The following is a 57,671-nucleotide window of genomic DNA, read 5'->3' as shown; positions in this document are numbered from 1 at the left end:
GGCGCCACCATGCTGCCCGCCGTTACCGTCGTGGCCGACTCGGAAGAAAGCCCCACCGCCCCGCTGCGCGGTTATGTGGCCTATACCAACCTGACCGGCAGCAAGACCGACACTCCCACTCGCGAGATCCCGCAAGCAGTCTCGGTCATCACCAGAGATCAGATCGACGACCAAGGCGCAGCGCCGGCCTTGCAGGACGCGCTGCGCTACACCCCGGGCCTGATCGGCACGCGCGGCGTGAACTTGACGGACGACTCGTTCAATATGCGCGGTTTCGCCGCCGGACTGGCGACCACATCCAATACGCCGGTGTTCCGCGACGGCCTGCGCCAGTCCCCCGCCATGTACGCCTCGACCGTGGAACCCTACGGTGCCGAGCGCATCGAGGTGCTGCGCGGCCCAGCCTCGGTGCTGTTCGGGCAGGTCGCGCCTGGCGGGCTGATAAACGTGACGTCCAAACGCCCCACCCCGGAACCGCTGCGCGAAGTCGACCTGCAATGGGGCACGCGCGACCACAAGCAACTGGGGCTGGACCTGGGCGGCCCCATCGATGAAGAGGGAGTGTGGAGCTACCGGCTCACCGCGATGGCACGCGATGCCGACACCCAGACCGACTACATTCCCAATGATCGGCAGTACCTGGCCGCTGCCCTGAAATGGCAGCCAGCCGCCCATACGTCGCTGACCTTGCTGGCCAGCTACCAGCGTACAAGCACGATGTACAACTGGGGATTGCCGGTATCGGGTTCCCTGCTGGACAACCCCAACGGCCGGCTGCCCCGTAATCGATTCACCGGCGAACCCGGCTTCGACGACTATGTCACCAAAACCCGGACGCTGGGTTACCAGTTCGAGCATCACTTCAACCACACCTGGACTTTCCGCCAGAATGCGCGCTACTACAAGTCCGATATGAAGTGGGACTCGGCCTACGGGGCTGGCATGCTGGCCGACCGGCGCACCCTGAGCCGCTTCGGTTTCATTCGTGCCGACGAATATGAGTCCTATGCCGTCGACACCCAGCTGCAGGCGAACTGGCAGCACGGCATCTTCGAGCACACCACGCTGGCAGGCATTGACTACAGCTATACCCCCTGGGTGCGCAATGAAAAACGCGGCACCGTCGCGCCGCTGGATCTCTACAACCCGGTCTATGGTTCGCCGGTGATACCGAACGCACGGTCCAGCCGAATCCTGGACACCCGCGCCCACCAGCTCGGGTTCTATCTTCAGGAACAGGTAAAGATAGACAAGCGCTGGGTCCTGATGGCCGGCTTGCGCCATGACCGGTCCCGCAGCGACATCGGCGGCGTGCTGACCAATGGCTCGGCCAATAGTCCCGAATCGCCGGTGAGCATCAAGAGCGATAGAAATGCCACGACCGGGCGTGCCGGGCTGGTCTATCTGTTCGACAACGGCTGGTCGCCCTACACCAGCGTGGCGACGTCTTTCGAGCCCGAATCCGGTGCGCTCGACTACAACAACAACCCCTTCAAACCGACCAAGGGCGTGCAGTTCGAAGCTGGCGCCAAATACGAGCCACGCAACCGGGCATTTTCCTTCAACGCCGCCGTCTACGACCTGCGGCGCGACAATGTGTTGACGACCGATCCCGAGCATCCCGGCTATTCAGTCCAGACGGGGCGCATCCGCTCACGCGGCCTGGAGCTGGAAGCGCGGGGCGACATTACCCGACGACTGCAGATCATCGGCGCCTATACCTATACCCATGCAAAGATTGAACGCAGCAACAACGGCGACGAAGGCACGTCGCCACCGGGCGTGCCGCGCCATGCGTTGGCCTTGTGGGGTGTCTATCGATTCGGTGAAGACGTGTTGCCCGGCGTCAAAGTTGGCGTGGGCGCCCGCTACATAGCCGGGACCAGCGGCTACGTGCAAGGAAACACGCCAACGCCTGCGCGCCTGCCATCGTACGTGGTAGCCGACGCCATGGCCAGCTATACGCGCGGCCCCTGGACCATGTCCTTGCACGTCAACAATTTCTTCGACCGCGACTACATCCAGTCGTGCTACTACGCCACGACCACTTGCTTCTATGGCGAAGGGCGTAGCGCCATCGCGCGGGCCACTTACCGTTGGTAATGGCCATGCCCGGTTTCGGAAGGTCCACTATCGTCCTTTGGCATCGCTATGTCGGTTTGGCGATGGCGGGTTTTCTTCTGATTGCCAGTCTTACAGGCAGCTTGCTGGCATTCCGGGAGGCCATCGACGAATGGCTGGCGCCCCGTTTCTTCGTTGCCGACTCGCCTGCCGATGCGCCTCTGCTTGATCCTTATGTGCTGCGTGAACGCGTTGCGGCGCAGGTAGGTTCGCAGGGGCGGATAGACGCGGTCGTGCTGCATCTGCAGCCAGGCCGCACCGCGCGCTTTCCCGTTGCGCCAAACCCGGCACCGGGCGGCGGGATGCATGTCCTCGACTACGACGAGGTCCATGCCGACCCGCATTCCGGACAGGTTCAGGGCCGACGCAAGCGGGAAGGCCTGGGGCTGCGTCCGGAACAGATAGTGCCATCGCTCTTTGTGATCCACCACTCTCTGGCATTGCCCGGCAAATGGGGCACACTGCTGCTTGGCCTCATCTCATTGCTCTGGACCGTAGACTGCTTCGCCGGCGCATTTCTCACTTTTCCTCGCGGCCGCCCCTTCCTGTCCAAATGGAAGACGGCCTGGGCCATCAAATGGCGGGCCGGCTTCTACCGCGCCACGCTGGATGTGCATCGCGCCGGCGGCCTATGGCTGTGGGCAGTGCTGCTGCTGTTCGCCTGGTCCAGTGTCATGTTCAATCTTCGAGACACTGTATATCGGCCGGCCATGGGATTGTTCCTCTCCTTTGACGACTCCTGGCGGTCGGTCCCTCTACGCCTGCAGCTCGATCGCCGCCGAGGCGTTTATGCGTACCTCGTCCATTCCACCGCCGACATCCGTCCCGACGTCGGCAATACCGCGGTGCTGATCGACGCGGACAGCGGCGCCTACCGAGGCCGCTGGCTGCCTGGCGCCGGCCCCGCGGGCAATGTCGTCAGCAACTGGATGGGAGCCTTGCACATGGCCCACCCCTTTGGCTTGCCGTACCGCGTGTTCGTATGCATAGTGGGTTTGGCGGCCGCGACGTTGAGCGTGACTGGCGTTGCGATCTGGGCGAAAAAATGGCGTGCACGCAGCAGCGCCAAGAGCAAGCGGCAGATCGCGCCAACCAACGATACGTCCAGCCGGCCCAGGCGACCGGGCCCGCTTCCCCCGCAAGCGCATTGACGAGCCGAATATCGCTGCCCCCCGGGGGGCATTTTTGCCTGGGGGCGGCCCGGCGGAAAAAAATGCCCCCACGCTAGGCCCTTCGGGCCGTCGCTGCCCCCCGAGGGGGCATTTTTGCCTTGGGGCGGCCCGGCGGCAAAAAATGCCCCCACGCTAGGCCCTTCGGGCCGTCGCTGCCCCCCGAGGGGGCATTTTTGCCTTGGGGCGGCCCGGCGGCAAAAAAAACGGCGCCCCAACAGAACGCCGCTCTCCACCAGCCCGGTTTTACCCCAGGATGCGGTGGATCCGGCTTTGCCGGTCCACCCGCATCGCCCCTGGGGGGCGCGCGTCAGCGCGTAGGGGGGATCTCTATCACTCAGCCAGTTTCTTCCAGGTGTCGACCACCGTGTCCGGATTCAGCGAGATCGACTTGATGCCCTGGTCCTTCAGCCAGACTGCGAAGTCCGGATGATCCGAAGGACCCTGGCCGCAGATGCCGACGTACTTGCCCGCCTTCAGGCAAGCCTCGATGGCACGCTGCAGCAGCGCCTGGACGGCCGGATCGCGCTCGTCGAAGTCGGCGGCCAGGAGTTCCAGGCCGGAGTCGCGGTCCAGGCCCAGGGTGAGCTGGGTCAGGTCGTTCGAGCCGATCGAGAAGCCGTCGAAGTATTCGAGGAACTGCTCGGCCAGCACGGCGTTGGACGGGACTTCGCACATCATGATCAGGCGCAGGCCGTTTTCGCCGCGCTTGAGCTTGTTGTCGGCCAGGAGGCCGACCACGCGCTCGGCCTGCTTGAGCGTGCGCACGAAGGGAACCATGATCTCGACGTTGGTCAGGCCCATTTCCTCGCGCACGCGGCGCAGGGCTTCGCATTCCATGCGGAAGCACTCGGCGAACTCGTCGGCGATGTAACGCGAGGCGCCGCGGAAGCCCAGCATGGGGTTCTCTTCCTCGGGCTCGTAGCGCGAGCCGCCGATCAGCTTGCGGTATTCGTTCGACTTGAAGTCGGACATGCGCACGATGACGGGCTTGGGATAGAAGGCCGCCGCGATCGTGGCGATGCCCTCGGCCAGCTTATCGACGAAGAACGCGCGCGGGCTGGCGTAGCCGCGGGCCACCGATTCCACCGCCTTCTTCAGGTCGCCGTCGACATTCGGATAGTCGAGGATGGCCTTGGGATGGATGCCGATGTTGTTGTTGATGATGAATTCCAGGCGGGCCAGCCCCACGCCGCCGTTCGGGATCTGCGCGAAGTCGTAGGCGAGCTGCGGGTTGCCCACGTTCATCATGATCTTGACGTCGATGGCGGGCATTTCGCCGCGGCGCACTTCCTCGACCTCGGTTTCCAGCAGGCCGTCGTAGATCCGACCCTCGTCGCCTTCGGCGCAGGAGACGGTGACCATGGCGCCGTCCTTCAGGACGTCGGTGGCGTCGCCGCTGCCCACGACCGCCGGGATGCCCAGCTCTCGAGCGATGATGGCCGCGTGGCAGGTACGGCCGCCGCGGTTGGTGACGATGGCCGAGGCGCGCTTCATGACCGGTTCCCAGTTGGGATCGGTCATGTCGGTGACGAGCACGTCGCCAGGCTGGACCTTGTCCATGTCGGCGATGTCGCCGACCAGGCGCACGGGGCCCGAGCCGATTTTCTGGCCGATGGCGCGACCGGTGACGAGCACGTTGCCGGTGGCCTTCAGGCGATAGCGCTGCTGCACGTCGTTGCCGGACTGCTGCGACTTCACGGTTTCCGGACGGGCCTGCAGGATGTAGATCTTGCCGTCGTTGCCGTCGCGGCCCCATTCGATGTCCATGGGACGGCCGTAGTGCTTCTCGATGATGACGGCGTAGCGGGCCAGTTCGATGACATCGTCATCGGACAGCGAGAAACGGTTGCGCTGCTCGGGCGCGACGTCGACGGTGCGCACGGCGCGGCCTTCGGTGCGGGCCGGGTCGAATTCCATCTTGATCAACTTGGAGCCGATGCGGCGGCTGACGATGGGGTACTTGCCGGCTTCCAGCGTGGGCTTGAAGACGTAGAACTCGTCGGGATTGACCGCGCCCTGCACCACGGTTTCGCCCAGGCCGTAGGACGAGGTGATGAAGACCACGTCGGGGAAGCCCGATTCGGTGTCGATGGTGAACATGACGCCGGCAGCGCCGGTGTCGGAGCGGACCATGCGCTGGACGCCGGCCGACAGCGCCACGTCGGCATGGGCGAAGCCCTTGTGCACGCGGTACGAGATGGCGCGGTCGTTGTAGAGCGACGCGAACACGTGGCGGATCTTGTCCAGCACATCGTCGATGCCGACCACGTTCAGGAAGGTTTCCTGCTGGCCGGCGAACGAGGCGTCGGGCAGGTCTTCGGCGGTGGCGGACGAACGGACGGCGAACGAGCCCTTGCCGTCGGCGTCGAGCTTGGCGAACGCTTCACGGATTTCCTTCTCGAACCGGGCCGAGAACGGCGCATCGATGATCCACTGGCGGATTTCCGCACCCGTTTCGGCGAGCGCGCGCACGTCTTCCGGATTCAAAGAAGACAGGCGCTCGTTGATGCGGGTGTCGAGCCCCGCATCCTTGAGGAAATCGCGGAATGCCTCTGCCGTGGTGGCAAAGCCCCCCGGCACGCGGACCCCGGCGCCGGTGAGCTGGCTGATCATCTCTCCAAGTGAAGCGTTCTTTCCTCCTACCGAGTCAACGTCCGTCATCCGGAGTTGCTCGAACGGTACGACATAAGACATGGAAGTCCCCTATTACAATGGCAAGAAAGCTTGTTTGGCGAGCACACGCGAAAAGCGCTTCCGCTTCGCAATGCCCATGCGCAAAGCGGCGTTGCGCCGCATTCGTGGTGCGCTGGCCAAACCCGCCTTCGCCGCGGCCCGGGGCTTGCTGCCCAGGGCGATGCCATGCGTAACCGGGGGTAATCCCAGATTGTACGCTGGCCGGCCCCGTTTCTGCACAACCGGTCTTTGTTACCTTTTCCCGCCCCAGGTCATTCCTGCTTTTGCGAGAACTCCATGCCCCAACCCGACGCCACGCCGAATTCGTACCTGCGCACCGTATTCGTGGTCTCCGACGGCACCGGCATTACCGCCGAGACGTTCGCCCATTCGGTCCTGGCGCAATTCGAAAGCGCGCGCTTCCGCCATGTAAGGCTGCCTTTCATTGATTCGGTGGACAAGGCGGCGGCGGTGGCGGCCCGCATCGACGCAGCCTTCGCGGCCGACGGCCAGCGCCCCATCGTTTTCAGCACCCTGGTCAATTCCGAGATCAACACCCGCGTGCGGCAGGCCAATGGCCTGTTCCTGGACCTTTTCTCCACCTTCGTGGAGCCCATCGAGCAGGAGCTGAACATCAAGTCCAGCCACTCGATCGGCCGGTCGCACAACGTGGCGAATACCAAGCAGTACCAGAACCGCATCGAGGCCATCAACTTCAGCCTGGCCCACGACGACGGCCAGTACATCAAGGGCCTGGAACAGGCCGACGTGATCCTGATCGGCGTCTCCCGCTGCGGCAAGACCCCGACCAGCCTCTACCTGGCCATGCAATACGGCGTCAAGGCCGCCAACGTGCCGCTGATTCCCGACGATTTCGAGCGCAACGCCCTGCCATCGGCGATCCTGCCGTACCGGAACAAGCTGTTCGGCCTGACCATCCAGCCCGAACGCCTGGCCGAGGTGCGCCACGAACGGCGGCCCGACAGCCGCTACGCGTCGCTGGAGCAGTGCCGCTATGAAGTGGCCGAGGCCGAGAAGCTGATGCGGCGGGAGAGCATCCGGTGGTTGTCGACTACGACCAAGTCGATAGAGGAGATTTCGACCACGGTACTGCAGAAGATCGGGCTGGAGGGCCGGTTCTACTAATACCGCCTCAGGGAAAACCGCCCTTTTTCGCTCATTTCTCCTTTTTCACACGGCATTTCATACTCAATATCGGCGATATTGCAAATATCAAGGAGATCCGCCCATGAACCCCCGCATCTCGGTACTGACGCTGGGCGTTTCCGATCTCGAGCGGTCCGTCGCCTTCTATCGCGACGGACTCGGGCTGCCGACGGCCGGCATCATCGGGACGGAATTCGAACACGGGGCGGTGGCGTTCTTCGATCTGCAGGGCGGCCTCAAGCTCGCGCTCTGGGCGCAGGGCGACATCGCGCACGACACCGGCCTGGCGCCGGGCGCGCCCTGCCCGACCGCCTTCACGCTCGGCCATAACGTCTCCAGCCAGCAGGAGGTGGACGAAGTCATGGAGCAGGCGAGCCGGGCGGGCGCGCGTATCGTCAAGCCGGCTCAATCGACCTTCTGGGGCGGTTATGCCGGCTATTTCCAGGATCCCGACGGCCACGTCTGGGAAGTGGTGTGGAACCCCGCGCTGCTGCCTTCGGACTGACGGCTGGCCGCGCGCCGCTACGCCGGCATGAACCTGCGCCGGTGCTCGAACAGGCACACCGCCACGGCCGCGCCGACATTCAGCGACTCGGCCGCCGGCTCCTGGGGGATGCGGACCCGCAACGCCGCGGCGGCCTGCAGCCCGGCGCCCACGCCCTGCCCCTCGTTGCCGAACACCCAGGCGCAATGCCGCGGCAGCGAAGCGCGGTAGAGATCTTCCGCATGGTCGAGCGTCGTCGCCACCAGCGGCACGTCCAGCCGCGCTAGCAGCGCCTGGAGATCGACCCGTTCGTAGATGGCGAGGGAGAAATGCGCCCCCTGCCCCGACCGCAGCACCTTGGGCGACCAGGCGAAGGCGGTTTCGTCGGACAGGAAGACGTGGCGTACGCCGGCCGCGGCGCAGGTCCGCAGGATGGAGCCGACGTTGCCCGGGTCCTGGATCCGGTCGAGCAGCACGCAACTGTCGGCCACTCGTCCGGGCAGCGAAGGCGCCGGGGTCTCGATCACGAAGACCACGCCTTGCCCCGCCTGCACGTGCTCGAGGTCGCCGATGAGATTGCCGTCGAGCCAGACCTGGCGATCGGCGGGAATCCCCTCGCATAGCGCCCGCACCTCGGCGCTGGTACGCTCGCCTTCCAGCCGCCGGACGTCGAAGACGGCATGGCGGGGCACGCCTTGCCATTGCAGGTAGGCCTGGCACAGGTGTACCCCTTCCAGCACGGACAGGCCTGCCTCCCGGCGGGCCTGCGAGGTCTGCGCCAGCTTGCGCAGCGACTTGTAAAGCGGGTTGTCGCGCGAGGCAATGCGTTTCATGGCCGTTTCCCCATGCTGCGGTCCGGGGCGCTAGCCGCCCGGCCTGGCCCGGCGCCGGCGTGGCGCCGGCACGGGTGGCTCGTCCAGGTCGCTCCACGGAAGCAAGGCGTCCATCGCATAAGACGCGGCAGCCGCCTTTGCCTGGGCTCCCGGCATGCCCGCGCTCGCCCGGGCCGGGCCGCCCATGGCCTGGCGTACGGGCTCGAAGCTGCGGCGGTGCTCGGGGCAAGGACCATGTTCGAGCAGGCAGCGCAGGTGATCGGGCGTGCCATAGCCCTTGTGCCGGTCGAAGCCGTACATGGGATAGATGTCGTGCAGCCGGACCAGTTCGGCATCGCGCGCGGTCTTGGCCAGGATGGACGCGGCCGAGATGGCCTGCACCTGGGCATCCCCGCCGATCACCGTCTGCACCCGGCACGCCAGCGCCGGCGCCCGGTTGCCGTCGACCTGCACCAGGTCGGGCAGGAGGCCCAGCCCGTCCACCGCGCGGCGCATGGCGAGCATGGTGGCGTTGAGAATGTTCAGCGTGTCGATTTCGGCCACGCTCACGCTGGCGACGCACCAGGCCAGCGCACGTTCGCGTATCAGCGGTGCGAGTTCGTCGCGCGCCCGCTCGGAGAGCATCTTGGAATCGTTCAGGCCCTCGATGGGCCGACCGGGATCGAGGACGACCGCGGCCGCATAGACCGGGCCGGCCAGGGGACCGCGGCCGGCCTCGTCCACTCCCGCCACCCGCATCGTGAGCAAGGTCTCGGCGTCGAACACCTGGAGCAGGTCGGCGCCCGCGGAGTCGACCGCCGTCCAGCCGAAATCGGTCTGCACCCAGCCTTTCTCACCCATGGCCCGCCACCTCCAGGATGGCCTGGCTCGCCAGGGCCGGCGTATCGCGCACCAGCTCGTCGTGCAGGGCGGTGAAACGCGCCTCCAGCCGCTGGATAGCGGCCTCGTCGGTCAGGGCCTTCCAGGCCGCGTCGGCCAGCGCGCGCGGCGTGGCTTCGTCCTGGAGCAACTCCGGGACGACGGTGTCGCGGCACAGGATGTTAGGCAGTCCGACCCAGGGCAGGTAGGCCTGGCGCCGCATGATCCACCATGACAGCCGCGGCAGCACGTAGGAGATCACCATGGGGCGCTTGAACAGCGCGGCCTCCAGCGTGGCGGTGCCGCTGGCCACGAGCACCGCGTTGCAGGCGGCCAGGACGTCGTGCGAACCGCCCACGGCGGTATGCAGGTTCTGCAGCCCGCCCACGGCCGACGCGTGGGCCAGGAATTCTCGCTGGCGTTCGGGGTTGGCCATGGGCGCCCAGAGCTGCAAGGCGGGATCGCGCATCTGCAGCAGCTTGGCGGCCGCCAGGAAACGGGGCGCGAGATGGCGCACCTCGCCCGCGCGGCTGCCGGGCATCAGGGCCAGCACCCGGGCCTCCTGCGCAATGCCCAGCCGGGTACGGGCGGCGGCGCGATCCGGGTTCCGGTCGATGACGCGCGCGAGCGGATGGCCGACGTAGGTGACCGGCACGCCCGCATCGCGATAGATCTGCTCCTCGAACGGGAATACCACCAGCATGCGGGACACGGCTTCGCGGATCTTGTTGATGCGCTCGCCGCGCCAGGCCCAGAGCGAGGGGCCGATGAAATGGACCGTGGGAATGCCGCCGGCGCGCAAGGCCTGCTCCAGCCCGAAGTTGAAATCGGGTGCGTCGACGCCGACGAAGGCGGCCGGCCGCTCGGCCAGCCAGCGCTCGCGAACGGCACGGCGGATGTTGAGCAGTTCCGGCAAGTGCATGAGGACGTCGGCATAGCCGTTCACGGCGAGCTTCTGCATGGGATACCAGGCATCGAAACCGTGCGCCTGCATCCTGGGGCCGCCTATGCCCGCCAGCGCGAACTGCGGCGCCCGCTCGTGCAAGGCTTGCACCACGGTGGCCGCCAGCAGGTCGCCCGATGGCTCTCCCGCCACCATGCCGATGGACGCTTGGCCCGCAACCGGCACGCCGGCCTCCGTCAGCGCACGATACCGCGGGTGGCGGTATCGAGGAAGTTCAGCAAGATCGACAGCGAGGCATCGAGCTCGGGCGCCTCGGCCCGCTTCGCCTGCAGCGCGGCGCGAGCCTCGTCCAGCGTCAGCCCCTGGCGATACAAGGTCTTGTAGGCGGCCCGCAGGCCGGAGATCTGGGCGGGCGAGAAGCCGCGGCGCTTGAGCCCTTCGACATTGATGCCAACCGGCCGCGCGGGGCTGCCGGCGCAGGTGACGAAAGGAGGCAGGTCCTGCAGCAGCGTCGCGTGGACGCCGGTCATGGCGTGCGCGCCGATCTTGACGAACTGGTGCACGCCCGTCATGCCGCCGAGGATGACGTGGTCGCCGATGTGCACGTGCCCGGCGAGCTGCGTGCCGTTGGCCAGGATGATGTGGCTGCCGAGCTGGCAGTCGTGGGCCACGTGCACGTAGGCCATGATCCAGTTGTCATTGCCCAGCCGCGTCGCGCCGGCATCCTGCACCGTGCCGGTATTGATAGTGCAGCATTCGCGTATCGTATTGCCGTCGCCGATTTCCAGGCGGGTCGGCTCGCCAGCGTATTTCTTGTCCTGCGGCGCCGCGCCGATGGAGCAAGACGGAAAGAAGCGGTTGCCGCGCCCGATGGTGGTATGGCCGTCGATGACGCAGTGCGCGCCGACCTCGGTGTCGGCGCCGATGCGGACGTTCGGCCCGATGATGCTGAAAGGGCCGATGCTCACGCTGTCGTCCAGCTGTGCGGCCGGGTCGACGAGAGCGGTGGGATGTATCCTCGCCACGGGACGCTTCCGTCAGGGCTCGAGGATGCGCATGGTGCACATCAGGCTGGCTTCGGCCGCGATCTGCCCTTCGACCAGCGCCTTGCCGTTGTACTTCCAGATGCCGCGCGCCGAGCGCTCGACGTTGACTTCGATGTTGAGCTGGTCGCCCGGGACCACGGGCCGCTTGAAACGGGCGCCGTCGATGCCGACGAAGTAGTACACCGTGTTCTCGTCGGGCTTCTTGCCCGCGGCCGTGAACGAGGTGATGGCGGCCGCCTGGGCCATGGCTTCGAGGATCAGCACGCCCGGCATGACCGGATGGTGCGGGAAATGGCCGGTAAAGAACGGTTCATTGATCGAGACGTTCTTGATCGCGCGGATCGATTCCCCGGGTTTGACGTCGATGACCCGATCGATGAGCAGCATCGGATAGCGATGCGGCAAATGGTCGAGTATCCCCTTGATGTCCATTTCCATACAGATTTCCAGTATTTGACGGGCGGCGGGCCGCTCTGGCGCCCGCTCGCCTTTACTTCTTTTCCAGCGCCTTGATCCGCTTGGCCATCGTCGCCAGGTGCCTGACCGCGACCGCGTTGCGCTCCCACTGGGCGTGCTCGGTCATCGGGAAAAAGCCGGTGTACTGTCCCGGCTTGTCGATGTTGCTGTGCACCGGTGTGGCGGCCGAGATGAAGACGTCGTCGCCGATCTTCAAATGCCCCCCTATCATGGCCGCCCCGCCTATGGAGCAGCGTTCGCCTATGGTGGTCGAACCCGCGATGCCGACGCAGGCCGCCATTGCCGTGTGGTCGCCGATGCGGCAGTTGTGGCCGATCATGATCTGGTTGTCGATCTTGACGCCGTTGCCGATCACCGTATCGTCGAGCGCACCGCGGTCTACCGTGGTGTTGGCGCCGATCTCGACGTCGTCGCCGATGCGCACGCCACCGAATTGCGGGATCTTGGTCCAGGCGCCCTTCGCGCGCGACGGGTCCGGCGCGAAGCCGAAGCCGTCGTCGCCGATGACCGCGCCCGACAGGATGACGCAGCGCGCGCCCATGCTGACCCCCCGGTACAGCGTGACGCGCGGATGCAGGACGGAATCGGCGCCGACGCGGCACCCTTCTCCCACGAAACAGCCGGCTCCGATGCGGGCCCGCGGGCCGATCTGGGCGCCGTCTTCGATGACCGCCAGCGGCCCGACGTGGGCGCTGGGGTCGACGCTGGCGCCGGGCGCGACCACCGCCGACGGATGGATGCCGCCGGCCGGCTGGGGATGGACCTGCCTGTCGAACCACTGCCCTACCCGTGCGAACAGCAGATAGGGCGAGTTGCAGACCACCAGGGTCACGGCGTGGTCGAGGCGGCCGGCCTCGCGCAGTGCCTCGCGGTAGGCCTGGGCGACTTCCGGCGTGACCAGCACGGCCGCCGCCTGTGCGTCCACCAGTTGCGACTGGTAGCGCGGATTGGAGACGAAACTGAGTTCCTGCGGCCCGGCGCGCTCGAGGTTGGCGATGCCCGCGACCAGGATTTGCGCCGGCGGGCGGGTTTGCGCCCCTCCCGGCTCGATCGTCCACGTCAACCCGCTGGTATCGGTTTCGTCGAGCAGCCTTTGCAGTACCGGGGCCTTGGTCGTGTCAAGCAGGATGGGCATGCGAAGCTCGCGCGGACGACAGGAACGGGAAACAGCGGCGCAATTACTTGGCGCCGTTGTTCAACGCCTTGAGGACCTTGTCGGTGATGTCCACGCGCGGGCTGACCACGACGGCTTCCTGGAAGATCAGGTCGTAGTTTTCCTGTTCGGCGATCTGCTTGATCACGCGGTTGGCGCGCTCGAGGATTTGCGACAGTTCTTCGTTGCGGCGCTGGTTCAGGTCTTCCTGGAATTCGCGGCGCTTGCGCTGGAAATCCTTGTCGAGGTCGCTCAGTTCACGCTGGCGGCGGGTGCGGTCGGACTCGGACAGCACCGCGCTGTCCTTGTCGAGCTGCTCGGACAGCGTGCGCAGGCGGTTGGCCATGTCCTGCAGCTCGGCGTCGCGCTTCTTGAAGTCGGCTTCGATCTTCGCCTGGGCGGCCTTGGCGGGCGCGGCGTCGCGGAAAATGCGCTCGGTATTGACGAAACCGATCTTGACCGGCGCCTGGGATGCTTGGGCATGAGCCGCGCCGACAGCGGCACTTGAGAGCACCAAAGCCGCCAGCACCCGGCCGGCACCCTTGACTGCAGAGGAGGCGGTCAGACTGGCAGCAGATGTCGAAAACATGCGGATCATTTATTTCTCGCTAGGAAGGTAGTCGTGTATTTTGCCACTAATGGCGCGGCCCCGCGCAAGCGACGGTGCCCCTGGGCTGGTAATTGGTTGTAGCAGAAAAAGTCCCGGGCGGGCATATGGCCTGCGGCTGCCCTCCCTGCGCCATCAGAATCCCGTACCGATCTGGAACTGGAAGCTCTGCGTCCGATCCTGCGGCTTGGCGTTCAAGGCCCTGCCGAACGAGATCTTCAGCGGACCGATGGGCGACTGCCAGCTCAGGCCGATACCGGCCGAGTAGCGCAGTTGCCCCAGGCTGATGTTCTGGTCGTCCGCATAGACGTTACCCGCGTCGGCGAACAGGAACCAGCGCAGCGTACGGTCTTGCTGGGTGCCGGGGAACGGCAGCAGCAGCTCGGCGTTGGCGATGACGCGCTTGGCGCCGCCCAGGCTGTCGCCGTTCTTGCTGTCGCGCGGACCGAGCGAACCGCCGTCGAAGCCGCGCACCGATCCGATACCGCCCGCGTAGACGTTCTTGAGCAGCGGATACGGCCGGCCGCCGAAGCCCTTGCCGTAGTCCACCTGGCCGTTCAGCGCCAGGGTCATGCTGCGCGTGATGGGCCAGTAATACTGGTGCTGGTAGCTCGCCTTGTAGTAGCGCAGGTCGCCGAACAGCGAGGTTTCGCCGGCGGCGCGCTGGTAGGTGCCGCGCGTCGGGGCCAGCGCGCTGTCGCGCCGGTCGTTGCTCCAGCCCACCGAGAAGATGACCGCATTGCTGCGCGGACCGAACGTGTTGACGTAGTCGATATAGCGCTGGGGGCTGCTCTCGTAGGTGTCGATGTCGTTGGCTTCCAGCGCGGCGCCGAAGAATACCCGCTGGGTTTCCGTGAACGGCACGCCGAAGGTCAGGCTCGCGCCCATGGTCTTGATGCGGTAGTCGCCCGTGTTGATCGACAGCGGCCGCAGCGTGCGGTAGTAGACGCTGGTCGAGCGGCTGATGCCGTCCTGGGTGAAGTACGGGTTGGTCTGGCTGACCGCGATCGTGCGATAGGTCTTGCCGGTGTTGAGCTCCAGGCCCGCCGTGGTGCCGCTGCCGAAGATGTTGTCCTGGCTGATGCCGGCCGACAGCACCACCTTGTCGGTACTGCTGAAGCCGGCGCCAAGGTTGATCATGCCGGTGGGTTTTTCCTGCACCGTCACGTTCACGTCGACCTGGTCGGGGGTTCCGGGCACGGGCGGCGTCTCGATCGTGATGTTCTGGAAGTAGCCCAGGCGGTCGATGCGGTCGCGCGAAAGCTGGATCTTGCCGGCGTCGTACCACGCGCTTTCGAGCTGGCGCATTTCGCGCCGGATGACGACGTCGCGCGTGCGGGTGTTGCCGCCGATGTTGACGCGCCGCACGTAGACGCGGCGGTTGGGATCGACGAAGAACGTGATCGCGGCGGTCTTCTTTTCGCGATCGACCTGCGGGGTGGCGTTGACGTTGCTGAAGGCGTAGCCGAGCTTGCCGAGGTAATCGGTAATGGCCTTGCTGGAGGCATTGACTTTTTCGGCCGAGAAGGTCTCGCCCGGCTTGACCGTGATCAGCTTGTTGAGGTCTTCATCCAGCCCGAGCAGGTCGCCCGCCAGCTTGACGTCGCTGACCGAATACTTGTCGCCCTCGGTAATCGACAGCGTGATGAAGATGTCCTTGCGGTCGGGCGAGATGGTGACCTGCGGCGAATCGACGTTGAACTCGAGGTAGCCGCGGTTCATGTAGTAGGAGCGCAGGGTCTCGATGTCGCCCTGCAGCTTCTGCCGCGAATACTGGTCGGCCTTGGTGTACCACGTGAGCCAGCCCGGGGTGGAGAGCTGCAGCAGGTCCAGCAGTTCGCTTTCGCGAATGGCCTTGGCGCCGATGATCTTGATGCCCGCGATGCGGGCCACGTCGCCCTCGAAGACGTCGAAGGTGATGCCGACGCGGTTGCGTTCGAGCGGCGTGACCGTCGGCACGATCTCGACCGAGTACTTGCCGCGCGCCAGGTACTGGCGCTTGAGTTCCTGCTCGGCGCGATCGAGCAAGGCGCGGTCGAAGATGCGGGCCTCGGCGAAGCCCACTTCGGCCAGCGACTTGAGCACGTTGGCGGACTCGAATTCGCGCATGCCGTTGAACGAGATGGAGGCGATGGCCGGGCGCTCGTCGACGATGACCACCACCACGTCGTTCTCGACCTCGATCCGCACATCGCGGAAGAAACCGGTGCCGTACAGGGCCCGCACCGCCTGCGTGGCCTGTTCTTCGGTGAAGCGCTCGCCCACCTTGACCGGCAGGTATCCGAACACCGTTCCGGCTTCGGTGCGCTGGATGCCTTCCACGCGGATGTCCCGGACGATGAAGGGATCGAAGGCGTAGGCCAGGGGGGTGACTGCCATGGCCAGCAAAATGGACAGCAGACGCGGCATGCGCCGGGTGCGATTGGTCATGCGTAATCCCGGAGTTTTCTAATTGAGTGAAATGCGGAAGAGCGGTTCGCGGCGCGACGCGGCCCCGGCGGCAGGGGCTCGGTCCGCAAAAGCGGCGGAAAAGACGGCGCTCATGGATCCTAGGTCAGCAGTCGCGTAAAGTCGTTGAACAAGGCAACGGCCATCAGCACCATCAGGATGCCGAATCCGGCGCGCTGCCCCACTTCCATCCAGCGTTCCGGCGGCGGACTGCCCCGGATGATCTCGACGAGATAATACAGCAGGTGCCCGCCGTCCAGCATGGGGATGGGCAGGAGATTCAGCACGCCCAGGCTGACGCTGACCAGCGCCAGGAACGCGATGTAGGCCTCCAGCCCCATCCTGGCGGTCTGGCCGGCATAGTCGGCGATGGTGACCGGGCCGCTCAGGTTGCTGAGGGAAACGTCCCCAACGACCATCTTGCCCAGCATGCGCAGCGAGAACCACGAGACCTCGGCGGTGCGCTGCACGCCCATGCCCAGGCTTTCGAGCGGCCCGTGGCGCACGGTGATGAGCTGGATGTCGCCGCCGATCTGGGCGCCGATGCGACCGATCGCCTTGCCGTCCGCCTGGCGCTCCTCGCGCGGCAGGACGTCGATGGACAGGCTGGCGCCGTCCCGTATCACCGATAGCCGCAGCGGGCGCCCGGCGTGCCCCTGGATCAGGGCGATGAGTTCGGTGGCCGAGGGATCGGCCTTGTCGCCGGCCGCGACGATGCGGTCGCCGGCCAAAAGGCCGGCCTGGGCGGCGGCGCTCTCGGGGACCACGCCACGGATGACGGGCCGGGGGCTCGCGAGCCCGAATCCTTCCCGCCCCAGGACGTCGCCCTCCATCTGCCCCAGCACCGCGCCCGAGAAATCCACCGTGCGCACGCGCCGTTCGCCTGCGGCGGTCTCTACCTCGATGGCCGGCCGCGCCCTGTCGGTCAGGCTTTTGAGCAGCATCCAGCGCGCGTCGCCCCAGGTCGCGACCTCGGCGCCGTCGATGGCGAGAATCTTGTCGCCGGCCGCCACGCCCGCCGCGGCGGCCGGCGTACCGGCCGGCGGCGCGGCCAGCACGGCCGCCGGTTCCTTGACGCCGACCATGTTCAGCGCGGCGTACAGCAGCGCCGCCAGCGCGAGGTTGAACACCGGACCCGCGGCCACGATGGCGATGCGCTTGCCCACGGGCTGGGTGTTGAACGCCCTGCTGCGCTGCTCGGGCGGAACGTCGCCCTCGCGCTCGTCCAGCATTTTCACGTAGCCGCCCAGCGGAATGGCGGACAGGGCCCATTCCGTCCCGTGCCGATCGGTCCGCTTGCACAGCACCTTGCCGAAGCCGACGGAGAACCGCAGGATGCGCACCCCGCAGGCGCGCGCCACCAGGTAGTGGCCCAATTCGTGGATCACCACCAGCACGCCCAGCGCGACGGCGAAGGCCGCCAAGGTCAACAACATGGAAATCTCCTTGCTCCGGCGCTCCGCCCGGAGCGCCGAACCGACGATTTAACACGGAACCGCGCGCGAGCGCCCGGGAGGGGCCGGGGATTCCGGTAAGCGAACATGACAGGATTATGGGCCAAATGGCAGGCGACGGGCTGACGCGGGCGGCGCTGCAAGACGGCTCCTAATGGGCCGCCCGGCCAGCGGGCCGCTGCAGCGCTTCGCGGGCCCGGGCGCGCGCCTCGCGGTCCAGGTCGAGCAGGCCCTCCAGGCTGTCCAGCCGGCTGCCGGCCTGCGTCTGGCCTTGCAGCACAGTGTCGATGATAGCCGCGATCGCCGTGTAAGGGGCGGCCCCCTGCAGGAATGCCTCGACCGCCACTTCATTGGCGGCGTTCAGCGCGACGCAGGCGCCCTGTCCGGCGCGCAGCGCCTCGAACGCCAGGCGCAGACAGGGGAAGCGGGCGAGGTCGGGCGCCTCGAAATCCAGGCGCCCCAGCCGGGCGAGGTCCAGCGCCCCCACCCCGCTGGCGATGCGTTCGGGAAAGGCGAGGCCATAGGCGATGGGCGTGCGCATGTCGGGCTGCCCGAGCTGGGCGAGCACCGATCCGTCGTCGTACTCCACCATGGAATGGACCACGCTCTGCGGGTGGATCACCACGTCGATGCGCTCGGGCGGCATGGCGAACAGCCAGTGCGCCTCGATGACTTCCAGCCCCTTGTTGAGCATGGTGGCCGAATCGACGGATATCTTGCGCCCCATGGACCAATTGGGATGGGCGCAGGCCTGGTCGGGCGTCACGCCGGCCAATTCTTCCAGCGGCCGGGTGCGGAACGGCCCGCCCGACGCGGTCAGCAGCAGCCGCCGCACGCCGGGGGCCGGCTGTTGCGCGCCGCTGGCCCGCGTGCCGTGGGGCAGGCACTGGAAAATGGCGTTGTGCTCGCTGTCGATGGGCAGCAGTTCGGCGCCGCTTTGCCGCACGGCGTCCATGAAGAGCCGGCCCGCCACCACCAGAGCCTCCTTGTTGGCCAGGAGGACCCGCTTGCCGGCGCGCGCCGCCGCCAGGGCCGACGGCAGCCCCGCGGCGCCGACGATGGCGGCCATGACGGTATCGCTGGCCGGATCGGCGGCGGTCTCGGCCAGCGCCTGCGCGCCGACGCGGACCTCCGGCAGCCGGGCCCTGCCCTGCCAGGAATCGACGAACCGCTGGCGGGCCTCCTCGTCGGGCACCACGACCACGGCGGCCTGGCTGGCGGCGGCCTGGGCGGCAAGCAACTCCATGCGGGTATGGGCGCTGAGCGCATGCACGCGGTAGCGTTGCGGATGGCGCGCGATGACGTCCAGCGTGCTGGCCCCGATAGAGCCCGTGGCGCCCAGTATGGTTACGGTACGGAAGGTCATGACAGCAACACGGCCAGCGGCAGCACCGGGATCAAGGCGTCGATGCGATCGAGCACGCCGCCGTGGCCGGGCAGCAGGCTGCTGGAATCCTTGACGCCGGCGCGCCGCTTGATCAGCGATTCGAACAAGTCTCCGGCAATGGACAGGGCGGCCAGCACCACGGCCAGCGCCAGGGCGCCGGCCCACCCCCAGCGCGCCACCAAAGCAGCGCCAAAGGTGCCGGGAAAGGCGGCGCAGGCCAGGACGAACGCCACGGCGCAGGCGATGCCCCCGAGCGCGCCCTCGCGGGTCTTGCCCGGGCTGATATGCGGCGCCAACTTACGCTTGCCCACGGCGCGGCCCACGAAATAGGCGGCGATGTCGGCAACCCACACCAGGGCCATCAAGGTCAGGAGGAACAGCACACCGCGGCCAAAGGCCGCGGTCAGCGCCGACCAGGCGGCCAGCAGGGCGAACGGCGCCAATGCCGTCAGCCAGGGATTGCGCGGCTCGGCCTCGGCGCTGGCGCGAAACAGCATGGGCACCAGCACGAAAACCCAGACCAGCGAGACGGCGATCCAGAGCCAGTGCCAGAACGCCCCGCCCGGACCGGCCGACAGGTCTGCGCCGCCGCTGTTCCAGCGCCAGGCCGCCAACGCCAGCCCCAGCGCCGCGCCCGCCGCCATGGCCGGTGCGTTCGCCCGCGCGACGGCGCCGCGCGATGCCAGAGTCAGCCGCCACCATTCCCACAAGGCGCAGCCCACGAATATCGCCATCAGAATCTCGAACGGCAGCGGATCGGCAATCGACAGCACGCCGACCAGGACGATCAGCAGGACGACCGCGGTGGCGATGCGTTGCCCTAGCATCGGATCAGCCGCCGCCGGACGGCGCGGACGAAACCGCGGCCGGTTCGGGCGCCTGCAACTGGGCGCTGGTACGGCCGAAGCGGCGCTCGCGGCTACGATAGGACTTGCAGGCCAGGTCGAGCTGCTCGGCGTCGAAATCGGGCCAGAAGCAGTCGGTGAAATAGAGCTCGGTATAGGCCAGTTGCCAGATCAGGAAATTGGAGATGCGCTGCTCGCCGCCGGTGCGGATGAACAGGTCCGGCTCGGGCGCATAGGCCATCGACAGGTAAGGCGACAAGGCGGCCTCGTCGATCCGCTCCGGATGGCGCGCCAGCTCGGGATGCTCGGCCAGCAGCCGCCGCGTGGCCTGCAGGATGTCCCAGCGGCCGCCATAGTTGGCGGCGATGGTGAGGGTCAGGCGGCCGTTGTCGCGGGTGCGGGCTTCGACGTCGGCGATCAACTCCTGCAGGCGCGGCTCGAAGGCGCTGATGTCGCCCACGACCTTGAGCTTGATGCCGTTGCGCGCCAGCCGGGTCACCTCGCGCTCCAGCGCATGCACGAAGAGCCGCATCAGCAGGGACACTTCGTCGGCGGGACGGCGCCAGTTCTCGGAACTGAAGGCGAACAGCGTGAGGTATTCGATGCCGCGGACGGCGCAGGCCTCCACCACGGCGCGCACCGCGTCGACGCCCTTCTTGTGCCCCGCCACGCGCGGAAGAAAGCGCTGGGTGGCCCAGCGGCCATTGCCGTCCATGATGATCGCCACATGCCTGGGCACGGCGTCGGTGCGGGGAACGCCGAGGGTCGAACTTAGGACCATGTCAGCTCCGTTGAGCCCCAAGGGCCCGTCTGGTCGGGAGATGAAAAGCCCCGGGGGCGGCGAGTGAACATGTGCGGCATCAAACCGTCATGATCTCCGCTTCTTTCTGCGAAACCAGCTTGTCGATCTCGGCGACGAAGCGGTCGGTCAGTTTCTGGACGTCGTCCTGCGAACGGCGCTCCTCGTCCTCGGAGATTTCCTTGTCCTTGACCAGGCGCTTGAGCTGCTCGTTGGCGTCGCGGCGCAGGTTGCGCACGGCGACCTTGGCGTCCTCGCCCTCGCCCTTGACCACCTTGGTGAGCTCGCGGCGGCGCTCTTCGGTGAGAGGCGGCATGGGGACGCGGATCAGCTCGCCCATGGACTGCGGATTGAGGCCGAGGTCGGATTCGCGGATGGCCTTCTCGACCACCTGGGCCATCTTCTTTTCCCACGGCTGGACGCTCAGCGTCCGCGCGTCCAGTACGCTCACGTTGGCGACCTGGCTCAGCGGCACCATGGAACCGTAGTATTCGACCTGGACGTGGTCCAGTATCCCGGCATGGGCACGACCCGTGCGGATCTTCGCCAGACTGGCCTTGAGCGTCTCGATGGACTTGCCCATTTTGGTCTCGGCGTTTTTCTTGACGTCGGAAGCGCTCATTGCGGTCTCCTAAATGCGAACATCGATCAAACGTGCACCAGCGTGCCTTCGTCGTCGCCCGAGACGACGCGCTTCAGGGCGCCCGGCTTGTTGATCGAAAAAACCTTGATCGGCAGCTTCTGGTCGCGGCACAGCGCGAACGCCGTGGCATCCATGACCTCCAGCCGCCGCACGATGGCTTCGTCGAAGCTGATGCGGCTGTAGCGGGTGGCCGTGGGATCCTTCTTGGGATCCGCGCTATAGATGCCGTCGACCTTGGTTGCCTTCAATACGATCTCGGCACCGATCTCGGCGCCGCGCAACGCGGCCGCCGTATCGGTGGTGAAAAAGGGATTGCCGGTGCCGGCCGCGAAGATGACGACCTTGCCTTCCTCGAGGTAACGCAGGGCCTTCGGCCGGATGTAGGGCTCGACCACCTGCTCGATGGTAAGCGCCGACTGCACGCGGGCATCGACCCCGCGGCGCTTGAGCGCGTCCTGCAGGGCCAGCGAATTCATGATGGTGGCCATCATGCCCATGTAGTCCGCCGTGGCGCGGTCCATGCCCTGCGCACCGGGCGCCACCCCCCGGAAAATGTTGCCGCCGCCGATCACGAGCGCCAGTTCCACGCCCAGTTCGGCCACTTCGGCGATTTCCTCGACCATGCGGCCAATGGTCGCGCGGTTGATACCAAACGCATCGTCGCCCATCAGGGCTTCGCCCGACAGCTTGAGCAGTACGCGCTTGTACGCCCCCGTTTTTGCCTCAGATGCGTTCATTTCTACCGTCATACATGCTCCCGCGCAATCGCCGACATCCGGCCCATCTCCGCCCGCGGGAGGCTCACCCCTCCGCGCGACGCTACATTCTTACAACATACTCCCACCCTCGCAGACGAGGCACGGGGGATCCGGCTCCGCCGGTCCCCCCGAGGCCGCCCCCGCGGGGCGCGCGTAAGCGCGTTGGGAGGGCAAGCGACAGGGATCAACCCTTGGCGGCGGCCGCCTGCGCAGCGACTTCCGCGGCGAAATCGGTGACCTTCTTCTCGATCCCCTCGCCCACGACGTACAGCACGAACTGCTGCACCGCCGAGTTCTTGGACTTGAGCACCTGCTGGACGGTCTGCTTGTCGTCCTTGACGAACGGTTGCGACAACAGCGTAACCTCTTTCAGGAACTTCTGGATCGAACCTTCGACCATCTTGGCGACGATGTCGGCGGGCTTGCCCGATTCGGCGGCCTTCTGTTCGGCCACCGAGCGCTCGCGCTGGATGTCTTCCTGGGACACGCCCGAGGTGTCGAGCGCCTTGGGCTTGGTGGCCGCCACGTGCATGGCGATGTCCTTGCCCAGCGCGTCGTCGCCGCTGTACTCGACCAGCACGCCGATCCGGCCGCCGTGCACGTACTGGGCCAGCTTGTTCTCGGTCACGATGCGCGTGAAGCGGCGGACGCTGATGTTCTCGCCGATCTTGCCCACCAGGCCGGTGCGCACGCTTTCCACCGTGCCGTCGCGGAACGGCAGCTCGGCCAGCGCGGCCACGTCGGCCGGGGCGGCCTTGGCGATCAGCTCGGCGATGTCGTTGGTGAACTGGACGAAGTCGTCGTTCTTGGCCACGAAGTCGGTTTCGCTGTTGACTTCGACGGCAACGCCGGTCTTGGCGTCGGGCGACACGTACAGCGCGACCAGCCCTTCGGCCGTGACGCGCGCGGCGGCCTTGCTGGCCTTGCTGCCCAGCTTGACGCGCAGGATTTCCTCGGCTTTCGCCAGATCGCCGTCGGCCTCGGTCAGCGCCTTCTTGCACTCCATCATGGGGGCGTCGGTCTTTTCGCGCAGTTCCTTGACCATTGCTGCGGTAATTGCGGCCATGATTACTCCTGACATCTTCCGCCGCAACGCACGGCGGAAATAACGGTTTGACTAAAAAGAAGGGGCGCTAGGCCCCTTCAGACATTCTGCAGAGGGGGGAAGAAGCCCACCCCCTAGGCGCTTCGCGCAGGGAAGATCAAGACTCTTCGACTTCCACGAACTCGTCGTCGCCTTCGGTCACCGCGTCGACCACGCCTTGCAGGGCCTGCTCGCGGCCTTCCAGCACGGCGTCGGCCACGCCGCGCGCGTACAGGGCGATCGCCTTCGACGAGTCGTCGTTGCCCGGGATGACGTGCGCCACGCCGTCGGGCGAGTGGTTAGTATCGACCACGGCAACGACGGGAATGTTAAGCGCCTTGGCTTCGCTGACGGTAATTTTGTGATACCCGACGTCGATGATGAAGATCGCGTCCGGCAGGCCGTTCATGTCCTTGATGCCGCCGATGGACTTGTTCAGCTTCTCGAGCTCGCGCTGGAACATCAGCGCTTCTTTCTTGCTCATGCGCTCGGTCGCGCCCTCGGCCTGCATGGCTTCCATGTCCTTCAGGCGCTTGATGGAGGTCTTGACCGTCTTGAAGTTGGTCAGCATGCCGCCCAGCCAGCGGCTGTCGACGTAGGGCATGCCGCAGCGCTGGGCTTCCTCGGCGATGATCTCGCGCGCGGCGCGCTTGGTGCTGACGAACAGGATGGTGCCGTTGCGGGCGGCCAGCTGGCGCACGAACTTGAGCGCATCCTGGTACAGGGCCAGGGTCTTCTCGAGGTTGATGATGTGGATCTTGTTCCGATGGCCGAAGATATAGGGGGCCATCTTGGGGTTCCAGAAGCGGGTTTGGTGGCCGAAGTGGACACCGGCTTCCAGCATTTCGCGCATGCTAACGGACATGTTGACTCCAAGGGTTGGGTCTTGCACCGTATCAGCACCCGCCGGGTCACACTAAGCCCGGCCGGCACCCTGGACGATACGGCGCGCGGTTGAAAAATCCGAACCCGGGCTCATAGAAGGGCCGCATCTTGCGCGAGCCAAAGCCAGGATCGGGCTTCCTGAAATCGAAGGAAGCCTATAATTCTACTATTTTCCAGGCCCCCTGCTCAAGCGAGGGTCTATCCTGCCCTTCGGCGCCATCGCTGGCTTCGGCGGCCCCGGTTACAAATGGATGCAATGGAAGGCCGCTACGTGCTGGCGCGCCCCGTATGGCGGCCCGCCAGCCGTCCCTCCGGGAAGCATGGAGCGCTCCCGGCCTTAGGCATCGGATTCGCGCACCAGGCGGTTGTGCGGTGCGGCCTGCCGGGACGCTATTATGGCAGCAAGCTCGAATTGGCACGGGCCCTGGCGGATGACATTGGGCTGCCGCAGCGCAACAAAACCGAGGGATCATGAGTATCACCATCAAGACAGCCGAAGAAATCGAAAAAATGCGGGCCGCGTGCCAGGACGCCGCCAAGGTGCTCGATTTCATCGCCCCCTACGTGAAGCCCGGGGTCACGACAGGCGAGCTCGACCGGTTGTGCCTGGAGTACATGACCGACGAGCTGAAGGTGAAATCGGCCACCATAGGCTACGCGCCCCCGGGCTATCCGCCCTTTACCGGCGCGATCTGCACCTCGGTCAACCACCAGGTCTGCCACGGCATTCCGGGCAGCAAAGTCCTCAAGAACGGCGATTCGCTCAATATCGACGTCACCATCATCAAGGACGGCTGGCACGGCGACACGAGCCGGATGTATTTCGCCGGCGAGCCTTCCATCCTGGCGCGCCGGCTGGCGCAGGTCACTTATGAGTGCATGTGGCTGGGCATCGAACAGGTGCGGCCCGGCGCCCACCTGGGGGACATCGGCCATGCCATCCAGAAGCACGCCGAAAGCCACGGCTACAGCGTCGTGCGGGAGTTCTGCGGCCATGGCATCGGCAAGGTCTTCCACGAGGATCCGCAGGTGCTGCACTATGGCAAGCCCGGCACCGGCATCGAACTGCAGGCGGGCATGATCTTCACCGTGGAGCCCATGATCAACGCCGGCCGGCGGGAGATCCGCGAGCTGGCCGACGGCTGGACCATCGTGACCCGCGACCACAGCCTGTCGGCGCAGTGGGAACACACCGTGGTGGTGAGCGAGACCGGCTACGAGATCCTGACCGTCTCGCCCGGCATGCCCGCCCCGCCCGCCTTCGTCGCGGCCAAGGCCGCCTGAGTCCACCCGCCCCCATGTCGACCGCCACGCTGACTTCGCCCGCCCTGCACGGGCTCCAGGACTTGCGCAGCGCCATGCGCGCCGCGCGCGAGCGCGCCATTGCCGCCTACCGGGCGAATCTGCGTGCCGACGGACTATTGACGGAATTGCGGCGGATCGTCGATCGCACGCTGCTGGCGCTGCTCGAGCGCCATCCGCTGCCCGAGGGCGCCGCGCTGGCCGCCGTGGGCGGCTACGGCCGTGGCGAGCTCTACCCCTATTCCGACGTGGACGTGCTGATCCTGCTGCGGCAGGCGCCCACCGCCGAGGACGAAGCCCGCATCGGCGCGTTGATCACCTCCCTGTGGGACATCGGCCTGGAGCCCGGCCACAGCGCGCGGACCATCGACGATTGCATGGCCGAGGCAGGCAAGGACATCACCGTGGAAACGGCGCTGCTGGAGGCCCGCTACCTGGCTGGCAGCCGCGCGCTGATGCGCCAGTTCGAGACTGCCATGCTCGGCAGGCTGGACAAGCGGGCCTTCTTCCACGACAAGCAGCTGGAGATGCAGCAGCGGCACACCAAGTACAACTACACGCCGTACGCGCTGGAACCGAACTGCAAGGAATCGCCGGGCGGGCTGCGTGACCTGCAGGTCATCCTCTGGATGGCGCGAGCCGCCGGCTTCGGCAAGACCTGGACGCAGGTAGCGCGCGCCGGCCTGCTTACCGCCGACGAGGCCCGCCACCTGCGCCGCGCCGAGCAGGCGTTCAAGCGCCTGCGCATCGAACTGCACCTGCTGGCCGGCCGGCGCGAAGACCGCCTGGTGTTCGATGTCCAGCCGGCCATGGCCAAGGTCTACGGCATTCCCGAGGGCGGCACGCGCCGGCCGAGCGAAGTGCTGATGCAGCGCTACTACTGGGCGGCAAAGCTGGTGACGCAGCTCAACACCATCCTCGTCCAGAACCTCGAAGAGCGCCTGTTCGCCCGTCCGGGCGAGGAGGCGCAGCCCATCGACGAGGATTTCCGCAGCCTGCACGAGCGGCTGGACATGTACCGGGACGACGCCTTCGAACGCAATCCCACGCTGCTGCTGCGCGCCTTTCTGGTGATGCAGCAGCACCCCGAACTCAAGGGCATGTCGGCCCGCATGCTGCGCGCCATCTGGCACGCACGGCGGCGCATCGACGCGCAGTTCCGGCGCAACCCCGTCAATCGGCACCTGTTCCTGTCCATCCTGCAGCAGCGCCGGGGCATCGTGCACGAATTGCGGCGGATGAACGAACTGAGCATCCTGCCGCGCTACCTGCTGCCGTTCCGCCGCATCGTCGGGCAGATGCAGCACGATCTCTTCCACGCCTATACCGTGGACCAGCACATCCTGATGGTGGTGCGCAATCTGCGCCGCTTCACGATGCCGGAGCATGCGCACGAGTATCCGCTGTGCAGCCAGCTGATCGCCAACTTCGATGGCCACTGGATTCTCTACGTGGCCGCCCTCTTCCACGACATCGCCAAGGGCCGGGGCGGCGACCATTCCGAGCTGGGCGCGGCCGAGGCGCGCAAATTCGCGCGCGACCACGGCCTGGACAAGGCCGACGCCGAGCTGCTGGAGTTCCTGGTGCGCCAGCACCTGACGCTGTCGTCCGTGGCGCAGAAGAAGGACTTGACCGATCCGCGCGTCATCCAGGACTTTGCCGCGCTGGTGGGCGATACCCGCCACCTCACCGCGCTCTACCTGCTGACCGTGGCCGATATCCGCGGCACCAGCCCCAAGGTGTGGAACGCCTGGAAGGGCAAGCTGCTCGAAGACTTGTTCATGAAGACCCGGCGCGCGCTGGGCGGCGAGACTCCCGACCCCAAGGCCATCCTGGAGAATCGCAAGGAAGAAGCGCTGGGCGCCCTGCGCCTGGCCGGGCTGACCGAAGACGCCCACGAGGCGCTGTGGAAGCAGCTCGACGTGGCCTATTTCCTGCGCCACGAGGCGGCCGACATCGCCTGGCAGACCCGCCATCTCTACAACAAGGTGAACAGCGCCGAGCCCATCGTACGCGCGCGCGTGGCGCCCATGGGGGAAGGCCTGCAGATCGTGGTCTACGTGAAAGACCAGCCCGATCTCTTCGCCCGCATCTGCGGCTATTTCGACGAGCGCCGGCTCAGCATCCAGGACGCCCGCATCCACACGACCCGGCACGGCTGGGGCCTGGACAGCTTCATCGTGCTGGCGCCGGGCACGCCCAGCGAGCAGCGTTCGCTGCTCAGTCTGGTCGAACACGAACTCACCCAGCGCCTGGCGGCCCCCAATGCCGGCCCCGCCGCGGCCGGCCAGGCCGTTCCGCTGGGGCCGCGGCAGTCGCGCCAGTCGCGCATGTTCCCCATCACGCCGGCCATCGAGCTGCGGCCCGACGAACGCGGTCAGTCGTGGATCCTGAGCGTAACGGCGTCCGACCGTACCGGCCTCCTGCACGCCCTGGCCCGCACCTTCGTCAAGCATGGCATCAACCTGAAGACGGCCAAGGTCATGACGCTGGGCGAGCGGGTGGAAGACACCTTCCTGATCGACGGCGGGGCCCTGGACAACGCGCGCAGCCAGATCCAGTTCGAGCAGGACCTGCTCGACGCGCTGCAGTAGCCGGCCGCGGGGCCCGGACGCCCGCGGCGCATGCATGCTTAACGAATTGAAAACGCGGCTTGCGCAGCACGGATCTCAAAAGCAACAATAAGCCTGCAGTGCCCGGCGCGGCGGCCTCGACGGACCGCCGCGGCACCCTTGCCCGCGCTCCGGCGCAAGACGGCCCCCCATGCCGCGGGGCGCCGAAACGATGGGAGCCCAGCACGTGTCCGCAACCGTACCCCAGTCGACGCCCAGCGACGACGACGATCGCACTTCGTTTTCCAAGGAAAGCCTCAAGCGCGCGTTCTTCGACCACTTGTTCTACACCATAGGCAAGTTCCCGAAAATCTCGGGCAAGAACGACTTCTACCTCGCTCTCGCGCACACCATACGCGACCGCAGCCTGCATCGCTGGATCAGCAGCACCGCGCAGTACAACCGGACCGCGCCGCGCACGGTCGCCTACCTGTCGGCCGAGTTCCTGATGGGCCCGCACCTGGGCAACCACCTGATCAACCTCGGCATTGCCGACAGCGTGCGCGAGGCGCTGGCGGAAATGAAGCTCGACTACAACGAGGTCCTGCGCCAGGAGGAAGAGCCGGGACTGGGCAACGGCGGCCTGGGCCGCCTGGCGGCCTGCTTCCTGGACTCGCTGGCGACGCAGCAGATTCCTGCCTTCGGCTACGGCATCCGCTACGAGTACGGCATTTTCTTCCAGACCATCATCGACGGCTGGCAGGTGGAGAACACCGACAAGTGGCTGCGCTACGGCAACCCGTGGGAAATCCAGCGTGCGGAATGGGCGGTGGAGATCAAGCTGGGCGGCCGCACGGAGCAATACATCGACGACGCGGGCTACCTGCGCGTGCGCTGGGCGCCCGAGAAAACCGTCGTCGGCGTCCCCTTCGATTCCCCCATCCCGGGTTACCGCGTCAATACCACCAATACGCTGCGGCTCTGGCGCGCGGAGGCGACCGAATCGTTCGACTTTTCGGTGTTCAACAAGGGCGACTACCTGGGCGCGGTCAGCAAGAAGGTGACCTCGGAAAACCTCACCAAGGTGCTCTACCCCAACGACGAGACCACGCAAGGCAAGGAATTGCGACTGGAGCAGCAGTACTTTTTCGTGTCGTGTTCGTTGCAGGACATGATACGCATCCACCTCGTCCGCGGCGGCTCCATCACGGACTTCGACAAGAAGTTCGCGATCCAGCTCAACGACACGCACCCGGCCATCGCGATCGCCGAGCTGATGCGGCTACTGGTGGATGAACACCTGCTGCCGTGGGACCAGGCCTGGGGCATCACCACCCGCACCTTCTCCTACACCAATCACACGCTCTTGCCGGAGGCCCTGGAACGCTGGCCGCTCGCGCTGTTCGAGCGCATCCTGCCGCGGCACCTGGAACTCATCTACGAGATCAACGCGCGCTTCCTCAACGACGTGCGCATCCACTTCCTGGGCGACGAATCGCGCATCGCCCGCCTGTCGCTGATCGACGAGAGCGGCGAGCGCTACGTGCGCATGGCGCATTTGGCCTGCGTCGGCAGCCACGCCATCAACGGCGTGGCGGAACTGCATTCAGAGCTGCTCAAGCACGGCCTGCTGAAGGACTTCTACGAGATGTGGCCGGAGAAGTTCACCAACATTACGAACGGCGTCACGCCGCGCCGCTGGCTGGTGCTGAGCAACCCGCGCCTGACGGCACTGGTCACCCGGGCCATCGGCGACGGGTGGGTAACCGACCTGCCCCGGATCCGGCTGATCGAGGACTACATCGACGACAAGGCATTCCGCGACGAGTGGCGCGCCGCCAAGCGCGCCAACAAGGCTGACCTCGCGGCGCTGATACGGCGGCGCACCGGCGTGCAGGTCGACCCCGATTCGATGTTCGACGTCCTGGTCAAGCGCATACACGAATACAAGCGACAGCACCTGGCGGTGCTGCACATCGTGACGCTGTACCACCGTCTGAAATCCGGCCGCGCTCGCGATCAGCAACCGCGCACTTTCATCTTCGGCGGCAAGGCGGCTCCGGGCTATCACATGGCCAAGCTGATGATCAAGCTCATCACCTCCGTAGGCGAGGTCATCAACAACGACCCGGATGTGCACGACCAGCTCAAGGTGGTCTTCATTCCGAATTTCAACGTCACCCAAGGCCAGTGCATCTACCCCGCCGCCGACCTCTCCGAGCAGATATCGCTGGCCGGCAAGGAGGCCTCGGGAACGGGCAACATGAAATTCGCGATGAACGGCGCGCTCACGATAGGCACCATGGACGGCGCGAACATCGAGCTGCGCGAGCAAGTGGGCGCCGAGAACTTCTTCCTGTTCGGCCATACCGCCGAGGAGGTGCGCAAGCTCAAGGCCGCAGGCTACCACCCCTCCGATTACTACCACAGCCACAGCGAACTGCGCATCTGCCTCGATTTGATCCAAAGCGGTTTCTTCTCTCGCGGCGATACTGAATTGTTCAGGCCGCTGATCGACAACCTGCTGCACCACGACCCCTATCTGCTTCTGGCCGACTATCAGTCCTACATCGAGTGCCAGGATCTGGTGAGCCAGGCTTATCGCGACACCGACGGCTGGACCCGCATGTCCATCCTGAACGCCGCGCGATCGGGCAAGTTCTCGTCGGACCGCAGCATCCGCGAATATGCCGAGCAGATCTGGAAGGTCTCGCCGGTGCCGGTCGAGCTGTACGACCAGGCGGAACTGGAAGGCCCGCTGGGTCCCCTCCCCATGCGCTAGCGCGCTGTGGCGATTTTGCCCAAGAGACGGCACCTGCGGGACAACAGTGGGAAAATTGGCGTTTTCCACGTCGGAGTATCGAGGCACCATGAAGCTCTACTACTCGCCCGGCGCCTGCTCCCAGGCGCCCCACATCGCACTGCGCGAAACCGGGATCGATTTCACCTGGGAAAAGGTCGACCTGCGGGCCAAGCTCACCGAGAACGGACAGGACTTCCGCCAGGTCAATCCCAAAGGCTACGTGCCCGCGCTGGAAGTGGCACCGGGCGTGGTCATGACCGAGCTGGCCGTGCTGCTGCAGTACCTGGCCGACCTCGCGCCGGCCCGCAAGCTGGCGCCGCCGCCCGACAGTCCGGAGCGTTACGTGCTCCAGACCTGGCTGGTCTTCATCGCCACCGAAATCCACAAAGGGTTCTCGCCGCTGTTCAAGCCGCAGGTCGGCGAAGACGCCAAGGATGTCTTCCGGCAGATCCTGGCCACCCGCCTGGACTACGTGCAAAGCGAACTGTCCCAGCGCGAATACCTGATGCCCAGCGGCTTCTCGGTGGCCGACATCTATCTGTTCGTGACCACGGGCTGGGCGCCGCGCGTGAACGTCGACCTGTCGCGTTGGCCGGCGATCGTGGCGTTCCGCGAGCGCATCGCCCAGCGCCCGGCGGTCCAGGCGGCGCTCAGGGCCGAAGGCCTGCTGAACTGAGCGGGAAGCCGGCCCCGAAGGGCCGGCGCTACGCGGCGTCGCTCGAACAGCGGCCGCTTACCAGTTCGCCCAGGATGCGGTGCACGTCTTTCATGCTGTTGTCGACCACCGCACGCATGCCTTCCATCGAAATCTCGTCCACGCTCGCCCCCTTTCCGGCGGCATCGTTGGTCACGAGGCACAGGGCCGCATAATCCAGCTCCAGCTCTCGCGCCAGGGAAGCCTCGGGCATGCCGGTCATGCCGACCATGTCGCAGCCGTCGCGCCCCATGCGGCGGATCTCGGCGGCGGTTTCCAGGCGCGGGCCCTGGGTGCAGCCGTACACCCCGCCGTCGACCACCGCCACGTTGCAGGCCTGGGCCGAGGCCAGGAGGTCTTGGCGCATGGCCGCTCCATAGGGCTGGGTCATGTCCACGTGAGCCACGGGCTGGTCGCCTCCCTCGAAGAAGGTACGGGGGCGATCGGTGGTGTAGTCGATGATCTGGTCCGGCACGACGATGGTCCCGGCCGACAAGGTGGGCGTAATGCCGCCCACCGTGGCCACCGAGACGATGCGCCGCACGCCGACCTCGTGCAGCGCCCAGAGGTTGGCGCGGTAGTTGATGCGATGCGGTGCCAAGGTGTGGCCGTAACCGTGGCGGGCCAGAAAGACGATTTCCGGCCCGTCGCCGATGCGTCCGTAGGTCAGCGCTCCGGACGGTTCGCCGTAGGGAGTGCGCACGGCCTGCCGGCGGGTCATGACCAGGCCGGTCAAGTGATAGAGCCCCGTGCCCCCGATGATTGCCTGCATGTGGATTCCTCTTGCGGGCCGCCGGCCCGCCCTGTCAAGACTGCAACAACGCCTTCAAGCCGTCCTCGTCGAGCACCGCGATGCCCAGCTCCTGCGCCTTGGCGAGCTTGCTGCCGGCGTCGGCGCCGGCGACGACGTAGTGCGTCTTCTTGGATACCGAACCCGTCACCTTGCCGCCGGCGGCGCGTATCAGGTCGGCGGCCTCCTCGCGGGTCAGCGTCGGCAGCGTGCCGGTCAGCACGAATATCTTTCCGCCTATGGGGCCGGCGGTGCGATCCACGACGGTTTCCGTGCCGGGCGTCACGCCATTGCGAAGCAGGTCCGCCACGACCTGCCGATTGTGCGGCTCGGCAAAGAAGCGATGGATGGAAGCCGCCACCACCGGCCCGACGTCGGGCACGGCAAGCAGTTCGGTTTCCGTCGCGTTCATCACGGCATCCAGATTGCCGAAGTGGCGCGCCAGGTCGCGCGCCGTCGATTCGCCCACGTGGCGGATACCCAGCGCGAACAGGAACCGGCCCAGGGGCGGCGTGCGGGTGGCGGAGATGGCCTCCACCAGGTTGCGCGCCGATTTCTCGCCCATCCGCTCCAGGCCGGCCAGTTCTTCCTCGGTCAACGTATAGAGATCGGCCAGCGTATGGACGCGGCCGCGCTCGACCAGTTGGTCGATCAGTTTCTCGCCCAGGCCCTCGATGTCGAGCGCTCGGCGCTGCGCCGCGTGCCACAGCGCCTGCTTGCGCTGCGCGGCGCAGAACAGCCCGCCGGTACAGCGGGCGATGCTCTCGTCCTCGGGACGTTCGATGGCCGAGCCGCACACCGGGCAATGGGTGGGCATGACGAACTTGCGCGCGCCGGCCGGACGCTTGTCCAGCACCGGCGTGACCACTTCCGGAATCACGTCGCCCGCCCGGCGCACGACGACGGTATCGCCAATGCGCACGTCCTTGCGCTCGATCTCGTCCTCGTTGTGCAGCGTGGCGTTGGTGACGGTGACGCCACCGACGAACACGGGCTTGAGCCGCGCGACGGGCGTGATGGCACCGGTGCGCCCCACCTGCACTTCGATGTCGAGCAGTTCGGTGGTGGCTTCCTCCGCGGCGAATTTGTGGGCGATGGCGAAACGGGGGGCCCGCGAAACGTAGCCCAGCCTGCGCTGTGCCTCGATGGCATCGACCTTGTACACCACGCCGTCGATGTCGTAGGGCAGCGATGCGCGCAGCCCTTCCACACGGCGGTAGAAATCCAGCAGGCCGGCCGCGCCCTTGGCCAGTTGCCGCTCGCGATTGACCGGCATGCCCAGCTCCTGGAGCCAATCCAGCATGCCCATGTGGGTGCCGAAAGGCGGCGCGTCGACGCTCGCCGGCGCGGCGCCCGGCAGGCCGCCGCGGATCTCGCCCCAGCCGTAGGCGAAGAATCGCAGCGGCCGCCTGGCGGTGATGCGCGGATCGAGCTGCCTCAGGCTGCCGGCCGCGGCATTGCGGGGATTGATGAACACTTTCTCGCCGGCCTCGCGCTGCGCATCGTTGAGCCGTTCGAAATCCTTGCGGAACAGCAACACCTCGCCGCGCACCTCCAGCACCTCGGGAACCGGGCCCGCCAGGGTCAGCGGAATCGACCGTATGGTGCGGATGTTGGCGGTGATGTCCTCCCCGGTCTGCCCGTCGCCCCGCGTGGCGGCGCGCACGAACCGCCCGCCCTCGTAGCGCAGGCTGACCGCCAATCCGTCCAGCTTCAGTTCACAGGCGTATTCGACCTCGGCACCGGCCTCCAGCCCGTCGCGCACACGCTTGTCGAACGCCTCGATATCCTCGTCGTCGAAGGCATTGTTCAGCGACAGCATGGGCACAGCGTGGCGCACCGCCCCGAACGCGGCCAGGGGCGCCCCCCCTACCCGCTGGGTGGGCGACTCGGGCGTGGCGAGCAGCGGGAACTCCTGCTCGAGCTTGACCAGTTCCGCGAACAAGGCATCGTATTCGGCGTCGCTGATCAGCGGATCGTCGAGCACGTAGTAGCGGTGGTTGTGCTGGGCCAGTTCCTGGCGCAGCTGCGCCGCGCGCTGCATGGCCTCGTTTTCCCGGTCGATGCCAGAAACCATGTCGACTCCGGTTTCCCGCCTATCCGAACACCCGCAGCGCGCGGACAGAGCCGGCCTTCAGGCCGGATTGCTCCAGCCTGGCGTACAACGCCTGCAACTGCTTGTCGATGGCCGCCTCGGCGCCGTCGGCGAGCGGCCGGCCGTTATCGTCGACCACGGTCGCCTCGAGCCGGGCCGCCAGGCCCCGCGCGATCTTCGCCATCTGGGAAAACGCGTGCTCGTGGGCGGGCGCGCGCGGCACGTCCAGTATCAGGCTGAGCTGGCCGATGGTGGCCGGGCCGGCCGAACCCAGCGACACGCCGTCGCTGCGGCCCAAGGTGAAACGCACGGCACCGTCCTGGTCCACCCACGGCAGGCGGCCGTCCTGGATGGACGAGAAACCGGCTTCCCGGGCGGCGGTAAGCACGTCGCCCGAGGACCAGCGGCGGCTGCTGGCAACCAGCGTCAGACCAACCTGGGCATCGAGGGCGGCGCAGACCGCGTCGAGCTTGTTGGCGCGGTCGAGCACGGCCTGGGTGTCGCTGGCCTCCACCGTGCCGTCGAAGCGGTCGGCCAGCACGCGCGAGCGCGACAAGGCCTCGGCCCATTCGCCGGCGCTGAGCGGGCCGCTGCGGTTGGCGAGCAGCACCGCGACCTGGACCGACGCATAGGTCTCGCCGCTGCGTATGGCGGCACGGTGCAGGCCGTCGGTGGTTTCGGCGAAAACCCGCAGCGACTTCTGCCCGGCATGGCGGATGCCCTGGGTGAAAGCGGCCAGCTCGTCGCCGGGCACCGGCTCCAGGAAGGAGACGTCGATGACGGTCTCGCACGCCTCGTCGGCCTCGTCGGCGTCGTGCTGCGACGGCGCCGATGCCGCCGCGGGATGGGCCTCGATGCCGCCCACCACGTTGCTTTCGGCTTCGGCCATGGCTCCCAGCCCCGGCTCGCGCCGCACGCCATCGGTTGCCGGCAATCCGGGCTCGGCACCGTGCAACAGCGGATCCTTGCCGGTGTCGGGAAAACCGTCCTGTATCTGCTTGCGGGCGCGGCGGTCCTGCCACCAGTTCAGTCCAAGCACGACGACGATGGCCAGGACGCCAAGGGCGATGAGACCGGTTTGTAGATCACTCATTGGTGTGTTCCCGATGGCGGGCGTGGTGGAAAGGATGCCGGGACGACGCGGGCCGCCGGCTCATCAGGCGGCCTCTGCGGCCAGTTGCATGGCCGAATCGATGTCGACCGCCACGATGCGCGATACCCCCTGCTCTTGCATGGTCACCCCGACCAGTTGATGCGCCATCTCCATGGCGATCTTGTTGTGCGAGATGAACAGGAACTGCGTCTGCTCGCTCATGCGGCGGACCAGGTTGGCATAACGCTCGGTGTTGGCGTCGTCCAGCGGCGCGTCCACCTCGTCGAGCAGGCAGAACGGCGCCGGATTGAGCTTGAACATGGCGAACACCAGCGCGGTCGCGGTGAGCGCCTTTTCGCCGCCCGACAGCAGGTGGATGGTGCTGTTGCGCTTGCCCGGGGGCTGGGCCATGACCTGGACGCCCGCGTCCAGGATTTCCTCGCCGGTCATGACCAGCTTGGCTTCGCCGCCGCCGAACAGCGAGGGGAAGAGCTCGCCGAAGTTGCGGTTGACCGTATCGAAGGTTTCCTGCAGCAGCTGGCGGGTCTCGCGGTCGATCTTGCGGATGGCGTCTTCGAGCGTGTCGATGGCCGCCTGCAGGTCGGTCTGCTGGGCGTCGAGGTAGGCCTTGCGTTCGCGGGCGGCGTTCAGCTCGTCGAGCGCTGCCAGGTTGACGGCGCCCAGGGCGGCGATCTCGCGCGCCAGGCGCTGCAGCTCCGATTGCAGCCAGTTGGGACGCTGCCATTCCTTGGGCAAGGCGTCGAGCTGCTCGCCCAGCGCCGCCAGGTCCAGTTCCTGGCCGGCCAACTGTTCGGCGTACTGCTCCTGCGCCAGACGCGCCGCCTGCTCCTTGAGCTGCAATTCGGTGATGCGGCCGCGCAGCGGCTCCAGCGAGCGCTCCAGGGCCAGGCGCTGCTCGTCGGCCGCGCGCAATTGTGCGGCCAGCGTGTCCATTTCGATGCGGGCAAGGTTCAGCACCTTCTCGCGTTCGCTGCGAAGTTCGAGCGCCGCCTGCAGGCCGGCCTGGGCCGCGGCGTCGTCCAGTACGCGCAGCTCCTGCTGCACCCGTTCGGCCTCGGTGGCGGCGCGCTGGCTTTGCTCGCCGGCCAGTTGCAGGTTGCGGCGCAACTCGTCGATGCGGGCCCGCAGGCCGCGCTCGGCGAAGCTGGCCTCCTGCGCGGCGCGTTCGAGTTCGCGCAGGCGCTCGCGGGCGCGCTGGGTCTCGGCCTCGCGCTGCTCCTGGGCCATCTGGGCTTCTTCGAAGGCCGACTGCTTGTCGCCCAGTTCGGTGTCGAGGATCTCGAAGCGGCCCTCGGCCTCTTCCTTGCGGATGCGGGCCTCTTCCTCCTGGGCTTCCAGTTCCGCGCGTTCTTCCTGGATGCGCGCGGCGCGCTCCTCGGACTGCGCGGCCTGCTGCGCGAGCTTGGAATGCTCGAGCTGGATGGCATGCAGGCGCTGGGTGACTTCGGCCAGCCGCTGGCGCGAGGCGGGCAAGGCCTGCGCGACCTGCTGGTACGCGGCTTCGGCCCGGGCCACGGCGGAGCGCGCCTCGTCGGCGATGAGCTGCTGCGCCTTCAATTGGCGCTGCAGGTTCTCGATCTCCTGCTGGCGCGCCAGCATGCCGGCCTGCTCGGAATCGGGCGCGTAGAAACGCACGCTGTTGTGGCCGATGAGATGCCCTTCCTTGACGACGAAGTGGCCCCCTTCGGGCAATTGGGTACGGGCGGCCAGCGCCTGCGAAGCGTCGGCGGCCGTGTAGACGTCGCGGAGCCAGTCGGCCATCAGTGCGCGCAGGCCGGGATCGCTGATGCGCAGCAGCGAAGTCAGCGGCGTCAGCGCCGCGGGCGCGGCGGCCGGCGCGGCGGCGGGCGGCATCTGGTAGAACGCCAGCCGGGCCGGCGGGGCATCGCCGAAGAAGGCCTTGGCCCATTCCAGGTTGCTGACCTCGAGCGCCGCGAGGCGTTCGCGCAGCACCGCTTCCAGCGCGGTTTCCCAGCCCGGTTCGATATGCAGCTTCTGCCACAGGCGGCCGAGCTGGGTCAGCTCGTGCTTTTCCAGCCAGGGATGCAGCGCCCCCTGCTTCTGCACGTCCTGTTGCAGGCGGGTAAGCGCGGAGAGCCGCGCCTCGATCTGCGAGACGGCCGCCGCTTCCTTCTGCACCAGCTCTTGCGCCTGGCGACGTCCCGCATCGACCTGGGGAAGCTGGTCTTCCAGCGCGGAGAGTTCCTGCTGGGCCTGGGCGACACGCTGCTCGGTATCGGCCAGGTCACCGGTGAGTTGCTCCAGCCGCGCCGGATCGGGGCGCTGCAGGTTGCGCTCCTCCAGTTCCAGGCGCTCGCGACGCTGCGCCAGGGCCTGGAGCTGGCGGTCGGCCTCGCGCTGCTCCTGCGCGGTCAGGGCCAGATTCTGCTCGACCTGCGACAGCGCGCTGCGCAGCTCGGAAAGGCCGGAGGCGGCATCGCGCACCTTGGCCTCGATGTCGGGCAACTGCGCCTGGGCCTCTTCGGCCACGATCCGTGCCTCTTCGGCGCGGGCCTCGCCCACGGCCAGGTCTTCCTCGGCCTGGGCCAGCTGTTCGCTGCCGGTCTCGTGCTGCTCGTTCCACTGGGCGATCTGCTGCTGCAACTGGGCCAGTTGCGCCTGCATGCGGTTGCGCGCCTCGACCACGTACTTGATCTCGGCCTCCAGCCGGCTCACCTCGGCGTTGGCCTCGTATAGCCCGCCCTGGGCGGCATGGACCGCGTCGCTGGCGGCGTAGTGGGCCTGCCGCGTGCCCTCGAGGTCGGCTTCGAGCTTGCGCAGGTTGGCCGTGGCGGCCTCGAGGTCGGTCTGCGCCTGCTCGATGGCCAGCGCGTACTGCGAGCGATCGGCGTCGGCCTCGCGCTTCTTGAGCAGCCAGAGGAAACGCTGCTTTTGTTCGCTGTCGGCCTGGAAAGCCTGGTAGCGCTGGGCGACCTCAGCCTGCGCCTCGAGCTTTTCCAGTTGCGTGGAAAGCTCGCGCAGGATGTCCTCGACCCGGGTCATGTTCTCGCGGGTGTCGGACAGGCGGTTCTCGGTTTCCCGGCGCCGCTCCTTGTAGCGCGACACTCCGGCGGCTTCTTCAAGGAAAACCCGCAGTTCGTCGGGGCGGGCTTCGATGATGCGCGAGATCATGCCCTGCCCGATGATCGCGTAGCCGCGGGCGCCCAGGCCGGTGCCGAGGAAGATGTCGTGGATGTCGCGCCGCCGCACCTGCTGGTTGTTGACGAAATAGCTGCTGGTGCCGTCGCGGGTGAGGACCCGCTTGACGGCGATTTCGCCGTACTGGCTCCACTGCCCGGAGGCCCGGCCCTCGGAGTTGTCGAATACCAGCTCCACCGACGCGCGCGCCGCCGGCTTGCGGTTGACCGAACCGTTGAAGATCACGTCCTGCATGGACTCGCCGCGCAGCTCCGACGCCTTGGACTCGCCCAGGACCCAGCGCACCGCATCGATGATGTTGGACTTTCCGCAGCCGTTGGGGCCCACCACCCCGACCAGCTGGCTGGGCACCTGGATGGACGTGGGGTCGACGAACGACTTGAAACCTGCGAGTTTGATCTGGGTAAGTCGCACCGGAAAACGAAGCTTCGATTAAAAGGGCTGGAAAAGGAACCGACATGCACCGAAACGGTCGGACAAAACGTGGCGTGCCGCCACCACGGAATCATCCGCCCTAACCGACCCAGGGCACCGCGGATCCGGCTCCGCCGGTCCGCCCCTCGAGGGGACGCGCGCAGCGCGGAGGGGGTGGGCTCATTCAGTGCTCCGTATAATACCAAAGGGTCATCGGCAAGGTACGCCTGGCGCCGTCGCCGCGGCCTTTTTTTCACTTTCGTTACGTATAAAGCGCAAGCACATGCCTTCTCAACCCAGCAAGAGTCTCGACACCTTCGCCAACCCCAGCCCCGGGCGGGACTTCCAGATCCATATCGAGGTGCCGGAATTCACCTGCCTGTGCCCGATGACGGGGCAGCCGGACTTCGCCGTGCTCGTGATCGACTACGTCCCCGACCAGCTCTGCGTCGAGCTCAAGAGCCTCAAGCTCTACGCCTGGAGCTTCCGCAACGAGGGCAAGTTCCACGAAGCCGTGACCAACGAAATCCTGGACGACCTCGCGCGCGCGCTGTCGCCCCGCTTCATGCGGATCACCGCCAAGTGGTACGTGCGCGGCGGCATCTACACCAACGTGGTCGCGGAACACCGCAAGCCGGGATGGGAGCCCCAGCCGGCCGTGCAGCTCCAGGAATTCACCCCGGGCAGCAACATCCGCGGGTAAGTACCATCAGATCGGCCCGGACGCAATCGCAAGCGTCCCGCATCCGCGTGCTATAAATCGTGCGCTACGATGCGCGGCATGCATCCTGCCGTAGTGCCCCGAGTGCGGCACTTTCCGATCCACTCACAAGGCACACGAGTCTCGCCCCAACCGATGAAACGCGGCTTTTATCTGATCATGGCAGCGCAGTTCTTTTCTTCGCTTGCCGACAATGCGCTTTTCATCGCCGCCATCGCGCTGATCCAGCAACTGGACGGGCCGGACTGGATGACGCCCATGATCAAGTGGTCGTTCGCCCTCGCCTACGTGCTGCTGGCCGCCTTCGTCGGCGCGTTCGCCGATTCCTTCCCCAAGGGCCGGGTGATGTTCGCCACCAACTCGGTGAAGATCATCGGCTGCCTGATGATGTTCGCCCATGCCAGCCTCGGCCTGGCCGACGAGCACCAGGTCTATACCGTGTGCGCGGCCTATGCGCTGGTCGGCATCGGCGCCGCGGCGTACTCGCCCGCCAAGTACGGAATCATTACCGAGCTGCTGCCGCCCGAGCAGCTGGTCAAGGGCAATAGCTGGATCGAAGGGCTCACCGTCGTGTCCATCATTCTGGGCGTGGTCCTGGGCGGCGCGCTGATCAGCCCGAAGGTATCCGCCTGGCTGCTGTCCATCGACCTGGGCGGCCTGGGTCCCGAACTGGAAACCCCGGCCGAGGCCGCCATCGTGGTCATCGCCCTGGTCTATCTCGTGGCCGCCGTCTTCAATCTGCTCATTCCGTCCACCGGCGTCGACTATCCCCAGCAGCAACGCAACCCCATCAAGCTGCTGGCCACTTTCGGCTGTTTCGTCGCCACCTTGTGGCGCGACAAGCTCGGCCAGATATCCCTGGCGGTCACCACCCTCTTCTGGGGCGCCGGCGCAACGCTACAGTTGATCGTCATCGAGTGGGGCCGCGTCCAGCTCGGCCTGCCGCTGAACAAGGCCTCGATCCTGATGGGCGTGGCTTCGGTAGGCACCATCCTCGGCGCGACACTGGCCGGCAAAGTGCCGCTGCATCACGCGCTGGCGGTGCTCCCCATGGGCGTGCTCATGGGCCTGGTGGTGATGCTGATGCCGCTCGCCTACGAACCGTGGTTCGTCTATACGCTGCTCATCGCCATCGGCGGCCTGGGCGGATTCTTCGTGGTACCGATGAACGCGCTGCTCCAGCACCGCGGCCACGTGCTGCTGTCGGCCGGGCATTCGATCGCTGTCCAGAATTTCAACGAGCAGCTCAACATCCTGCTGATGGTGGCGGCCTACTCGCTCATGCTGGGAATGGAGATTCCCATCAACACCATCATCATCATCTTCGGCACGCTCGTAGCATGCCTGATGGTGCTCATCATGATCTGGAACCGCCACAATCACCGCACCCATCCCGACCTGGACCTGGTGATCGGCAGCCGCGCCCATGGCACGGCCCTGCACCGGGACTGACCGGAAGGCCCCCCCCTAGGCGCCGCCCACCGACAAAGCCAGCCGCAGATCCTGCCACGCCTTGATCTTCTCGGCGGGGCTGCGCAGCAGATAGGCCGGGTGGTAGCTGACCACCACCGGCACGGACTTCCCCTCTACCGACAAGGCATGCACCCTGCCTCGGAGGCTGCCTATGCGCGCGTCGGTCTCGAGCAGCGTCTGCGCCGCGAACCGGCCCAGCACCAGGATCATGTCGGGATTGAGCAGGGCGATCTGCCGCATGAGATAGGGGCTGCAGCGCGCGACCTCCTCGGGCAGCGGATCGCGGTTACCCGGCGGGCGGCACTTGATGACGTTGGCGATGAACACGTCCGCCTGGCGCGAACGGCCGATGGCGGCCAGCATGCTGTCCAGAAGCTTGCCAGAACGGCCCACGAAGGGCGCGCCCTGCCTGTCTTCCTGCTCGCCCGGCGCCTCGCCCACCAGCATCCATCGCGCCTTGCGCGAACCCGTGCCGAACACGGTCTGGGTGCGTCCCTTGCACAGTCCGCAGGCGACGCAGTTCCGGACCTCGTCCTCCAGGGTGGTCCATGCCTGCTCCGGGTCCACCGGCGCGGGAGACGACGCGGGATCCGCGAGCGCCATGCCGGGCTCGAGGATCGCCTCGGGTTCGGTCGTTTCGGGAGTCGCACGCGCATCGGCCAAGGCCGGCGCATCGGTCCCGGACTGCGGCTGGACACGGTCGCCCTCCGCCTCGCCGCGATCGCCATATTCGGTTTGTACAAGCGGCGGCGATGCGGCGGCTCCCGCCGGCAGGTTCCACAACCGCTCGATGCCCAGCTCGCGCAGCCACGCGCGGCGGACCGGATCGATCCCGGGCTCGCTGCGGTCAGCCGCCATGGACATCTCCCGTATCGGGCAAGACCAGCATCTTGCGCATCACGATGGCATCCTCCCTGCCCCTGGCCGCCGGATAATAGCCGCGCCGCAGCCCGATGCGCTCGTAGCCCGCGCGCTCGTACATGCCCTTGGCGACCGCATTGGAAGGACGCACCTCCAGGAGCAGGCTGCGCGCGTGATGGACCGCCGCGCGCTGCTCGACCCAGGCCAGCAGCCTGCGGCCCAGTCCGCGGCCCTGGGCCGTCGGGGCGACGCTGATGTTCAGCAGGTGTGCCTCGTCCAGCGCCACCATTGAGACACAGTAGCCGAGCAATTGCGCGCCGTCGCGGACGACCCAGGCGTCGTAGCCGGAGCGCAGCGAATCGGCGAAGTTGCCGCGCGTCCAGGGGAAGGAGTAGATCTGCCGCTCGACCGCGTCGACCTGCTCGAGGTCCCCCTCGCCCATCGGCCGGCACGCCTGCGCCCACCCAGCCAGGATCCGCGCCGCATCGATCGGCGCCCGGCCTTGCACCGCACTCATGATTGCGCTCCCTGTGTAGCGACCCGGGGGTTGCCTCCCGCTCCGGCTTGCCTCTCCGATGTCGTGAAAGCCACCTTGTCGCGCACGTACAGCGGCGCGGCCAGTTCCGGCGCGGCGGTCTCGCCGCGCAGATAGGCCGCATGGGCCAGCCGCGCAACCGCGGCCGCCGTCGGCCGCTCGGGCTGGCCCCGTTCGTGCAGCCCGAAGCCGGAGAAGGCCTCGGGGTAGGCGGCCGCCGCATCGCCGCACAGCAGCAGCGGCGTTCCCGCCACCATGCCGGCCAGGCGGGCGCGGACCCATGGCTCCAGCCCCTCTCCGGCCATCAGCTGCGGGGCAAGCAGCGTTTCCAGCCTGTCATCGGCCAGCTTGCGGTAGACGGCCAGGTAGATTTCCTGCATGCGCGCATCCATTGCCACCACGAGCGCACGCCCGCCGTCGTCATCGACCTGCTGGGCGACGGCCGCATGCGAGACCACCGGCACCAGCGGACGTCCAAGGGCGAATCCCAGTCCCTGGGCGACGCCGCACGCCACGCGCAGGCCGGTGAAGCCCCCGGGCCCCTGCCCGAACGCGATCGCATCCAGCGCCGACCGGGCGATTCCCGCCTCGGCCAGGACTTCCTCCACCATGGGCAACAGCCTGGCCGAATGCTCCTGCACGCCCACGTGCTCGCGGCCGAAAATGTCGACGGCGCCTGCTGCGGCGCGCAACAGCGCCACGCCGCAGCAGGCGGAAGAAGTTTCGAGGGAAAGGATATGCAGCGACATGGGCTGCAATTGTAAGACCAGAAGCCGGTCTATACGGGCCGTTGGCTGCGGTTGTTCACAACACGTTGCTTACCGGGCGCCGACGCACCCTAGTGTTTGTGTTTACGGTACGGTTCGTACACTTCTTCGCTGGCGCGACGGATTTCCTGGCGCAGCAGCAGGCGCTCTTCCGAGGACAGCCTGCGCGGCACCTGGCGCCGCTCGTCGGGACTGACGGGCCCGGCCCAGGACCCCATGGAGGCGCGCATGACGCCGGATGGGCCCTCGACCGTCGATGCGCCGGCTTGCGCACCGGCCGCTTCCGTAACGGCGTTCTCGACCTGGCTGACCATGTTGCCGGAAACGCGCCGGCCGGCGTCGGCGCGGGCGGCACGGGGGTCCCGGACCTGCCCGATGGCCGCACCAGCCGCCAATACCGTTATCATCACGACCAGTCCACCCAGCATGATGGCCGCGCTGGGGCCGGTCGAACGCGTGGAGTCGAATACTTTGTTCACGTTTCAATCATACGATGGACCCATAACAGCGTCATAGACGTCGAAGTGTCGAAACGAGCATTTATGTAACAAGCAATGTCCCTCCCTGGATTGATCCAAAAGCCTCCGTTACATTCGCGCCATGTCACTAGCCAATGCCCCCAAAAAAATCCTTGTCGTCGACGACGACGTGCGGCTGCGCGACCTGCTGCGCCGCTATCTCGCTGAACAAGGCTTCTCGGTATGGGTCGCCGAAAACGCCCAGACGATGAACAAGCTTTGGCAACGCGAGCGTTTCGACCTGCTCGTCCTGGACCTCATGCTGCCCGGCGAGGACGGCCTGTCGATCTGTCGCCGTTTGCGCGGCGCCCGCGACAGCACCCCCATCATCATGCTCACGGCCAAGGCCGAGGACGTCGACCGCATCGTCGGCCTCGAGATGGGTGCCGACGACTATCTGCCCAAGCCCTTCAACCCGCGCGAACTCCTGGCCCGCGTGAACGCGGTGCTGCGCCGCCGCGGACCGGAGGAGCATCCCGGCGCCCCCAGCCAGGACAACGAGTCGGTCACCTTCGGTCCCTATGTGCTGAACCTGGCCACCCGCACACTCACGCGCGACAACGAACCGGTGGCCCTGACCACGGGCGAGTTCTCCGTGCTCAAGGTATTCGCCCGCCACCCGAAGATCCCGCTGTCGCGAGACAAGCTGATGGAACTGGCGCGCGGCCGCGAATACGAAGCCTTCGACCGCAGCCTGGACGTGCAGATCTCTCGGCTGCGCAAGCTGATCGAGCCCGACCCGGCCAAACCTGTGTTCATCCAGACGGTATGGGGCCTCGGCTACGTGTTCGTACCCGATGGGGGCAGTTGATACGCTCGTAGGCATCCATGTCGGTCGCCCTGCGCGTCGCGTCCAGGCTGGGTTTGTTCAGTCGAACCTTCCTATTGCTTACCGTGCTGATGACGGCGAGCCTTGCAGCCTGGCTGCAGGCTTTCCGCAGCATGGAGGTCGAGCCGCGCGCGCAGCAAGTGGCCCAGCAGATCGTCACCGTCGTCAACATCACCCGCGCCGCCCTCATCCATTCCGCACCGCAGGAACGCCGCTACCTGCTGCTTGACCTGGCCACCAACGAAGGCATCCAGGTCTATCCCCACGAAAAAGACGACATCACCGTGCGCCTGCCGGACCGGCAGGTCCTGCAACGGGTGGAGGAGCAGGTCATCGACCGGCTCGGGCCGGAAACCATCGTCGCCTGGGAAGTCAACCGCATTCCCGGCCTGTGGGTCAGCTTCTCCATCGATGACGACGACTACTGGATGGTGGTCGAGCGCGACCGGGCCGAACGGGTGCCCGGTGTCGAGTGGCTGGGATGGGGCGCGGCCGCCCTGCTCCTGTCGCTGCTGGGCGCCGCGGTAATCGTGGGCTTCGTCAACCGGCCGCTGTCGCGCCTGTCGCGCGCCACGCTGGCCCTGTCGCGCGGCGAAACGCCGCCGCCGCTGCCCGAAAGCGGTCCGGAGGAGATCCGCCGGGTCAACACGAACTTCAACCGCATGGTCGAAGAGCTGGACCGCGCCGAGGCCGACCGGGCCTTGATGCTGGCAGGCATCTCCCACGACCTGCGCACGCCGCTGGCGCGGCTGCGGCTGGAAATCGAACTGAGCGGCGTGTCCGAAGCCAGCCGCGACGCGGTGGACGAAGACCTCGCCCAGATCGACCGCACCATCGGGCAGTTCATGGAGTACGCCCGCCCCTCCAGCTCGCCCGATCGCAACAACAACATTTCCGAGCTGGTCTCCGAGATGGTCGAGCGCGAATGCAGCCATACCGAGGCGCTGGGGGGATCGCTGCAAGTCACGATCACGCCCAACCTGTGGGCGCGCATCGCCTCGGCCGACTTGCAACGCGCCGTCGGCAACCTGCTCGAGAACGCGCGCCGCTACGGACACAAGGCGGGCGAACCGCCGCACATCGACCTCACGGTAAGCAGCCAGGGCACCAACGTGCTGATCGACGTCTCCGATCACGGCCCCGGCGTCAAGCCCGAAGACGTGCCGCGGCTCCTGCGGCCGTTCACCCGCGGGTCCGACGCGCGGACGAACGCCGGCGGCGCCGGCCTGGGCCTGGCGATCGTCAAGCGTTTGCTGCAACGTGCCGGTGGTACCCTAAACCTTCTGAACCGGGATGGCGGCGGCCTGACCGCCCGCATCACCCTGCCGGCTTCCTCGCAAAAAACGGCCGATGCCAAATAGGCGGCCCGCCGCCGTTGCTCCTGCGAAGCCGGCCCAGCGCGAGGAGTGACTATGAAAACCGTCGGTGCCAAGCTCGCCCCCTTCAAGGTGCACGGCATCAAGCCGGGCTTCAATGAGCCCGAGGAAAACGGCGCGTCGGCGTTCGAAACCGTGAGCGAGACATCCTTCCCCGGCAAGTGGAAGGTGATTTATTTCACGACCAAGGATTTTTCGGAAATCTGCGCCAGCGAGATCGCCGGCTTTGCGGCGCTGGCCGATCAGTTCGCCCAGCGCGGCGCGGTGTTGCTGGGCGGCTCGGTGGACAGCGAATACGCCAAGCTCGCCTGGCGGCGGGAGACCGCGGCCCTCTCGCGGCTGAACCACTACCAGTTCGCCGATAGCGCCGGTGCGCTGGTGGATCAGCTCGGCATCCGCGACCGCACCGAAGGCGTCGCGCTGCGCGCCACTTTCCTCGTGGATCCCGACAACACCATCCAGCACGTATCGGTCAACAATCTCAAGGTAGGCCGCAACCCCGAGGAGGCCCTACGGACACTCGACGCGCTGCAGACGGGCGAATTCTGCCCGGCCAGCCGCCCCATCGGCCCGCCGGTCTCGAAAAAGGCGTGACCATGCCCCATGTCTTTGTCTACGGCACTTTGCGCCGCGGCGAAATCAACGATCTCGAGCGTATGGCGCACCGCCTCGGCTTGCCCGCGCCCGAGCACCTCGGCCCGGCGTGCGTGGCCGGTCGCCTGGTGGATTTCGGCGATTGGCCGGGGCTCATCGACCAGCCCGGCTCCGCTTTGCGCGTAAGGGGCGAGGTCTATGCGGTGGACGACGCGCTGCTGGCGGCGATGGACCAGGTCGAGGAATACGATCCGGATGGCGACTCGCTGTTCGTGCGCCGCGAAATCGACCTGCAGGTGGCGGGCCGGGTCCTGCGCTGCCATTACTACCCCATCGAACCCCGCTTGATGGGCACGGCAGCGCCGATCGACCATGACGACTGGATCGCCTACCGGCAGGCGCGGGCCGCGGCCCGGGTGCGCGTCTCCGGGACTCGCCCCTAGCGGCGGTCCGCCTCCAGCACGCCTGGCACCTCGCGGATGCCCGCCAGCGCCCGGACCAGGTGTTCGCCGTTTCCGACCTCGGCGGTGAACACCATGCGGGCGATGGCCTGCCGGCTCTGCGTATTGACGCCGATGACGTTGATGCGCTGGCGCGCAAAGACCTCGGAAATGTCGCGCAGCAGGCCGTGGCGGTCGTTGGCGAGCACCACGATGTCCACCGGATAGACGGCGTCGCGCGTATCGCCCCAGGTGACGTCGATGACCCGCTCGGGTTCGCGCTTGGCCAGCGCGCGGAAACTCTTGCAATCGCAGCGGTGGATGGAGACGCCGCGCCCGCGCGTGACGAATCCCGATATCAGGTCGGGCGGCGCCGGCCTGCAGCATTTGGCCAACTGGGTAAGCAGCGAATCCACGCCGACCACCAGCACGCCGCTCTTGCCGGCGTGCACCGCGCTCTCGGGACGGCTGTCGCGCGTCAGCGCAGACAGGTCGGGCGCCGTGTCGGGCGGCGGCGCCTCGAAGGCGGCCGCGACGTGGCGCAGGCTGAACTCGTCTTTGGCCAGAGCGACGTACAGATCCTCGGTGCAGGCGAATCCCAGCTGCTGGGCGAGGAGCTCCAGGTTGGTGGCGGTCTTGCCCAGCCGCTGCAATTCTTTTTCCAGCATGCCCTGGCCCTGGGCAATGCGCTCCTGGATGTCGATGGCGTTGAACCAGGCGCGCACCTTGGCACGCGAGCGCTGGCTCGCAAGATAGCCCAGCTGGGGATTGAGCCAGTCGCGCGAGGGGCCGCCCGACTTGGCGGTGATGACCTCCACGGTCTGGCCGGTGGCCAGGCGCGTATTGAGCGGCACCATGACGCCGTCGACCCGCGCGCCGCGGCAGCGGTGGCCGAGGTCGGTGTGGACCTGGTAGGCGAAATCGACCGGCGTGGCCCCGGGCGGCAATTCGATGACACGCGCCTGGGGCGTCAGCACATAGATGCTGTCGGCCAGCGAATTGAGCGCGGCCTGGCCCAGCTCGTCGTCGACCTGGACGTCGGCCTTCCACGCCAGCAGCTGCCGTATCCAGCTCAGCTTGCGGTCGTATTCGGAATCGGCGGTGACCTGCCCTCCCTTGGCGCCGGCCTCCTTGTAGCGCCAGTGCGCGGCCATGCCGAACTCGGCGAACTGGTGCATTTCTCGCGTGCGGATCTGGACCTCGAACGGGCGGCCGTCGTGGTCGTACACCACCGTATGCAGGGAACGGTAGCCGTTGGGCTTGGGGCGCGAGATGTAGTCGTCGAACTCGTCCGGCACCGGCGTCCAGAGATGGTGCACCAGGCCGAGCACCGTATAGCAGGTGCGGATGTCGTCGACGATGATGCGCAGCGCCCGCAGGTCGTAGAGATCCGCGAAGTTCAGGCGCCGGTTGCGCATCTTGTTCCAGATGCTGTAGATGTGCTTGGGGCGCCCCGTGACCTCGGCCGCGATGCCCGCCCCTTCCAGGGCATTGCGCACGCGGGCGATGGCGTCGGCGATGAAGGCTTCGCGTTCGACCCGCTTTTCCTCCAGCAGGCCGGCGATTTCCTTGTAGCGCACCGGCTCCAGGAAACGGAAGGCCAGGTCTTCCATTTCCCACTTGACCTGCCAGATGCCCAGTCGATTGGCCAGCGGCGCGTACAGCTCCAGCGTTTCGCGCGCCAGGGCCTCGGGCAGCGGCACCTTGTGCTGGGCGTGCCAGCGCAAGGTCTGCAGGCGCGAAGCCAGGCGCATGAGCACGATGCGCAGGTCGGCCGCCATCGCCAGCAGCATCTTGCGCAACATCTCGGCCTGCGCGCCGGTGCCGGCCGAGGCGTCGCTGGCGTCGCGCGTGACCTGGCCGAGCCGGATCAGCGCGCGGTAGCCGTGCACCAGCCGCCCGATCTCGGCGCCGAACTGCAGCGTGACCGGATCCTTGTGCGGATTGGCGCTGACCTCCCGGTCGCCCACGGCGTTCGCCAGCAGCGCCGCCATGCGGGTATGCCCGTCCACCTGCAGGCCGGCAAGGATCGCCACCACCCCGGCGGCGTGCTCGGCCCAGCCTTCGCCTTCGGCGATCGCCGGTTCGCGCGCGTAGCGCGGCAGCGACCACTCCAGCGCCTTGCGCAGCTCCTGCCGCGCCGATTCCGACAGGCCGGCATCGGCCGCCTGCTGCCAGGCGGGGCCGAAGGTCGCCGACAGCGCGTCGGAGGCATCAAGGGCGGATTCGTTCATCGTTTCAAACTTTGCGCGGCGCCGGCCAAGCTCGAGCGTGGCGCGGTACTCTAGTGGCTTATCCACCAGGAACTTCATTGTATGTTGGGATGGCTGTTTGCCCGCGGCGCCTCGAAAAACCGCGTGGCGAAGATGCAGGCGCGCATCAATCCGGAATTATGGACCCAAACGCTGGCTTCGCACGCCTTCCTCGCTCGCCTGACGGCTGACGAGCGCGACGCCTTGCGGGCGCGGGTGGCCTGGTTCCTGGCCAGCAAGGCCATGACCGGGGCCGCGGGCCAGGTCCTGACGGATCCGATCCGCCTTTCCATCGCCGTGCAGGCCTGCCTGCCCATCCTGAACCTGGATCCCGGCCTCTACGAAGGCTGGTCCGAGATCATCGTCTATCCGGGCGGATTCCTCATTCCCCGTACCGACGTGGACGAGGACGGCGTCGTCCACGAATATGTCGAGGAAGCGGCGGGCGAGGCCTGGGACGGTGGGCCCGTGGTACTGTCCTGGGAAGACGCGGGCCCCGGCGAGGACCGGCCCCAGGGCTTCAACGTGGTGATCCACGAATTCGCCCACAAGCTGGACCTGCAGCACGGCGAGGCCGACGGCATGCCCAGCCTGCACGCCCATCCCGACATCAAGCCCCGGCTGTGGCGCAGCGTCCTCGAACGCAGCTTCGATGCGCTGCTGGCGCAGCTGGAGGCCATCGAAGCGGCCATACCGCCCGACGTCGACCCGGAATCCGAAGAGGCCGATCCCTGGTATGCCCGATTGCCGCTGGATCCTTACGCCGCGACGGACGAGGCGGAATTCTTCGCCGTCAGCTCGGAGGCGTTCTTCGTCCACCCGGCGCCACTGTTGCAGGCGATGCCCGAATGGTATGCACTGCTGGCACGCTACTACCGGCAGGATCCGTTGGGAGCCGGGCTGGCGCTGCCCCGCTGACGGCGCCGCCCGGCGAGCGCGATCAGACCGCGGCGGTAACGACGATCTCGACCTTGTACTCCGGCGCGGCCAGCTTGGCCTCGACCGTGGCGCGGGCGGGCGTGTTGCCGGCCGGCACCCAGGCGTCCCAGACCGAATTCATGGCGGCGAAATCGGCGATATCGGCCAGGAAGATCTGGGCGCGCAAGATACGCGTCTTGTCGGTGCCTGCGGCTGCCAGCAGCTTGTCGATGGCGGCCAGCACCTGGCGGGTCTGGCCCGCGGTGTCCTGGCTGGGATCCTCGGCCACTTGCCCGGCAAGATAGGCCACGCCGCCGTGGACGACCATTTCGGACATGCGTTTGCCAACGCTGAAGCGCTCGATGCTCATGGGATTTCCTCGTTATGGAGCATATTCGGAGCCGCAAGCATAGCAGGCCGCCGCCGACGGAAAGAGCGGGGTCGTGTCATGCCGACTCCCCGAGCGCGCCCTAGCCTCGCTCCATGAGGAAACGCTCGGCGATCTCGAGCTGCGCCTCGGTCATGAAGGTGGGCGCATGGCCGACCCCCGGGATGTCGACCCGCCGGGCGTGGGGATTGCGCACCAGCATCTGCTGGGCGGTATCGTCGCTGAGCAGGTCCGAGCGCTCGCCGCGCACGATGAGAATGGGGCACTCGATGTTCGCGTACACGTGCCAGAGCGCCGCCTCGGCCGCGATCATCGAGGCCGGATCCACCGCCGCGAAGGCCTCGGCAATGGCCGGATCGTAGTGCATGACCCAGGGGCCGTCCGGCCCGTCGGACTGGCGGACGGCGTAGCGCGTGAGCGCATCCCATTGCTCGTCGGTATGCTCGCCGAACGATGCGGACACCGTGCTCACATACGCCCTGGCCTCGTCGAAGCTGGCGAATGCCGGCGCCTTGCCGAGGTATTGGCCGATCCGGGAAAGCGCCAGCGGATCGAGGCGCGGCCCCACGTCGTTGAGCACCAGCTTGTCGATGGGAGACGCCTGCAGGCCGGCCAGCGCCATGCCGATCAATCCGCCCATCGACGTGCCGAACCAGTGCAGCGTCTCGGCCTGCACCCGGGCCAGCAGCGGCATCATGTCGGCCACGTATTGCGGCACCGTGTAGTAGGCGGGGTTGCTCAACCAGTCGGAACGCCCGCGGCCGACCACGTCGGGACACACCACGCGATAGCGGTCGGACATGCGCCGTGCGAGGACGTCGAAATCGCGCCCCGTGCGCGTGAGCCCGTGCGCGCAGACCAGCACCCGGTCGTTGGCGGGATCGCCCCACTCCCAGTACGCCATGCGATGCAGCCCGGCCGGACTCAGGCAGGTCACGTACTCCAGGCGAGGCTGGCCGGCGCCGGGATGGGCGTCTCGATTCATGAGAGCGTTCCTTGGGAGCGAAACCGGAATTGTAGCGAGCGCCGGGATCCGTTCGCGACGGCCGGGCATCCGTCGAGAGGCCCGGCAGATGCGTATCGCTGGCGGATCATCCAGGCCGCCTCGCATGCCAGTATCGCCGCCGGCGCTCCCGCTCGCGCTCGACGTGCAATCCTTCGGCATCGGAAACGAACACCAGCGCGCCATGCGCATCGGTGCGATGGAAGACGGCGCCCGCGGCTTCCCAGCGCCGCACGGCCAGCGGATGGGGATGGCGATAGCGGTTCAGGTAGCCGGCCTGGGCCACCGCATGCGAGGCTCCCGTGGCGGCGACCAGGGCGTTGCTCGACGATCCACGCGATCCATGATGCGGCACGGCCACGACGTCGGCGGAGAGATCCGTCTTTGCGGCAAGGAGCGCCTCTTCCGCCGCGCCGATGTCGCCAGTCAGCAAGGCCGTATGGTGCGCGCCTCGCACGCGCAGCACGCAGCTGTATGCATTGCGCTGCCGCGCGGGCACGTCGCCGGGCGCGGATTGCGGATGCAGGAAGGAGAACTCCACGCCGTCCTGCGTCCATCGTTGCCCGGCGACGCAACGCGAGAACGCCGCGCGGCCCAGGCCTGCCGGCTCCGGATCGTAGGACGCATGCATGCGCCCCACGGCAAGCGCCGCCATTACCGAACGCAGTCCGCCTGCATGATCGGCGTCGGCATGCGACACGACGACGTCGTCCAGCTTACGCACGCCGCGGGCGCGCAAATACGGCCAGACGACGCGTGCGCCGGCGTCGGCTTCTTCGCCATAGGGCGGACCGGTGTCGTAGAGCAGCGTCGCATGCGCGGTTTCGATCACGATGGCGCTCCCCTGGCCCACGTCGAGCAAGGCCATGCGCCAGGCGCCGGGCTCCGGCCTCGCGGGCCGGTAGAGCAGCATGGGGACGAGCAGCACCAGCGCCAGGCGGCGCCCGGGCAGGCCGCGGGGTTGCAGCGCCCACACGGCGCCGAAGAGGCCGAGCGCCACCAGCGGCCATGGCGGCGCCGCCACCGCATAGGCGGCGAAGGCCGCGTCGCCCAGCCATTGCATCGCCCACATCAGCCATTCGAACAAGGCATGCGCGGCCGCTGCCAGCACCGCGCCGGCGCCGGCCAGGCCGGGCACCAGGCACAGGGCGAGCGCGCCCAGCGCAAGCGGCGTGACCAGCAGGCTGACCACGGGGATGGCCAATGCATTGGCGAGCGGCGACACCAGCGATACCTGCTGGAACAGCAGGGCCAGCGCCGGCAGCAGCCCTATCGTAAGCACCGCCTGCGCCCGGGCGCCTTCGCGCATAGCGGCGGCCAGGCGGCGTCGCCATGCCTGGCGGTCATCATTCGCATCGCGCCGCTGCCAGCGCCCGCTGCCGCCCAACACCAGCAGCGCCACCGCGCCGAACGACAGCCAGAATCCCGGCGCGAGCGGCGCCCAGGGGTCGAGCGCGCACACCAGCGCCGCCGCCAGCGCCAGCACGCGCGAGCCGGACAGCGGCAGGCGCAGCACGGCTGCCAGCGCCACCGTTGCCAGCATGAAGAATGTGCGCCGCGCCGGCACGCCCCATCCCGCGAGCAGGCAGTACAGCCAGGCGACGGCCAGCGCCGCCGCAGCGGCCACGACCTGCGCGGGATGGCGTTCGGCCAGGCGCACGCCGCCCCAACGGCAGCCTTTCCATGCCTGCAGCACCAGCCCCGCGGCCAGGGCGGCGAGCATCGTCACATGCAGGCCGCTGATGGACACGAGATGGGTGATGCCGGTGCGGCTGAACGTCTCCCAATCGCGCCTGCCCACGCCGGCCTGGTCGCCTATGGCCAATGCCGTCAGCACCGGCCCGTAGCGCCGGTCTCCCAGGGCGCCGCGCAAGGCCTCTCGGCTCGCGTGGCGCGCGCGCTGAACGAGCACGCCGAAATCCGCCGCCGGCCGGTCGTCCAACAGGCGGGGCCGGCCTCGCATCGTCCCGGTGGCGCGGATGCCGTGCTCGAACAGGTAGGCTTCGTAATCGAAACCATGGGGATTGAGGCTGCCGTGCGGCTGCTTGAACACCGCGGCCCCGCGCCACACCTGCCCGGGTACCGCTTCAGGCGCCGCGCCGTACCAGGCCAGTTGCACGCGCGACGGCACGCCCGGCGGCGCCCGCAGCACCTTTGCCTCGAAGCGCTGGCCACGGGCAGTCTTGGCGGGCAGGCCCGTCACCAGGTAATCGAGCTGCACCGGCACGTTCTCGAGCTCGTGCGCCAGCGCATCCTGCAGGCGCGCGTCGATGCGCACCAGCGCCAGCCCCGTGCCCGCCACCAGGCCGGCCGCGACGGCGGCGGCGTTCCGGTGCCAAGCCCGGGGGCATCCGCGTGCGCGTCTTGCCCACAGGAGGCAGCCCGCGAACAACGCCGCGCCGGTTACCGCCGCCATCCATGCGGGCGGAACCGCCGGCAATCCGTGCACCCATGCCGTCCCCAGCACGAATGCCACCAATGCGATACGGACCATGCCTTCCCCTCAACCCAAGGCCGAGATGGTAGGCATGCGGCGGCGCGTAAGCAGCCCGTGCTAGGACGATTCGAGCCGAGGCGGCACGCCAGCGCTCACGTTCGAGCGACACAAGCAAGGGAAGCGAGAGGTCAGCCGGCCGCTTCGAGCACGGCCGCCAGCCGTGGCAGCACGCGCCGCGCATTGGCCGTCGTGGCGGCGGCGATCTCGTCGGCCGGCAACCCCCGCAGCTCGCCCAGCGCCCGCGCAATGCGCGGCAGCTCGGCCGGCGTGTTGCGCCGGTCATCCCTTGGCAGCCACGCCGGCGGGATATCGGGCGCGTCGGTTTCCAGCACCAGAGCCGACAGATCGATATCCGTGGCAAGACGGCGGATGTTGCGCGAGCGTTCGTAGGTCATTTCTCCGCCCATGCCGAGCGCGAAGCCGCGTTGCACGAACAGGTCGGCCTGCTGCCGGCTGCCGTTGAAGGCATGGGCGATGCCTCCCGGCACCTCGATGCGCCGCAGGTACTTCAGCAGCACGTCCTGGGAACGACGCACGTGCAGCAGCACCGGCAGGCCGAACTCCGCGGCCAGCTTGAGCTGAGCCTGGTAGAAATGCTCCTGCCGCTCACGCTCGGGTCCGCTTGCGATCTCGGCAACGAAGAAATCCAGCCCGATTTCCCCTATGGCGACAAAGCGCGGATCGTCCATGGCGCCGGCCACCGCGTCGCGCAGCCGCTGCAGGTCGGCATCGTCGGCGTGCCGCACGTACAAGGGATGGATGCCGAGCGCATAGGCGCCGCCCGGGACGCCATGGGCCAGGTCCCGCACGGCCTGGAAGTTGTCGCGCGCGATCGCCGGGATGACGATGGCTCCCACGCCCGACTCCCGGGCCCGTTCGGCGGCGTGAAGGCGATCGCGGTCGAATTCGGCCGCATCGAGATGACAATGGGTGTCGATCAGCATGGACCAACTTTACCGCCGAACCCGCCGGCCGCCGGTATCCAGGCGTAGCGACGAGCAACGCGCGCGGCCGGGTTCACCCCGCCGCCAGCACGCCGTCGGCCATGCGCAATTGCCGGTCGGCCAGCGCAGCCAGCTCGGCATCGTGGGTCACGATCACAAAAGCCATGTCGAGCTGCTGGTTCAGGCGCTTGAGCAGGCCGAACACCTCGCGCGCCGTATGGCGATCGAGATTGCCCGTGGGCTCGTCGGCCAGTACGCACAGCGGCCGCGTCACCAGAGCACGGGCCAGCGCCACGCGCTGGCGCTCGCCGCCCGAAAGCTGGCCCGGGTGATGGCTGGCCCGGGCCGCGAGACCAACCTGCTCCAGCATCTCGGCCGCGGCCCGCCGGGCCTGCCCGCGATCCATGCGGCGCACGATCAGCGGCATGGCCACGTTGTCGAGCGCCGAGAATTCAGCCAGCAGGTGGTGGAACTGGTAGACGAAGCCCAGGCTGCGGTTGCGCGCCAGGCTGCGCTGTTTTTCGTTGAAACTTTCCGCCGCCTGGCCGTCGAGCAGGACCTCGCCCGAACTGGGCTTGTCCAGCAGGCCGAGCACGTGCAGCAGCGTGCTCTTGCCCGAGCCCGATGCGCCCACCAGCGCCACCATCTCGCCCTGGCGCACCTGCAGGTCCACGCCACGCAGCACGGTCACCCGCGCATCGCCTTCGGCGTACGTCTTGGAAATACCCCGCCCTTCCAGCACCACGCGTCGATCAGTCATGGCGCAGCACCTCCGCCGGTTGCAGCCGCGACGCACGCCAGCTGGGATACAGGGTGGCCAGGAACGACAGCACCAGCGAAGTCACGCCTATGGTGACGATGTCGGACAGGCGCGGATCGGACGGCAATTCGGTGATGAGATAAATGTCCCGGGGCAGGAATTGGATGCCGAGCGCATGCTCGATCGCGGGCACGATGACGTCGATGTTATAGGCGATCAGCGTTCCGCCGGCCACGCCCAGCAGCGTGCCGATGACACCGATCAAGGCCCCCTGCACCACGAAGATGCGGGCGATCTCGCCCGGCGTGGCGCCCAGGGTGCGCAATATCGCGATGTCGGCCTGCTTGTCGTTCACCGCCATCACCAGCGAGGAAAGCAGGTTGAAGGCCGCCACCGCGATGATCAGCGCGAGGATAAGGAACATCATGCGCTTTTCGGTCTGCACCGCGGCGAACCAGGTGCGGTTGTTGCGCGACCAGTCGGCCGCGGCGATGTTGGGCGGCAGCAATTGCGCCAGTTCGCGCGCCACCTGCGGCGCCTTCTGCATGTCGGCGATGCGCAGCCGCACTCCGCCTATGCCGCTGTCGCGGAACAGCCGCGCGGCGTCGTCCACGTTCACGAACGCCAGGCTTGAATCGTATTCGTAGTGCCCCGCCTCGAAGATGCCCACCACGGTGAACTGGCGCATGCGCGGCGTGAAACCGGCCGGCGTCACCGAGCCTTGCGGGGCCAGCATCAGGATGGGGTCGCCCAGCCCCACGCCCAGTCCCTGCGCCAGCGCGCGCCCCAGCACCACGCCGTAGCTGCCGGGCTGCAAGGCATCCAGCGAGCCGGCGACCATCTGGCCCGCAACGTCGGAGACACCGCGTTCGGCCTGGGGCTCGATGCCCCGCACCTGCACGCCGCGCAGCACCTGGTCGCGGGCGATCATGGCCTGCGCCGCCACGTAGGGCGCGCCGGCCTGGACTTCGGGGTTCTTCTTGGCGAGCGCGGTCAATTCGCGCCAGCTCGCCAGCGCCGCGCCGCGTTCGCCCCCCACCGGATAGAGTTCGATGTGCGGCAGCACCGACAGCATGCGGTCGCGGACCTCCTTCTGGAAGCCGTTCATCACCGACAGCACGATGATCAGGGCGGCCACGCCCAGGCCGATGCCTGCCATCGAACTGGCGGCAATGAAGGAAATGAAGCGATCGCGTCGCCGCCCGCGGCCGGCGCGGGTATAGCGCCAGCCTATCCAGAATTCGTAGGGTATCTTGAGCACGCGCGTATTATGGCAGAAGGCGGCGGCCCCCATCGGCCGCGCGCGAACCCCTACAATACCGGCCGTCGCCCCGGCCCGCGGGGCGTCTTTCCAGAACCTAGCCGCGCCGTGACCGCTACGCCCTCTTCGCTGACCCTGCTGCTGCCCGGCCTGCTGACCGACGCCCGCATTGCGCCGGAATTGGCGCGGCAGCTGGCCGAGTCGGCGCCCACGCTGGCCGCTTGGCTGGCCGCCGCGCAGCCGGCCGAAGAGGCCTTCGACCCCTTCGATGCCGGCTGCACCGCCCTCGAGTTCTGGTGGCTGCGACGCGCCGGCTACCGGCCTCACGACGGCAAGTACGGCGCTGGCCTCGCCCCCCTGCTGGCCGGCGACCCGGCTCCCGGCGAACCTGTCTGGCTGGCCGAACTGGCCCACGTCCAGATCGGCCGCGACGGCCCGGTCCTGACCGATCCGGCGGACCTCGGCACGACCCAGGCCGAAAGCGAAGCACTGCTGGCCGCCGCCCAGCCGGCGCTGGAAGGCCACGGCGCCGGCGTAGCCGCCATCGATGCTCGACGCTGGCGGCTGCGCCTGCCTGCCGGCACCGCCCACCACACCGGCACGCCCGGCGCCGTGGCGGGCGCGGTCCTCGACGCCTGGTGGCCCCGCACGCTGGAGGCGCGCCCCTGGCGCAAGCTCGCCAACGAGATCCAGATGGAATGGCATGGCTCGTCTGTCAACCAGGCGCGCGAGGCGCACGGCCGGCCGCCCGTCAACGCCCTGTGGCTGCACGGTGGCGCCGCGCCCTGGCACCCGGCCTGGCCGGACGGCCGC

Annotated in this window: 48 protein-coding genes (1 of these 48 running past the window's edge); 16 read left to right on the top strand and 32 right to left on the bottom strand. The window is 67.4% G+C overall.

Translation table 11 applies throughout. The features are described 5' to 3' along the window. Positions 1–2,103, top strand: the 3' portion of a protein-coding gene (locus tag CDO44_RS04865; protein WP_087779318.1) for a TonB-dependent siderophore receptor. The gene continues 399 nt to the left of window position 1, outside the view; the window shows 2,103 of its 2,502 coding nt (coding positions 400–2,502); its start codon lies beyond the left edge, outside the window; its stop codon occupies positions 2,101–2,103. A 5-nt stretch (positions 2,104–2,108) separates the two neighbouring features. After that, positions 2,109–3,272 (top strand): PepSY domain-containing protein, encoded by a 1,164-nt coding sequence (locus tag CDO44_RS04860; protein ID WP_087779338.1) that lies wholly within the window; start codon positions 2,109–2,111, stop codon positions 3,270–3,272. A 351-nt stretch (positions 3,273–3,623) separates the two neighbouring features. Here CDO44_RS04860 and ppsA read toward each other — a convergent pair whose 3' ends face one another. Continuing rightward, a complete protein-coding gene (gene ppsA, locus CDO44_RS04855; protein ID WP_087779317.1) occupies positions 3,624–5,987 on the bottom strand; it encodes a phosphoenolpyruvate synthase in 2,364 nt (787 codons plus the stop codon). 276 nt (positions 5,988–6,263) lie between these two features. On the opposite strand from ppsA, the gene CDO44_RS04850 reads away from it, so the two are divergent. Together CDO44_RS04850 and CDO44_RS04845 are read left to right on the top strand one after the other, a co-directional pair. Further along, the gene (locus CDO44_RS04850) at positions 6,264–7,112 is read left to right on the top strand and encodes a pyruvate, water dikinase regulatory protein (RefSeq protein WP_087779316.1); all 849 of its coding nucleotides are present in this window, start codon (positions 6,264–6,266) and stop codon (positions 7,110–7,112) included. A gap of 103 nt (positions 7,113–7,215) precedes the next feature. Further along, positions 7,216–7,638 carry a VOC family protein gene (locus CDO44_RS04845; protein ID WP_087779315.1) on the top strand — a complete coding sequence of 141 codons (423 nt, stop codon included), beginning with the start codon at positions 7,216–7,218 and terminating at the stop codon, positions 7,636–7,638. A 17-nt stretch (positions 7,639–7,655) separates the two neighbouring features. Here CDO44_RS04845 and CDO44_RS04840 read toward each other — a convergent pair whose 3' ends face one another. The 16 genes from CDO44_RS04840 to rpsB form a co-directional block, all read right to left on the bottom strand. Beyond that, the gene (locus CDO44_RS04840; protein WP_087779314.1) at positions 7,656–8,450 is read right to left on the bottom strand and encodes an RNA methyltransferase; all 795 of its coding nucleotides are present in this window, start codon (positions 8,448–8,450) and stop codon (positions 7,656–7,658) included. A gap of 30 nt (positions 8,451–8,480) precedes the next feature. Beyond that, the gene (rnhB, locus tag CDO44_RS04835; RefSeq protein ID WP_087779337.1) at positions 8,481–9,188 is read right to left on the bottom strand and encodes a ribonuclease HII; all 708 of its coding nucleotides are present in this window, start codon (positions 9,186–9,188) and stop codon (positions 8,481–8,483) included. A gap of 94 nt (positions 9,189–9,282) precedes the next feature. Beyond that, positions 9,283–10,407, bottom strand: a complete 1,125-nt coding sequence (lpxB, locus tag CDO44_RS04830) for a lipid-A-disaccharide synthase (RefSeq protein WP_087779336.1) — start codon at positions 10,405–10,407, stop codon at positions 9,283–9,285. A gap of 41 nt (positions 10,408–10,448) precedes the next feature. Next, the gene (gene lpxA / locus CDO44_RS04825) at positions 10,449–11,237 is read right to left on the bottom strand and encodes an acyl-ACP--UDP-N-acetylglucosamine O-acyltransferase (RefSeq protein WP_087779313.1); all 789 of its coding nucleotides are present in this window, start codon (positions 11,235–11,237) and stop codon (positions 10,449–10,451) included. A 12-nt stretch (positions 11,238–11,249) separates the two neighbouring features. Beyond that, positions 11,250–11,696, bottom strand: coding sequence for a 3-hydroxyacyl-ACP dehydratase FabZ (gene fabZ / locus CDO44_RS04820; RefSeq protein ID WP_087779312.1), 447 nt, complete (start codon positions 11,694–11,696; stop codon positions 11,250–11,252). 52 nt (positions 11,697–11,748) lie between these two features. After that, a complete protein-coding gene (gene lpxD, locus CDO44_RS04815) occupies positions 11,749–12,870 on the bottom strand; it encodes a UDP-3-O-(3-hydroxymyristoyl)glucosamine N-acyltransferase (RefSeq protein WP_087779311.1) in 1,122 nt (373 codons plus the stop codon). A gap of 43 nt (positions 12,871–12,913) precedes the next feature. Then, a complete protein-coding gene (locus CDO44_RS04810) occupies positions 12,914–13,477 on the bottom strand; it encodes an OmpH family outer membrane protein (RefSeq protein WP_087779335.1) in 564 nt (187 codons plus the stop codon). A gap of 153 nt (positions 13,478–13,630) precedes the next feature. Then, a complete protein-coding gene (bamA, locus tag CDO44_RS04805) occupies positions 13,631–15,925 on the bottom strand; it encodes an outer membrane protein assembly factor BamA (RefSeq protein ID WP_369824514.1) in 2,295 nt (764 codons plus the stop codon). Positions 15,926–16,044: 119 nt separating this feature from the next. Next, positions 16,045–17,379, bottom strand: coding sequence for an RIP metalloprotease RseP (gene rseP, locus CDO44_RS04800; RefSeq protein ID WP_087779310.1), 1,335 nt, complete (start codon positions 17,377–17,379; stop codon positions 16,045–16,047). Positions 17,380–17,548: 169 nt separating this feature from the next. Next, positions 17,549–18,763, bottom strand: coding sequence for a 1-deoxy-D-xylulose-5-phosphate reductoisomerase (ispC, locus tag CDO44_RS04795; protein WP_087779309.1), 1,215 nt, complete (start codon positions 18,761–18,763; stop codon positions 17,549–17,551). Then, positions 18,760–19,611, bottom strand: a complete 852-nt coding sequence (locus tag CDO44_RS04790; RefSeq protein WP_087779308.1) for a phosphatidate cytidylyltransferase — start codon at positions 19,609–19,611, stop codon at positions 18,760–18,762. Before CDO44_RS04790 ends, ispC begins: the two co-directional genes overlap by 4 nt. Positions 19,612–19,615: 4 nt before the next feature. Continuing rightward, positions 19,616–20,410 carry a polyprenyl diphosphate synthase gene (uppS, locus tag CDO44_RS04785; protein WP_087779307.1) on the bottom strand — a complete coding sequence of 265 codons (795 nt, stop codon included), beginning with the start codon at positions 20,408–20,410 and terminating at the stop codon, positions 19,616–19,618. A 79-nt stretch (positions 20,411–20,489) separates the two neighbouring features. After that, entirely contained in the window at positions 20,490–21,050 is a 561-nt protein-coding gene (gene frr, locus CDO44_RS04780; protein WP_087779306.1) for a ribosome recycling factor, read from the bottom strand. Between the two features lie 26 nt (positions 21,051–21,076). Continuing rightward, positions 21,077–21,808 carry a UMP kinase gene (gene pyrH, locus CDO44_RS04775; RefSeq protein ID WP_087779333.1) on the bottom strand — a complete coding sequence of 244 codons (732 nt, stop codon included), beginning with the start codon at positions 21,806–21,808 and terminating at the stop codon, positions 21,077–21,079. A gap of 205 nt (positions 21,809–22,013) precedes the next feature. Further along, a complete protein-coding gene (gene tsf / locus CDO44_RS04770) occupies positions 22,014–22,895 on the bottom strand; it encodes a translation elongation factor Ts (RefSeq protein ID WP_087779305.1) in 882 nt (293 codons plus the stop codon). Positions 22,896–23,031: 136 nt separating this feature from the next. Then, positions 23,032–23,778, bottom strand: a complete 747-nt coding sequence (rpsB, locus tag CDO44_RS04765; RefSeq protein ID WP_087779304.1) for a 30S ribosomal protein S2 — start codon at positions 23,776–23,778, stop codon at positions 23,032–23,034. Positions 23,779–24,269: 491 nt separating this feature from the next. On the opposite strand from rpsB, the gene map reads away from it, so the two are divergent. The 4 genes from map (at position 24,270) to gstA (ending at position 31,131) form a co-directional block, all read left to right on the top strand. Next, entirely contained in the window at positions 24,270–25,082 is an 813-nt protein-coding gene (gene map / locus CDO44_RS04755) for a type I methionyl aminopeptidase (protein ID WP_087779302.1), read from the top strand. Positions 25,083–25,096: 14 nt separating this feature from the next. Next, a complete protein-coding gene (locus tag CDO44_RS04750) occupies positions 25,097–27,694 on the top strand; it encodes a [protein-PII] uridylyltransferase (protein WP_087779301.1) in 2,598 nt (865 codons plus the stop codon). A gap of 205 nt (positions 27,695–27,899) precedes the next feature. After that, entirely contained in the window at positions 27,900–30,434 is a 2,535-nt protein-coding gene (locus tag CDO44_RS04745) for a glycogen/starch/alpha-glucan phosphorylase (protein ID WP_233146046.1), read from the top strand. Positions 30,435–30,522: 88 nt separating this feature from the next. After that, the gene (gene gstA / locus CDO44_RS04740; RefSeq protein WP_087779300.1) at positions 30,523–31,131 is read left to right on the top strand and encodes a glutathione transferase GstA; all 609 of its coding nucleotides are present in this window, start codon (positions 30,523–30,525) and stop codon (positions 31,129–31,131) included. Positions 31,132–31,159: 28 nt separating this feature from the next. On the opposite strand, the gene CDO44_RS04735 is transcribed toward gstA, so the two are convergent. The 4 genes from CDO44_RS04735 to smc all read right to left on the bottom strand — a co-directional run bounded on the left by CDO44_RS04735 (position 31,160) and on the right by smc (position 38,721). Beyond that, positions 31,160–31,921, bottom strand: a complete 762-nt coding sequence (locus CDO44_RS04735) for an S-methyl-5'-thioinosine phosphorylase (protein WP_087779299.1) — start codon at positions 31,919–31,921, stop codon at positions 31,160–31,162. A gap of 34 nt (positions 31,922–31,955) precedes the next feature. Then, positions 31,956–34,016, bottom strand: coding sequence for an NAD-dependent DNA ligase LigA (gene ligA / locus CDO44_RS04730; protein WP_087779298.1), 2,061 nt, complete (start codon positions 34,014–34,016; stop codon positions 31,956–31,958). 19 nt (positions 34,017–34,035) lie between these two features. After that, positions 34,036–35,127, bottom strand: coding sequence for a cell division protein ZipA C-terminal FtsZ-binding domain-containing protein (locus tag CDO44_RS04725; protein WP_087779297.1), 1,092 nt, complete (start codon positions 35,125–35,127; stop codon positions 34,036–34,038). A gap of 63 nt (positions 35,128–35,190) precedes the next feature. Then, positions 35,191–38,721 (bottom strand): chromosome segregation protein SMC, encoded by a 3,531-nt coding sequence (gene smc / locus CDO44_RS04720; RefSeq protein WP_087779296.1) that lies wholly within the window; start codon positions 38,719–38,721, stop codon positions 35,191–35,193. A gap of 283 nt (positions 38,722–39,004) precedes the next feature. On the opposite strand from smc, the gene queF reads away from it, so the two are divergent. Next, positions 39,005–39,424, top strand: a complete 420-nt coding sequence (queF, locus tag CDO44_RS04715) for a preQ(1) synthase (RefSeq protein WP_087779295.1) — start codon at positions 39,005–39,007, stop codon at positions 39,422–39,424. Between the two features lie 153 nt (positions 39,425–39,577). After that, the gene (lplT, locus tag CDO44_RS04710) at positions 39,578–40,894 is read left to right on the top strand and encodes a lysophospholipid transporter LplT (RefSeq protein WP_087779294.1); all 1,317 of its coding nucleotides are present in this window, start codon (positions 39,578–39,580) and stop codon (positions 40,892–40,894) included. A gap of 15 nt (positions 40,895–40,909) precedes the next feature. Here lplT and CDO44_RS04705 read toward each other — a convergent pair whose 3' ends face one another. The 4 genes from CDO44_RS04705 to CDO44_RS04690 all read right to left on the bottom strand — a co-directional run bounded on the left by CDO44_RS04705 (position 40,910) and on the right by CDO44_RS04690 (position 43,557). Continuing rightward, entirely contained in the window at positions 40,910–41,779 is an 870-nt protein-coding gene (locus CDO44_RS04705) for a uracil-DNA glycosylase (protein ID WP_198951302.1), read from the bottom strand. Continuing rightward, on the bottom strand, positions 41,763–42,293 hold the full coding sequence (rimI, locus tag CDO44_RS28335; RefSeq protein WP_369824513.1) for a ribosomal protein S18-alanine N-acetyltransferase: 531 nt from the start codon (positions 42,291–42,293) through the stop codon (positions 41,763–41,765). The genes CDO44_RS04705 and rimI overlap by 17 nt, the downstream gene beginning before the upstream one ends. Next, positions 42,290–43,060, bottom strand: a complete 771-nt coding sequence (gene tsaB, locus CDO44_RS28330) for a tRNA (adenosine(37)-N6)-threonylcarbamoyltransferase complex dimerization subunit type 1 TsaB (protein ID WP_087779292.1) — start codon at positions 43,058–43,060, stop codon at positions 42,290–42,292. The genes rimI and tsaB overlap by 4 nt, the downstream gene beginning before the upstream one ends. 89 nt (positions 43,061–43,149) lie before the next feature. Then, positions 43,150–43,557: a hypothetical protein gene (locus tag CDO44_RS04690; RefSeq protein WP_087779291.1), complete on the bottom strand. Its 408-nt coding sequence runs from the start codon at positions 43,555–43,557 to the stop codon at positions 43,150–43,152. 121 nt (positions 43,558–43,678) lie between these two features. Here CDO44_RS04690 and ompR point away from each other — a divergent pair, with 121 nt between their 5' ends. The 4 genes from ompR to CDO44_RS04670 are packed head-to-tail and all read left to right on the top strand — an operon-like array spanning position 43,679 to position 46,838. Further along, positions 43,679–44,407, top strand: a complete 729-nt coding sequence (gene ompR / locus CDO44_RS04685; RefSeq protein ID WP_087779290.1) for a two-component system response regulator OmpR — start codon at positions 43,679–43,681, stop codon at positions 44,405–44,407. Positions 44,408–44,424: 17 nt separating this feature from the next. Beyond that, the gene (locus CDO44_RS04680; protein WP_087779289.1) at positions 44,425–45,786 is read left to right on the top strand and encodes an ATP-binding protein; all 1,362 of its coding nucleotides are present in this window, start codon (positions 44,425–44,427) and stop codon (positions 45,784–45,786) included. Between the two features lie 51 nt (positions 45,787–45,837). Beyond that, on the top strand, positions 45,838–46,395 hold the full coding sequence (locus CDO44_RS04675) for a peroxiredoxin (protein WP_087779288.1): 558 nt from the start codon (positions 45,838–45,840) through the stop codon (positions 46,393–46,395). A 2-nt stretch (positions 46,396–46,397) separates the two neighbouring features. Further along, on the top strand, positions 46,398–46,838 hold the full coding sequence (locus CDO44_RS04670) for a gamma-glutamylcyclotransferase (protein ID WP_087779287.1): 441 nt from the start codon (positions 46,398–46,400) through the stop codon (positions 46,836–46,838). Here CDO44_RS04670 and CDO44_RS04665 read toward each other — a convergent pair. After that, positions 46,835–49,069, bottom strand: coding sequence for a bifunctional (p)ppGpp synthetase/guanosine-3',5'-bis(diphosphate) 3'-pyrophosphohydrolase (locus tag CDO44_RS04665; protein ID WP_087779286.1), 2,235 nt, complete (start codon positions 49,067–49,069; stop codon positions 46,835–46,837). The two genes, CDO44_RS04670 and CDO44_RS04665, sit on opposite strands and share 4 nt — an antisense overlap. Before the next feature lie 81 nt (positions 49,070–49,150). Here CDO44_RS04665 and CDO44_RS04660 point away from each other — a divergent pair, with 81 nt between their 5' ends. After that, on the top strand, positions 49,151–50,005 hold the full coding sequence (locus CDO44_RS04660; RefSeq protein WP_087779285.1) for a zinc-dependent peptidase: 855 nt from the start codon (positions 49,151–49,153) through the stop codon (positions 50,003–50,005). A 22-nt stretch (positions 50,006–50,027) separates the two neighbouring features. Here CDO44_RS04660 and CDO44_RS04655 read toward each other — a convergent pair whose 3' ends face one another. From CDO44_RS04655 to CDO44_RS04630, 6 genes are all read right to left on the bottom strand, one after another. Further along, entirely contained in the window at positions 50,028–50,375 is a 348-nt protein-coding gene (locus tag CDO44_RS04655) for a RidA family protein (protein WP_087779284.1), read from the bottom strand. 100 nt (positions 50,376–50,475) lie between these two features. Continuing rightward, positions 50,476–51,378, bottom strand: a complete 903-nt coding sequence (locus CDO44_RS04650) for an alpha/beta fold hydrolase (protein WP_087779283.1) — start codon at positions 51,376–51,378, stop codon at positions 50,476–50,478. A gap of 106 nt (positions 51,379–51,484) precedes the next feature. Next, positions 51,485–53,890: a DNA internalization-related competence protein ComEC/Rec2 gene (locus CDO44_RS04645; protein WP_233146045.1), complete on the bottom strand. Its 2,406-nt coding sequence runs from the start codon at positions 53,888–53,890 to the stop codon at positions 51,485–51,487. Between the two features lie 131 nt (positions 53,891–54,021). Next, complete coding sequence (locus CDO44_RS04640; protein ID WP_087779282.1) at positions 54,022–54,837, bottom strand: TatD family hydrolase; 816 nt, start codon at positions 54,835–54,837, stop codon at positions 54,022–54,024. Positions 54,838–54,910: 73 nt separating this feature from the next. Then, a complete protein-coding gene (locus tag CDO44_RS04635; protein WP_087779281.1) occupies positions 54,911–55,597 on the bottom strand; it encodes an ABC transporter ATP-binding protein in 687 nt (228 codons plus the stop codon). Further along, positions 55,590–56,858: a lipoprotein-releasing ABC transporter permease subunit gene (locus CDO44_RS04630; protein ID WP_233146044.1), complete on the bottom strand. Its 1,269-nt coding sequence runs from the start codon at positions 56,856–56,858 to the stop codon at positions 55,590–55,592. Before CDO44_RS04630 ends, CDO44_RS04635 begins: the two co-directional genes overlap by 8 nt. A 108-nt stretch (positions 56,859–56,966) precedes the next feature. On the opposite strand from CDO44_RS04630, the gene CDO44_RS04625 reads away from it, so the two are divergent. Further along, positions 56,967–57,671 (top strand): hypothetical protein (locus CDO44_RS04625; protein ID WP_144389474.1); only part of this gene is annotated, 705 nt, incomplete at its 3' end.

Source organism: Pigmentiphaga sp. NML080357 (genome assembly GCF_002188465.1).
GTDB lineage: Bacteria > Pseudomonadota > Gammaproteobacteria > Burkholderiales > Burkholderiaceae_B > Pigmentiphaga.
This window is presented reverse-complemented; position numbering and strand designations above follow the sequence as displayed.

Bases quoted from the DNA above. Each gene is read 5' to 3' on its own strand.
- rpsB (WP_087779304.1), bottom strand. From the start codon at position 23,778: ATGTCCGTTAGCATGCGCGAAATGCTGGAAGCCGGTGTCCACTTCGGC.
- CDO44_RS04725 (WP_087779297.1), bottom strand. From the start codon at position 35,127: ATGAGTGATCTACAAACCGGTCTCATCGCCCTTGGCGTCCTGGCCATC.
- ppsA (WP_087779317.1), bottom strand. From the start codon at position 5,987: ATGTCTTATGTCGTACCGTTCGAGCAACTCCGGATGACGGACGTTGAC.
- CDO44_RS04750 (WP_087779301.1), top strand. From the start codon at position 25,097: ATGTCGACCGCCACGCTGACTTCGCCCGCCCTGCACGGGCTCCAGGAC.
- CDO44_RS04735 (WP_087779299.1), bottom strand. From the start codon at position 31,921: ATGCAGGCAATCATCGGGGGCACGGGGCTCTATCACTTGACCGGCCTG.
- tsaB (WP_087779292.1), bottom strand. From the start codon at position 43,060: ATGTCGCTGCATATCCTTTCCCTCGAAACTTCTTCCGCCTGCTGCGGC.
- CDO44_RS04645 (WP_233146045.1), bottom strand. From the start codon at position 53,890: ATGGTCCGTATCGCATTGGTGGCATTCGTGCTGGGGACGGCATGGGTG.
- CDO44_RS04850 (WP_087779316.1), top strand. From the start codon at position 6,264: ATGCCCCAACCCGACGCCACGCCGAATTCGTACCTGCGCACCGTATTC.
- rseP (WP_087779310.1), bottom strand. From the start codon at position 17,379: ATGTTGTTGACCTTGGCGGCCTTCGCCGTCGCGCTGGGCGTGCTGGTG.
- CDO44_RS04640 (WP_087779282.1), bottom strand. From the start codon at position 54,837: ATGCTGATCGACACCCATTGTCATCTCGATGCGGCCGAATTCGACCGC.
- CDO44_RS04845 (WP_087779315.1), top strand. From the start codon at position 7,216: ATGAACCCCCGCATCTCGGTACTGACGCTGGGCGTTTCCGATCTCGAG.
- lpxD (WP_087779311.1), bottom strand. From the start codon at position 12,870: ATGCCCATCCTGCTTGACACGACCAAGGCCCCGGTACTGCAAAGGCTG.
- tsf (WP_087779305.1), bottom strand. From the start codon at position 22,895: ATGGCCGCAATTACCGCAGCAATGGTCAAGGAACTGCGCGAAAAGACC.
- CDO44_RS04860 (WP_087779338.1), top strand. From the start codon at position 2,109: ATGCCCGGTTTCGGAAGGTCCACTATCGTCCTTTGGCATCGCTATGTC.
- CDO44_RS04660 (WP_087779285.1), top strand. From the start codon at position 49,151: ATGTTGGGATGGCTGTTTGCCCGCGGCGCCTCGAAAAACCGCGTGGCG.
- CDO44_RS04675 (WP_087779288.1), top strand. From the start codon at position 45,838: ATGAAAACCGTCGGTGCCAAGCTCGCCCCCTTCAAGGTGCACGGCATC.
- gstA (WP_087779300.1), top strand. From the start codon at position 30,523: ATGAAGCTCTACTACTCGCCCGGCGCCTGCTCCCAGGCGCCCCACATC.
- lpxB (WP_087779336.1), bottom strand. From the start codon at position 10,407: ATGGTGGCGGGAGAGCCATCGGGCGACCTGCTGGCGGCCACCGTGGTG.
- CDO44_RS04705 (WP_198951302.1), bottom strand. From the start codon at position 41,779: ATGTCCATGGCGGCTGACCGCAGCGAGCCCGGGATCGATCCGGTCCGC.
- bamA (WP_369824514.1), bottom strand. From the start codon at position 15,925: ATGACCAATCGCACCCGGCGCATGCCGCGTCTGCTGTCCATTTTGCTG.
- CDO44_RS04810 (WP_087779335.1), bottom strand. From the start codon at position 13,477: ATGTTTTCGACATCTGCTGCCAGTCTGACCGCCTCCTCTGCAGTCAAG.
- ompR (WP_087779290.1), top strand. From the start codon at position 43,679: ATGTCACTAGCCAATGCCCCCAAAAAAATCCTTGTCGTCGACGACGAC.
- CDO44_RS04655 (WP_087779284.1), bottom strand. From the start codon at position 50,375: ATGAGCATCGAGCGCTTCAGCGTTGGCAAACGCATGTCCGAAATGGTC.
- CDO44_RS04840 (WP_087779314.1), bottom strand. From the start codon at position 8,450: ATGAAACGCATTGCCTCGCGCGACAACCCGCTTTACAAGTCGCTGCGC.
- ligA (WP_087779298.1), bottom strand. From the start codon at position 34,016: ATGGTTTCTGGCATCGACCGGGAAAACGAGGCCATGCAGCGCGCGGCG.
- queF (WP_087779295.1), top strand. From the start codon at position 39,005: ATGCCTTCTCAACCCAGCAAGAGTCTCGACACCTTCGCCAACCCCAGC.
- frr (WP_087779306.1), bottom strand. From the start codon at position 21,050: ATGAGCGCTTCCGACGTCAAGAAAAACGCCGAGACCAAAATGGGCAAG.
- CDO44_RS04670 (WP_087779287.1), top strand. From the start codon at position 46,398: ATGCCCCATGTCTTTGTCTACGGCACTTTGCGCCGCGGCGAAATCAAC.
- pyrH (WP_087779333.1), bottom strand. From the start codon at position 21,808: ATGAACGCATCTGAGGCAAAAACGGGGGCGTACAAGCGCGTACTGCTC.
- uppS (WP_087779307.1), bottom strand. From the start codon at position 20,410: ATGGTCCTAAGTTCGACCCTCGGCGTTCCCCGCACCGACGCCGTGCCC.
- ispC (WP_087779309.1), bottom strand. From the start codon at position 18,763: ATGACCTTCCGTACCGTAACCATACTGGGCGCCACGGGCTCTATCGGG.
- CDO44_RS04790 (WP_087779308.1), bottom strand. From the start codon at position 19,611: ATGCTAGGGCAACGCATCGCCACCGCGGTCGTCCTGCTGATCGTCCTG.
- rimI (WP_369824513.1), bottom strand. From the start codon at position 42,293: ATGAGTGCGGTGCAAGGCCGGGCGCCGATCGATGCGGCGCGGATCCTG.
- CDO44_RS04635 (WP_087779281.1), bottom strand. From the start codon at position 55,597: ATGACTGATCGACGCGTGGTGCTGGAAGGGCGGGGTATTTCCAAGACG.
- rnhB (WP_087779337.1), bottom strand. From the start codon at position 9,188: ATGCGGGTGGCGGGAGTGGACGAGGCCGGCCGCGGTCCCCTGGCCGGC.
- CDO44_RS04650 (WP_087779283.1), bottom strand. From the start codon at position 51,378: ATGAATCGAGACGCCCATCCCGGCGCCGGCCAGCCTCGCCTGGAGTAC.
- lplT (WP_087779294.1), top strand. From the start codon at position 39,578: ATGAAACGCGGCTTTTATCTGATCATGGCAGCGCAGTTCTTTTCTTCG.
- fabZ (WP_087779312.1), bottom strand. From the start codon at position 11,696: ATGGAAATGGACATCAAGGGGATACTCGACCATTTGCCGCATCGCTAT.
- map (WP_087779302.1), top strand. From the start codon at position 24,270: ATGAGTATCACCATCAAGACAGCCGAAGAAATCGAAAAAATGCGGGCC.
- CDO44_RS04665 (WP_087779286.1), bottom strand. From the start codon at position 49,069: ATGAACGAATCCGCCCTTGATGCCTCCGACGCGCTGTCGGCGACCTTC.
- CDO44_RS04680 (WP_087779289.1), top strand. From the start codon at position 44,425: ATGTCGGTCGCCCTGCGCGTCGCGTCCAGGCTGGGTTTGTTCAGTCGA.